This window comes from Acinetobacter sp. SwsAc4 (assembly GCF_013391535.1).
GTDB lineage: Bacteria > Pseudomonadota > Gammaproteobacteria > Pseudomonadales > Moraxellaceae > Acinetobacter.
Genome location: NZ_JACAXC010000006.1, coordinates 1 through 56,138 on the forward strand (window position 1 = coordinate 1; position 56,138 = coordinate 56,138).

Genomic DNA, 56,138 nt, shown 5'->3' on the forward strand with positions numbered 1-56,138 from the left:
CTTTAACATCATGTGTGGTTCCATCGGTAATCATGAAATCAATAGGATTGCCATGTGCATCAACAATCAAATGTATTTTTGAGGAGTTTCCTCCTACACTTTTAGAAATAGATTGATTCGCTATGCCAGCAGAATGTTGATGAGCACGTACATGAGAGCCATCAATAAAAATCCACTCCATATCGGGGCATGAGGCTAGTAATTTGAATAATCTAAGTAACTTACCGCTGCTTGACCAACGATTAAAACGTTTGAAAATAGAGTTTGAATGACCAAAACAACAAGGAATATCTCGCCACGGACAGCCTGTTCTAATTCTATAGAGAATAGCTTCAATAAAATTGCGTAAATTTGAGTTGTGGTGAATGGATAAATTACGCAGAATAACTTTCAACTTTTGCCAGTGTTGATCTGTCAGCATGGTACGAGGCATAGCGAATAGTAAAATTGGGTTCGGCGATTTGATTTTACTACTTCGCTATTTTTTTAAGCTAAAAGTGTCAACACACCCTAGTAATCGAAGCTGAAGTGTTCTGGAGCAAGAGAAGTCAAAGTACGTGAAGTCGTTACCATTGATTCTGCGTGACCTTGTGCACGTGGCAATAAACGGTCAAAATAGAAATCTGCAACTTTGATTTTTGCTTTATAGAATTCAGGCGTTTCAATGCCGTTACCAGCTTCTAGTTTTTCAGAAGCAATCACTGCTTGTTGAGCCCAGAAATAAGCCATCATCACATAACCAGAGAACATCAAGAAATCAGCAGAAGCAGAAGATACGATGTCACGGTCTTTGCGTGCTGCAAGCATGATGCGAACAGTTAATGTGTTCCATTGAGCGCAAACCTTAGTTAAGTCCCAAGCGAAGCGACGTAAATACTTGTTGCGAGCATGTGCAGCACAGAATTTTAAGATTTCAGCAGTATAGTCACGAACAACTTTACCTTTTGAGCTTAAAAGAACTTTACGACCTAATAAGTCAAGTGCTTGGACACCCGTTGTACCTTCATACAATGTTGAGATACGTGCATCACGTGCGATTTGTTCCATGCCCCATTCTTTGATGAAACCATGACCGCCATATACTTGGATACCATGGTTTGCAGCTTCCAAACCTAATTCAGTCAAGAAACCTTTAAGAATTGGAGTATAGAAACCAAGTTTGTCATCGGCAGCTTCATAAGCAGCTTGATCACCACTTGCCAATGCATCCGCCATCTTGTCTGCAAGTTTTGCAGCGTGGTAGATCATTGAACGACCGCCTTCTGCAACCGCTTTTTGAGTTAACAACATACGACGAACATCAGCATGGTGAATAATCGCATCAGCTACACGCTCAGGCTCTTTCTTACCAGAAAGGGCACGCATAGACATACGATCTTTCGCATAAGGTAATGCACCTTGGAAAGAAAGTTCAGCGTGAGCAATACCTTGAACCGCTGTACCGATACGTGCAGTGTTCATGAAGGTAAACATTGCATGTAAACCTTTGTTGATTTCACCGATGAGGTAACCAGTTGCATTGTCAAAGTTCAATACAGCAGTTGCTGAAGCACGGATACCCATTTTGTGTTCGATTGAACCACAAGATACGGTATTGCGCTCACCTACACCGCCGTCAGCAGTTGGGATAAACTTAGGCACGATAAATAAAGAAATACCACGGGTACCAGCAGGTGCATCTGGAAGACGTGCAAGTACGATGTGGATAATGTTTTCAGTTAAATCATGCTCACCCGCAGAGATGAAGATTTTAGTACCAGAGATTTTATAAGTACCATCAGCAGCAGGTTCAGCTTTAGTTTTAACTTGACCTAAGTCTGTACCACATTGAGGTTCCGTTAAGCACATTGTTCCTGACCAAGTACCTTCAACCAGTTTAGGCATATAAGTCGCTTTTTGCTCATCTGTACCAAACTGGATGATGGTGTTCATACAACCTGTACTTAAACCAGGGTACATGGTGAATGACCAGTTTGCAGTACCCATCATTTCAGACTTGATGAGGTTTAAAGACATTGGCAGGCCTTGACCACCAAATTCTTCTGGGTAAGAAAGACCTTGCCAGCCACCCATGACGAACTGGTCATAAGCTTCCTTGAAGCCTTTAGGTGTTGTGACTTCACCATTGTTAAAGGTACAGCCTTCTTCATCACCTGACTGGTTCAGTGGAGAAAGTACGTTTTCGCAGTAATCTGCCGCACCTTCAAGAATCATATCAACTGTATCTTTATCAGCATTCTGTCCACTTGCCAAAGTTTGGTAGTGTGCAGGATAATCAAACACTTCATTCATTAAGAAGCGAACATCACGGAGCGGGGCTTTATAAGCTGGCATAATCTTAATCCTGTATTTGAATCGTTTTGGATTATCTGTTTCGATACTTTGATTATTCACAATGGTGATAAAAATACATTGATAAACACTATGGAAAAGACTGTCAGAAAAGCGAATTAATCAGATGAGAGGGGCGTGAAAAAGTCAACTTTTCGCTGCTGTTTGAAACTCATTTTAAATATGAAAATGATTAAATTTACAGTTGTAAATATAATGATATAAGGGTATTTGGTAAAACTATGCGTTTAAAATATTTAACTTTATGTGTATTGGGGTTTAGTCTTTCTGCATGTTCCCAGCATGTCATTAAAACCAATTCAGGTTCTCAGAATTTAGAGCAAAAGGCAATTAATAGTCTGAATGCAATGTATGAATATCCGAGTTACGATTATCGTGGCAGATTTAAAGTTCATGTCGACCTAGATCAAAATAAATCAAACACCTCGTCAGAAAAGGCAACCTTAGATGCAGCACTCAAACAAAAAGTGAATCAATATTTACAAGAGCAAAAGGTTAATTTAAACAGCAAACAGAAGCAGGCACTTTATAATGCTTTGGCACAACAGCCCAAAAGTTCTGGTGGTTCTAAAGCTGATAAATTTGCTCGGATCATAGCCAATATATTGAATGATATGCAATTTGAATATGATGGTTCTGTGCATTATCGTCAGAAAATGGGGTCATTTAATCTGACAGCACGTTATGAAAAACCAACCTTGTTAGTTCAAGCAAAAGTGCCGATGGTTCTAGATTTAAATAATTATAAGTTTTATATCAATTACTTTGCTTTGATGCCGTATTTGGTGAACAAAGAAAATCAAAATAATTTAGCTTATTTGGATTTTTCAAAATATCAGGCAATGTTTAAGCAAGTGGATTACAAAAAATTTGCAGAGTATGTGAAAGCTTCAAGTGCTGTGTATTACCGTTTAGCTGATCAAAATAACATTCAAGCATTGTCTGTCTCCGCTGCTGATCGAAATTTAGGAGTAGTCGAAAAAATTCGCTTAAAAACATCGATTGAAGAATTAATTTTACAAGCGAATTTGTACAGCAAAGTGAATGAAAAATATTTAATGCAAAGCATTTTAAATATTAAAGAACAAAACTTAGAAAAGCTGATTGCTGATGAAACCAATGCTGTAAGCAAAACCAAGCCTGATGCAGCGGCATCCATATTAGCGAGTAAAGATTCCGCAGATGATGCAAGTGTCGTCAGTCAGCAATTATATCGTTTAGTGAATCAGCACTTTGGTGTTGAAGATGAAGCTGATCCAAAGGTATCCGATGCAGCGCAGCAAGCGATGGATGCTGCCAAAGCTGGGATAGTCACTGACGATTCAGAATCAGCTGATGCTGCCGCAGATGCAGCTTCTTCCTCGGAAGATGAGCAAGGTTTAACAGAGGCCCAATGTACAGCGCTTCAGAATGCTCAACAGGCTGCTTATGGAGATGCACAGTATTGTGAAAGTATTTACGATATTGATGTTTTTAATGCGAAAAAAGCCGAATCAGGTTTTCTATCTTATGTTGAAAAATTACAAAGCGTAGAAAAAGAATTTGCTGTATATGATGAAAATCAATTTGTTGATGATCAGGCATTTAAAGCGCTGTGGATCAAGCATCAGGCTGAGATTGAAAAAGCATTGCCTCCTCAAGACAAACGTAATCCATTTACCATGGATATTGGTTTAGATGCGCAAGGGCGAGCAGTTAAAATTGATTATGATTTGAATTATGCACTCCCTGAACTCAAGTCTCGTTTTAATCTTAAAGCAGATATGTTGATTTCCAATTATGGCCAAGCAACGCCAATTAATCAGGCTCAATTGAAACGAGCGAAAACATGGGCTGAAGCAAGTAAAGGCTCAATGTTGGAACAAGCAATCGGTAGTTTCTCAGAGAAATTGGGACAGACAGGCATTCAAGAGCGTTCAGCTGAACCTTATACGTTATCTTTAGAAGATCAACTCAAAATCATTGCAGAACAGCGATATGATGCTACACACAGTTATGAGCAAACATTTAAAGCAGTATTTATTGCCAAGCTGATAGAAAATAAAGCAGAAATTGCACAACGTTATACAAGTCAGGAATTGCAGGAAATCGCGGCTGTTTATGCCTATTGGTATGCCACAGATGACATCTATAACCCACAAGGTAAGGCGTTGAAGAGCATTGAAGCATTACAGAAGAAACATCATCTTGAGCAAGATGATCAGTTTGATGACAAGTTGGGACAAGCTGTTAATCGTATTGTAAATGATGCGATGCATGGTGATAAAGATCGTCAAGCTTGGAAAAATCTACAAGCTCAATATAAGCAGCCACAGCAGCTATTTGCTCAACAGTATCAAGTTCAATTTGAGCGCGCTAATGGAGTTTCGAGTGAGGAAAAACCACTATTAGCACAAACCGCAACGATTTTGGGACAAGTATATGTCGATGCTCGTAAAAATCAGTTGTCCGAAAAGAGCATTAAATCATTAAAGATTGAGCATAATGAATTTATTGATTATGAAATCTTTAAAGAAGTGTATTTGAAAATGCTAACGGCAAAATAATTGGCGATTACTTGAAAAGAACCTGCGCAATGCAGGTTCTTTTTTGCTTACTAATTTATAGATGGGTTATAAGAAATCTTTTAATTCAGGTTTGACCCCATTCCAAATAGAAAAAGCTTCAATTGCTTGACCCACCAACATACCAAAACCATCTGTTGATGGAACTTGACGCTCTTGAGCTTGATTCAAAAAGCTCGAAGGTTTGCCATAAGCCATTTCATAAGCATGGTGAAAAACCAAGCATTCAGGAAGCTGTAAAGTATCACCAGTTAAGCTAGCAGAAGTGGCATTGATGACAAAATCAAATTCACCAGCGAGTTGCTCCAAGCTGAGCGCTGAGAGTTGCGCCTGCGGCACGGCATCTTTTAAATCTGAGACCAATTGTTCAGCTCGAGCAAGTGTACGGTTGGCAATGACAATCTGTTTTGCGCCTGCCTGTACCAATGGATAGATCACACCACGGGTCGCACCGCCTGCCCCTAGAATTAAAATACGGCTATTTTCAAGATTCCAGCCCAGAGCCTGAATGGCGGCAACCAAACCTTGTCCATCAGTATTGTCACCATACAGTTTGCCATCCTGCATCCATAAGGTATTCACGGCTTTGGCAATCTTGGCGCGTTCAGTCAGTTGATCACATAAGGCAAAGGCCTGCTCTTTAAAAGGAACAGTCACATTCATACCCACACCACCTTGAACAAAGAAGTCTTTGGTGGTTTTTTCAAATCCATCCAGTGGTGCAAGAATTTTTTTATAGTTTAAATCAACTCCTGTTTTTGCTGCAAAAGCATGATGCAATTCTGGTGAGCGGGATTGTTCAATCGGATTCCCAATGACAGCAAATTGTTTGGTCATACTTTTATCCAAAGTTGAAAGAGGGGACAGAGGCTATTAAACATATTTGAATGCTTATGCTGAGACAATATACGATAATCTTTAGGTACAAAAAAAGCACCTAAATTCAGGTGCTTTGAATAATTACGGTCAATTATTTATTTAAACTCAACCAATCTCTAGGTTTTAGATAATAATCTGTTAAGCGTTTTTCTATTGAGTCGGCATCCCATTCAGGGCGATACGACCAACCCGCGAGATTAGGCAGGCTAACTAAAATCGACTCAATACGACCACCTGTTTGCAGGCCAAACAGGGTACCGCGATCGTAGACTAAATTATATTCAACATAGCGACCACGACGATACAATTGGAATTCACGTTGAGCTTCGGTATAAGGTTGTTCACGATGCTTTTCAAAAATAGGCAAGATTGCTTCTAAATAACCATTACCAACGGCTTGAATATATTTAAAGCAAGTTTCGAAGTCCCATTGGTTCAAATCATCAAAGAATAAACCACCTACACCACGTTGTTCATCACGATGTTTTAAGTAGAAATAATCATCACACCATTGTTTATGTTCAGCATAAACATGTTCGCCAAATGGTTGGCATAAGTCATAAGCGGTTTGATGCCAGTTTTGAATATCTTGATCATCTGGATAGAAAGGTGTGAGATCAAAGCCACCGCCAAACCACCAAACAGGGTCTTGACCCTCAGGTTCAGCAACAAATAAACGTACATTGGCATGTGAAGTTGGGATATTGGGATTTTTAGGATGAATCACTAAAGAAACGCCCAACGCTTGTGCTTTTGCACCTGCGATTTGAGGATGGCGTTCCGTTGCAGAAGCAGGAAGTTTACTGATGTTGATGTGGGAAAACATCACTCCGCCTTTTTCAATCACTTCACCATTTTGCAGAACTCGAGAGCGACCACCGCCACCTTCGGTTCGTTGCCAATCATCAATGATAAATTCAGCGGTGCCACCGCCTGCACGTTCCTGTTGTTCTAATCCTGCACAAATACGTGCTTGTAAGTCGAGTAAAAACTCGCGAACACGTTGAATATCAGCTGAAGTTGGATGCTGCATTTCAACCTTCTAATCATTAAAAAAGATGGAAGGATATGTACCATGAAATCATAAAAAAAATAAGCTGATTTTATGATTCAAACTGCAATTAGATAGTTGAACGACTTAAAGGATCTAATCGATTTCACAATAATTATTCCGACTAAAAGGGTTGGTTGATTTCTTGGGTTAAGCTCAGCAGAATGTATTGATAATGCTTGTTGTTGCAAGCTGAACATCAGATAGGCACGTTATGACTCAAGTTCATTCACTTATTCAAAAATACAATGTTGCAGGACCACGTTACACCAGTTATCCGACTGTTCCGTACTGGCAAGAACAAGATTTTAGTTTGGAAATGTGGAAGCAAACTTTAAAACGGGCATTTGATGAGACAAATACGAGTGAAGGGATTAGTTTATATATCCATTTGCCATTTTGTGAAAGCTTGTGCACTTTTTGTGGTTGTCATAAGCGTGTAACCAAGCGCCATGAAGTGGAACAACCTTATATTCAAGCCGTGTTAAAAGAATGGGAGTTGTACTGCCAGTTGCTTGTCGACAAACCGAGGATTAAAGAAATTCATTTGGGGGGAGGAACTCCGACATTTTTCTCTGTACAACACTTGATCGAGTTGATTAATGGGTTATTGGCAAATGCAGATGTATCCGATGAATATGAATTTAGTTTCGAAGGACATCCTAATAATACGACTCGAGAGCATTTACAAGCCCTATACGACCTAGGTTTTCGCCGAGTGAGTTATGGGGTGCAGGACTATAACGAAAAAGTTCAGAAAGCAATTCACCGTATTCAACCATTTGCTCATGTACAACAGGTTACAAATTGGGCACGTGAAATTGGCTATACCTCGATTTCACATGATTTGGTCTTTGGCTTACCATTTCAGAACTTGACTGATGTGTTACACACGATTGAACAAACGAATAGTCTAAAGCCAGATCGTTTGGCATTTTATAGCTATGCTCATGTACCTTGGATTAAAGGCAATGGACAGCGTGGTTTTAAAGATCAGGACGTACCTAAAGATGAGTTGAAACGCCAGTTATATGAAGAGGGAAAGAAAAAACTTTTAGCACAGGGTTATCATGAAATTGGTATGGATCACTTTGCTTTGGAACATGACAAAATGTATCAAGCTTTCCAACAAGAAAATCTGCATCGTAATTTCATGGGGTATACCTCATCAAAAACGCAAGTCATGATTGGCCTAGGTTTGTCTTCAATTAGTGATAGTTGGTACAGCTTTGCGCAAAATGAAAAAACACTAGAAGATTATTATGCACGTTTAGAGAAGAATGAGATTCCTGTATATCGTGGACATCTTTTAACAGAAGAGGATTTAGTCATTCGCCAACATATACTCAATTTAATGTGTCACTTTAGTACTTCATGGCAGAATGAAGCATTGTATTTTCCAGAGTTACCTGAAGTATTAGCACAACTAGAGGAAATGCAGAATGACGGTTTGTTAAAGATGACATCAAAGGATATCCAAGTAACCGAACAAGGCAAAGCATTCGTAAGAAATATTTGCATGGCATTTGATTTACATCTTCGCCGCAAAATACCCAATAACCGTATTTTTTCTATGACGATATAAAACAATCGCTTATTTTTTTCGAATTATCATGAGCTTGATTGAATCAAGGATGACTTAGAAGTCATCCTTCTGGTAAAGATGGTCCATACGCTCACGTTTGGTCTTTAAATATTGTTCATTAAATGGGTTGCGACCCACGGTCAGCGGTACACGCTCAACCACATTGATGTCTAAATCAGTTAGGGCTTTAAGTTTTAACGGGTTATTCGTAATTAACTTAACTTCTTTAATTTGTAGATGATCCAGCATAATGCTACACATATCATAACGACGTGCATCCGCAGGCAGGTTTAAAAGTAAATTGGCATCTACGGTATCGTGACCCTGATCCTGTAAAGCATAGGCGCGGATTTTATTCGTTAAACCAATCCCACGACCTTCTTGGCGTAGATATAAAATCACACCTTGACCTGCTTCATTAATCAAACGTTGAGTCGCTTGTAATTGAGGACCACAGTCACACTTTAATGAAGCGAAAGCATCACCTGTTAAGCATTCTGAATGAATACGGACTAAAACAGGTGCTGTTGGGGGAGTTTCTAAACCTTTAGAAAGCGCCACATGTTCTTCGCCTGTTTGAGGGTCTTGAAACACAGAAATATTGAAGTCACCAAAAGCAGTTGGTAGCTTTGATGTTGCAATAAATTCAATCGGCACAGAGAGCTCGCTATGTTAGTAAAAACTGTCAAAGTATAGCTTAATGTGTGAAGATTGAGTGAATTGGAAGTTCTGATTTTTCACATAAGTTTTTCTTTTTCATAGAAAGCACACAATAATGGTTGATAAACAGTGACATAATTCAGGATAATCTGTAAGTCAGTTGTTTAAGATTGGCTCGAGAATGTTCAGCACTACATCATTCGCACATGTGGCTGATTGAAGGTAGATCATATTTAATTGTATGATTGCCCCCATTTAACCCAGCTTCGGATTTGCCAGGCTTAAAAAGGCTTTGCCACATTATGTTGTATACCGAAATTCCAACTCAACGTCCTGTTACGCCATTGTTAGATGGAATTGATCATCCACAACAATTACGTCAGCTCGAGCAAAGCCAACTCGCACAAGTGGCGGATGAGTTGCGTCAATATATTTTGTATGCGGCAGGGCAAAGCGGTGGCCACTTTGGCGCAAATTTAGGTGTGATTGAACTGACAGTTGCTTTGCACTACTGTTTCAATACACCAGATGATCGTTTAGTTTGGGATGTGGGTCATCAAGCATATCCACATAAAGTACTGACGGGGCGTCGTGAGCGAATTACTACGATTCGTAGTAAAGATGGTTTAGCTGCTTTCCCTGCGCGTGAAGAATCTGAATTTGATACCTTTGGTGTAGGGCATTCGTCAACAGCAATTTCTGCAGGTCTAGGAATGTCGCTTGCGCGTCGTTATCAAAAAGATCCGTGTGATGTGGTTGCAATTGTTGGTGATGGTGCAATGACAGCAGGTATGGCATTTGAAGCCATGAATGATGCGGTTGCACATGATGCTGATCTGATCGTTGTTTTAAATGATAACGATATGTCGATTTCATGCAGTACTGGCGGTTTTGCTAAACACTTGGCTGCAATTTGGGAAACAGGTCAATTGGTAAATGTCGACGAACATGGTCAAGCCTATGTTCAGCCACATCCGAAGTGGACTTATAACTCACGGTTACATCAATCTGCAACAGATGCAGCGGATAACTTATTTAAAGCGATTGGTTTTGATTATTTTGGGCCATTTGATGGACATGATGTTGAACAACTCACACAAGTTTTTCATGCGCTAAAAAAACGTAAAGGCCCTCGTTTAGTTCATATTTATACCAAAAAGGGTAAAGGATTTGCGCCTGCTGAAGCAGACCCGATTACCTATCATGCGATTACTAAAATTGCACCTAAAGCATCTGCTCCTACAAAAAAATCACCGCCTAAATACTCAGACGTGTTTGGACAATGGTTATGTGATGAAGCAGTGCAAGATGATCGTTTACTCGCAATCACCCCAGCAATGTGTGAAGGTTCAGGAATGGTTCAGTTTGCAAAGCAATACCCTGAACGTTTCTTTGATGTTGCGATTGCTGAACAACATGCAGTGACTTTGGCAGCGGGTATGGCGTGTGAAGGTTTAAAACCAGTTGTTGCGATTTATTCAACTTTCTTGCAACGTGGTTATGATCAATTGATCCATGATGTTGCCTTGCAAAATCTGGATGTGACTTTCGGGATTGATCGTGCTGGTTTGGTCGGTGAAGATGGTCCGACCCATGCAGGTGCATATGATTATGCGTATATGCGTACTGTACCTAACATGGTGATCATGGCACCAAAAGATGAAAATGAATGTCGCCAGATGTTGCATACGGCATATCACTATAATGGACCAACTGCCGTACGTTATCCACGTGGTGTTGGTACAGGTGCTGAAATTCAACAGCAAATGACTGCTTTAGAAATTGGTAAAGCTGAAATCGTTGCGCAATTTAATCAGGACGCAGATCAGCAGATCAGTATCCTTGCTTTTGGTAGTCGTGTTGCAGCATCAGTTGAAGCAGCAGAATTATTTGCAAGTAAACATTGGGTTGCTGTACGTGTGGTCAACATGCGGTTTGTAAAACCATTAGATGAGCAGATACTTCGTGACTTAGCTGCTGACACAAAACTTTTTGTGACTGTAGAAGAACATGCGGTTATGGCGGGTGCGGGAAGTGCAGTAAATGAATTTTTAGCACGAGCTAAAATCATTAAGCCAATTTTAAATCTAGGTTTGCCAGATGCATTTTTACATCAAGCAACTCATCAGCAAATGCTCATTGACTGTGGCTTAGATGCCAAAGGTATTTTGCTTTCAATAGAACAAGCTTGGTTATAGGTCGCTAACGCTTTGTAAATTAGAAAATAATCTTTCGCAAACATTTTTTACCTAAAACCCCTTATATTTGATAGAATATGAGGGCTTTTATGCATTATTCTTTGTCAAAATCTTCAAATTTGTAGTGGGTGTTCAATGGAACCTATGGTGGTTATGGCTGCGCGTGCGGCTCAAACAGTTGGTCAAGAGCTTTTAAAGGCACATCAAAATCGTCATAAACTCGATTTACAAGTTGAAGAAAAAGGCATCGATGGTCCAGTAACGCGTGTTGACCGTTACATCGAACAGCTTACAATTGATACGCTTCGTAAAAGTTACAAAAACCATAGCTTCCTTGGTGAAGAGTTTGGTATGCAAGAAGGTAAAGGTCACGATGCAGATTGGTGCTGGGTGATTGATCCTTTAGATGGTACTCAAAACTTTATCAACGGTTTCCCTCATTTCTGTATTTCTATCGCGGTACAACATAAAGGCGTAACTCAGCACGGTGTGATCTATGATCCAGTGCGTGATGAATTATTCTCTGCAAGTCGTGGTCGTGGCGCAGTCATGAACCAACGCCGTATCCGTGTCAATGTTAAAGACTCTTTAGAAAGCACATTCCTTGCGGTAGGTCATCCTTATCGTGCGAAGCGTAATGGTGAAATCGTTTCTTATGCAGAACAACATTTCGCTTCTTTGTTGGCTGTAACTAAATCAGGCGCGCAAATCCGTCGTGGTGGCTCTGCTGCTTTGGATTTAGCTTATGTCGCTGCAGGTCGTTTTGATGGTTTCTTTGAGCTTGGTTTAAAACCGTGGGATATTGCTGCGGGTGAGTTGATTGTAAAAGAAGCGGGCGGTGTGGTTGTGGATGCTCGTGGTGGTAATGAATCATTTGATAATGGTCAAGTACTTGCTTGCTCATTGAAAATGTTAAAACCACTGATGCAAACAGTTGTTCCAGCTTGGGGCGATGCTGCAAAATAAATTTTAGATTAAAAAACCCTCAATAATTTGAGGGTTTTTAATTATGATCTGATAATAATGAAGGAGTTATTTTTATAATTTCATCTTCTTTAATCGGTCAGATAAAAATAATAAAGGTGATCCAGTAGAAAAACCTATTAAAAAGGGTGACTTTTAAAATTATTCTGCTATAATCCGCCCACGCACTTAAATTCCAGTTCATTACCTGAACATTCAGTTCTATTCATATTAGCGCACGCTGTCCATAGAGAGGACCATATCTTGCGCCCAAATCGCTTAGCGATTCTTCAGGTTGAGGCAGTAATCAAGCGTGCGTTTAGTCCACATCGTCGTTATTCGGATTGCCGCTGAACTTCATCTATTTTCAGCTTGAGTCGCTTTGCCGCTTTTTGCCGATGTCTATTTTTTGTATTTATTAAAATGGAGCACCCATTAGGGTGAAACTCTCTATGAGCAAAACTTTTGCCGAATTTTCTTTGCACGAAACCTTACAACAAGCCCTAGAAGGTTTAGGTTTTACAAGCCCAACTCCTGTGCAAGAACAAGCGATTCCAGCTGCGTTAGATGGAAAAGATTTATTAGTTTCAAGCCAGACAGGTTCTGGTAAAACTGCAGCATTTTTACTCCCTACATTAAATGCTTTGGCAGGTCAGGAAACTGTTGTGCCATTTAAAGAGCGCATGAAAGCTGTGACTCAACCAAGCATCTTGGTTTTATGTCCGACGCGTGAATTGGCTCAACAAGTAAGCCAAGATGCGATTGCATTTGTACGTCATATGAAAGGTGTTCGTATTGCTGCAATTATGGGTGGTATGCCTTTTGGTAAGCAAATTCAACAGCTTAAAGGCGCACAAGTGATTGTTGCAACACCAGGTCGTTTGCTTGACTTAGTAAATCGTCGCCAATTGAAACTTGATAAAGTTGAATCGTTAATCGTCGACGAAGCTGACCGTATGCTTGATCTAGGCTTCTCTGAAGATTTAGAAGCAATTGGCGAGTTAGCTGCAAACCGTAATCAAACATTAATGTTCTCTGCGACTTTTGCTGATCGTATTATTCGTCTTGCTGAACGTATGATGAATGATCCACAACGTATCGCAATTGAAACTGGTCACAGCACTAATACTGATGTAACTCAAACATTACATTGGACAGATGGCTTTGAGCACAAGAAAAAATTACTTACACACTGGTTGTCTGACGAGTCAGTAGATCAAGCTGTTGTCTTTGCAAGCACGCAAGAAGATACAGATATGCTTGCTGAAGAATTGGCTGAAGCAGGTCACTCAGTTGTTGCATTGCATGGTGCTATGCCACAAACTGTTCGTAACCGTCGTTTACGCAGCATCCGTGAAGGTCGTGCAAAAATCTTAGTTGCAACTGACGTAGCAGCACGTGGTTTAGACGTACCAACTATTTCTCACGTGATTAACTTCGGTTTACCGATGAAAAATGAAGACTATGTACACCGTATTGGTCGTACAGGTCGTGCGGGTCGTACTGGTCAAGCGATTACACTTGCGACTTATCGCGAGCGTGGCAAAATCCGTGCGTTAGAAGATTATTTAGATGCACGTTTAAATGTATCTGAAATTGAAGGTTTAGAGCCATCTCCACCTCCTGCTCGTTCAGGTCGTGATGGTGGCGGTCGCGGTCGTGATGGCGGTGGTCGTGGTCGTGGCGGCCGTGATGGCGGTCGTGGCGGTTTTGGTGGTGGTCGTCGTTTTGAAGGCGAGAGCAATTTCAAACGTCGTGAAGGCGGTGAAGATCGTCCACGTCGTAGCTTCGATGATAAACCACGTGGTGAGCGTCCATCATTCGGTGGTGAAGATCGCCCACGTCGCGAGTTTAACTCTGACCGTCCACGTCGTAATTTTGATGATAAACCACGTGGTGAACGTCCATCATTCGGTGGTGAAGACCGTCCACGTCGCGAGTTCAATTCAGATCGCCCACGTCGCGAAGGTGGTTTTGATGATCGTCCAAAACGTACATTTGGTGGTGAAGATCGCCCACGTCGCGAGTTCAATTCTGATCGCCCACGTCGTGAAGGTGGCTACAACGATAAACCACGTTTTGACTCGAATGATGACAACCGTGGTAATCGTGTAGATTATAAACCACGTCGTGAAGGAAGCTTCGGTGATCGTCCAAAACGTGATTTTGGTGATCGTCCAGCGCCTCAACGTGAAGGTGGCTTCGGTGACCGTCCAAAGCGTAGCTTTGGTGGTGAAGATCGTCCAAAACGTACATTCGGTGGTGAAGACCGTCCTAAGCGTAAATTTGGTGAAGATCGTCCAGTACGCGGTACACGTGAAGAAACTTTCGGTGGCGACCGTCGTCGTAAAAACGACTTCTAATCGTTAAAAAACGATAAAATGAAGAAGCCAGTTGAAAAACTGGCTTTTTTATTTAAGATTAGTCATGTAAAATTACAAAAATGTCTACTAATTCAAATTTTATAGAAGAAATGAATAAACTTAAACAAAATAAAAGTCTTTTAAGTCAAATATGGTCATTCATTTGTGGTGAAGGGCTGCCATGTCTATTCGTTATTTTAATGCTTTGTAATGGGTTATTTTTTGCATATGCACTTATTGCACGCAATCATACCGACTCTTTGAATGCAAGCTCACAACATGAGTTGAGCACAGAAGTTGATAAAAAGAACAATTACATAAATTAATAATCTTCATACGTAGCATATCAAAATAAAAACAAGCGCTTAATCTTTCAGTGTATAGTATGCGTGCATAAAAAGTGCAGGAATGAATGCCAGTATGAATAACAAATCTCCTCTCGAAACTGAAGCCCTAATTGAAGTTAAAAACTTGAGCTTTAACCGAGGGGAACGCGTCATTTATGATGATGTCAGTCTTAAAATTCGACGTGGTCAAATTACTGCAATTATGGGACCTTCAGGAACAGGTAAAACCACTTTGCTCCGTTTGATTGGTGGGCAGTTAATCCCTGATCATGGTGAAGTATTGCTCGATGGTAAGAATATTGCAGCCATGTCTCGTCCAGACTTGTTTGCTGCACGCGCACGTATGGGGATGTTATTCCAGAGTGGTGCGTTATTTACTGATATGTCAGTTTATGAAAATGTTGCATTTCCTATTCGTGCGCATACACAATTACCAGAACATTTGATTGCTGAGTTAGTCGCTTTAAAGTTGGAGTCGGTTGGGCTACGTGGTGCTGAACCCTTAATGCCATCTGAACTTTCAGGAGGTATGAATCGTCGTGTTGCCTTAGCGCGTGCGATTGCACTTGATCCAGAATTGATTATGTATGATGAGCCATTCGCTGGCCAAGATCCAATTGTTAAAGGTGTTCTAACACGATTGATTCGTTCTTTGCGTGAAGCTTTAGACTTAACAACAATTATTGTCTCACATGATGTCGCAGAGACATTATCGATTGCTGATTATATTTATGTGGTTGCTGAAGGCAAAATTCAGGGTGAAGGTTCACCTGAGCAGCTACAGGCACATGCTTCCCCATTTGTACGTCAATTTTTAACAGGCTCAGCTGAGGGTCCTGTTGAATATCAATTTACTCATCAAGCATATTTAGATAACGAGGTTCGTGCATGAATACGATTGCCTGGTTAGGTAGACTCGTTATTGAGCGAATAAAGGGGATAGGTGCAGCATCACTTATGCTCATCCAGATTTTATTTTCAGCGCCTTCAAAGGGTGGCTTTCAACGCTTTGTCTATCAAATGCATCGTGTCGGGGTCATGTCTCTGCTGATTATTGCTGTGTCAGGTTTGTTTATTGGCGCTGTCCTTGGCTTACAGATGTATAGCATTTTGGTCACTTTTGGTAGTGAAGCTATGTTAGGGACTGCGATTTCTTTAACTTTGTTACGTGAACTTGCTGCGGTTGTTGCTGCATTACTATTTGCAGGGCGCGCAGGCTCGGCTCTCACTGCCGAAATTGGTTCAATGAAACAGAGTGAACAATTGGCCAGTATGGAAATGATTGGCGTTGATCCACTTCGTCAAATTGTGGCTCCGCGTTTGTGGGCAGGTATTGTGAGTTTGCCGATGTTGACTGTGATTTTTGCAACGATCGGTATCATTGGTGGCAAGTTGGTTGGCGTAGATTTTTTAGGTGCTGATGAAGGTTCTTTCTGGGGTGGTATGCAAAGTACAGTTCAGTTTGGGCATGATATTTTTAATGGCACTATTATTAAAAGTATTGTTTTTGCGCTGATTTGTACATGGGTTGCGGTCTATCAAGGTTATGCTTGTGATCCAACACCAGAGGGTATCGCGACTTCGATGACCAGAACGGTCGTATATTCTTCACTTTGTGTATTAGGTTTTGATTTCGTGTTGACTGCGGTCATGTTCGGAGGGATTTAATGAAATCACGTACTAGTGAGCTGGCCGTAGGTATTTTTGTGATTATCTTCGGTATCGCTCTATTTTTTCTTGCGATGAAAGTTAGTGGTTTAGTGGGTACAAATCTACGTGATAGCTATAGCATGACAGCGCAGTTTGATAACGTAAATGGTTTAAAACCACGAGCAAAGGTGTCCATGAGTGGTGTGACCATTGGTCGTGTAGAATCTATTACGCTTGATCCACTAACACGTTTAGCAACAGTTAAGTTTGATTTGGATGGTAAATTAACCAGCTTTAATACTGAGCAATTAAAAGAAGTGCAGAAAAATGCCTTAGAAGAATTGCGTTATAGCTCAGATTATCAACAAGCTGATGCTGCGAAACAAAAAGCAATGGAACAGCAACTTATCAGTAACATGACCTCCATCACTAGTTTGGATGAGGATGCTTATATTATGGTTGCAACCAATGGCTTACTGGGTGAGAAGTATTTGAAAGTTGTACCAGGTGGTGGTGTGAATTACCTAAAGCGTGGTGATGTTGTTTCAAATACCCAAGGTACAATGGATTTAGAAGATTTGATCAGTAAGTTTATTACTGGTGGTGCTGGTAAAGCCACATCAAGCTCAACAACTTCAGAGAGTTCGGCATCGCAGCCAGCTGCTACTGAAGCAGAACCATCATTTGTTGAGTAATTCAGGTTAGGAGATTGAAGTGAATACATTATTGAAACAGACGTTAACAGCAAGTGTATTATCAACCATGCTTGCGAGTGCTGCATTTGCAGCACCAACAGAAACCCCACCTGATTTTGTTAAACGTGTGGCTGATGGTTTAATTACACGTCTAAAAGCAGATCATGCGAAATTACAAAGTAATCCTGCTTTAGTTAAATCGATTATTCGTCAAAACCTTGATCCGTATGTTGATTCACAAGCATTTACACGTATCGTATTAGGTACGTATGCAAACAATCAATATACAACTGCTGCGCAACGTGCTCAGTTTGAACAAAATTTCCGTGCGGTGATTATTGAAAACTATGGTGGTGCTTTCGCTAAATATACCAACCAAAGTTATACTATGCGTCCTTTTAAGTCGACCAATAGTAAGAATCCCGTTGTTACATTAGACTTCTTACATAATGGTGAGAAAATCCCTGTATCGTTCCAGTTGACAGATAAAGGCGACCAGTGGAAAGTCCGTAATATTAATGTGTCTGGTATTGATTTAGGCTTGCAATTCCGTAATCAGTTTGCTGCTACTGTTAAGCGCAATGGTGGTGATCTGAATAAAGCGATTGCAACCTTTAAGCCAGATGCAGATGCTGCTGTTAATAAAAAATAAGTAGGTGACGGGTGATTCAGTATATTGATCAGCAATTAATTGTTTCAAAAACAATTGATTTCTCGAATGCAGAACAGGTTTATCGAGCAGGTTTAAAGCATATCCAGCAACATAAGAGTTTTCCTCTCATTGTTGATCTGGGTCAGCTTGAACAAGGAAATACCCTTTCTTTAGCGGTATTGGTGCAATGGCTGCGTCAGACACCTGAAAGTAAAGGGCTGCATTTTAAAAATGTGTCTGATAAGATGCTGAAAATCATCCAAGCCTGTCATTTGCAAGATGATTTGAAATTGATATGAAAAAAGTCTTGTAATAAAAAAGCACCGCAAGGTGCTTTTTTATTAAATCCATTTCTTCCAGCGGAAGTACACCATTGGGAGTACAAGGAACGCCATCAGGATACTCGCTACAATCCAGAAACTCAGACTACCATGTGCGAAAGGTAAGACCTCAGTGTTCATGCCATAAATACTAGCAATCAGCATCGGAGGGGCAAGCATACTTGGTAAGATCGAGAATCGACGAATTGTGTCATTCTGTTCGGTGTTAATAAAACCTGATGTGGTATCCAGTAAGAAGCGGACTTTTTGGAATAAGAATGCATCATGTTCGACCAGTGAACGGACATCCTCACTTAATTCTCGAATATCAGCATCATAAATATGACTGCCTAAAGCTCGAGGACGAGAAAGGAAAGTAAGCACACGACGTAAATCGATCAAACACAGTTGCGCCTTTCCAAGCATATCTTCTTGTTGTGCGAGTCGTGTAATCATGTCATCAAGATCGAGCAGGGTTTCACGATGATGATTATTCAGTACCTCTGTGGAGTATCTTTCCAAGTCTTTGTGGATATCTTCCAAGATATCCGCAAGCTCATCTAGTTTTGCTTCAAGTAACCCGAGCAAGATCCAAGTGGGATCTTTATAGTCCATATTGTAATCATTACGGCGTGCACGCGCACGGAAGGCACGAAATGCAACTAATTTTTCGCCACGCATGGTAAACAAACGATCTTTATACAGAATGAAGGCAACTGTTTGTACTGTTGCAAGCATATGAGATGACTCATCTGTATCGCCATCGACCTGATAATTTTTATTCTTTGTTAAAAAATATGTACTGATATGCAAGATGCCATCATCATCACGGTAAAATCGTGCGGATGAGGAAATGTCTTCAAGTGATTTTAATGTTGGTAGGTTTCGCTCGTAAGCATCAAATACCCACTGTTGTTCTTCTTGAGATGGAGCAATTAGATCAATCCAAACCAATTCAGGGTGAAGATCAAAACTCCCATTGATTGTTGCATCTTCTAGACTACCGCGCTCTGTGGCATAAAAGGCTTCAAGCATGTCTTTTTTCCTCGCGCAGCCAATGTGAGATTTTCAGCATTGTACCGAAAACCAGCGTGTATTTTAGACAAGGATGAAACGAAAAACACTTGCCTAAACGTTAATTTCTAAAAAATCTTGTTACACAGCCTACTTTATCAGCATGACAGTTATATAAAACGGTTTTAATTGTATGAATTCTATATGTGTTTTTTTGTGTGAGGCTGCCAGATTACTGTTCTATTCATCTAAAAAATTATCGTTGTCTAGATAAGTCATGGCTGAGCAGGACAATACCGAATTTATGGTTCTTTAGTTCTATTGTAATGAATGCATCTGTTGAAATTTAAGTGTGAGGAAAGGGTATTGAAAACGATTACTGTGGCTGCCGCTGTCATTTTAAATGACCAAAATCAATTGCTTTTAGTGCGTAAACAGAATACGCAGGCATTTATGCAGGTGGGTGGAAAACTGGAACTGAATGAAGCACCTGAATTGACCATGCAGCGCGAGATTCTGGAGGAGATTGGCTGTGAATGCGAGATTAAGCAGTTTATTGGACAGTTTGAAACGGCTGCTGCAAATGAGCCTGATCATCTGTTAGTGAGTTATGTTTATGAGGTGAAACTGAAACAAACACCACGTATCGCTGCGGAAATTGCGGAGATGAAATGGATTGATTTGGAAGATCAAGTCACTTTACTTGCACCTCTTACTCAACACGTGGTGATTCCATGGTGTCAGCAAAATTTAGAGAACTAGCATTATTACGAATAGGGGCTGCTAAACAAATACTATAAACCTGTTGGCAGCCAAGTTGTTGCAAGACTTGAGATAAGGCGGTAATTGAACTGCCCGTTGTGACGACATCATCGACGATCAAGACTTTGCGATAACGAAGATGATTGGGCGGCGCAGCCACAAATTGCTGTTCAATATTTTCTAGTCTTTCGATGCGCGATAAGCCTTTTTGCGAGTGTTGATTCAAGCGTTGTACAGGTTGCCAGATAGGGATATTTAAGCTTTTACTAAGTGCTTGGGCTAGCAACAGCGTTTGGTTGAAACCTCGTTCAACTAATCGATCAGTTGAAATCGGCATTGGAACGATGGCATGTACTTTAGGAAGCTTGAGTTGTTGTAGCAGTCCTTCAAGTAGTCGTTGATGATGCAGTTTTTGTTCATATTTAAATTGCTGAATGATGCGATCAATCGGATATTGATAATGGCATACAACGAATATTTGTTGCTGATTACGTTGAATGGATTGTTTTAACCAAGGTAGCTGATTCCAACAACTTTGACATACTCCGTATTGCTTCCTAATCCCAATATCACACAGGATACATGGCGTTAGATAATCAAAGATTTGTTTTGCTGATGTTTGAATTAATTTAAACATAGGCGTATCTTGGGGCTTCAGGTAGCCAGCGTTTTAATAGTCCATCAGCATGCTGTGGATAATCTTTTAGAATTTGTTCAGCCACATAATGGGCTTGTGTGAGTAAATGATCATCACGTTCTAAACGTGCCACACGGAAGCCCATATCCCCAGTTTGTTTTGTTCCTAAGAGTTCACCTGGACCGCGTATTTCCAAATCTTTTTCAGCAATTACGAAACCATCATTACTTTCTCGTAAAATAGACAGTCGCTCCTGACCATTTTGAGACAAAGGTACTTTGTAGAGTAGAGCGCAAAAACTAGCGGTAGCACCACGCCCAACACGCCCTCGAAGTTGGTGCAATTGCGAGAGACCCAAACGTTCAGCATTTTCAATGACCATGATGGAGGCATTGGGTACATCGACCCCAACCTCAATCACTGTGGTGGCAATTAACAGTTGTGATTGATTATCTTTAAAGGCTTGCATGACCGCTTGTTTTTCATCTGCTTTCATTTTGCCGTGGACCAGACCAATATTGATGTCTGGAAAGCGTTCCTTAATTTCTTGATAGGTGGCTTCGGCGGCTTGAGCATCTAGGGTTTCAGATTGTTCCACTAAGGTGCAGACCCAATATGCTTGTTTACCTTCACGACAGTTGCTGGCAATCCGTTGCAGGACTTGTTCACGGCGATCTAAAGGAATTGTTACGGTTTGAATTGGGGTGCGTCCCGGGGGGAGCTCGTCAATAATTGAAGTATCTAAATCACCATAAGCACTCATCGCGAGTGTGCGAGGAATCGGGGTTGCTGTCATCACCAATTGATGTGGTGTAAATTGATTAGCGCCTTTATTTCTTAAAGCAAGGCGTTGATCGACCCCGAAACGATGTTGTTCATCAATAATAACCAAGCCTAGTTTAGAAAATTCCACGGCATCTTGGAATAAAGCATGCGTACCGACAATAAGTTGTGCATGTCCTTGTTTAATTTGTTGTTCAGCTTGTGTACGTGCTTTGCCTTTTTGTTTGCCTGAAAGCCATGCCACTTGGATGCCCAGTGGCTCAAACCAGCGTTTAAAATTTAAATAATGTTGTTCTGCTAAGATCTCAGTCGGTGCCATCAGTGCAACTTGCCAGTCTGCTTCTAGTGCATGGCAGGCTGCAATTGCTGCAACGAGTGTTTTACCTGCTCCTACATCACCTTGGACTAAGCGGAGCATCGGTTGATTTTGCTTGAGATCTTGCAAGATTTCCTTAGAAACTCGTTTTTGTGCATTGGTCATTTGAAAAGGAAGATCATCTAATAATGCCTTAGCCAAGATTTTACTGCTATCAAAACGAGGTGCAGCAATTTGGCGGATATAGGCACGGCGTGTTAATAGGCTAATTTGATGGGCGACTAGCTCTTCAAAAATTAATCGTTGTTGGGCAGGATGCGAACCTTGATTGAGTTGTTGCATGTTGGCATCAACAGGTGGCTCATGAATATATTCTAATGCTTGTTTCAGTTCATAGCCGTTGCTGTATTTAGTCGGTAATAACTCAGCCAAGTCATCGCTATGATGTTGTAACGCCTGACGAACATATTCACGTAATTTAGGCTGCGTCAGACCTTCAGTGCTAGGATAAATGGCCGTGAGTTGGGTTTTGGGTAACGGCGTATGCTGTTGGATGACTTGTATTTCTGGATGATACATTTCAAGACCGCGTGCTCCAACACGAACTTCACCGAATATTCGGAGCTGTTGTCCCATTTTGATGCGATCAGTTAATCCCTTATAAATATGATAAAACCGTAAAGTGACCTTGCCAAAATCATCTTGTAATAAGGCTGCAAGTGATTTCTTTTTGCCCGGAGGAAAATCTACGGATCGAACCTCACCTTCGAGCAAATAACTTCGTCCAACAACCAGCTGATTCATTGGAATAATGGTGCTACGATCTTCATAGTCACGAGGAAGATGAAACAGCAAATCATCCGTGCTAAAAATATGAAGCTTTTCTAATAGGGTTGCTGCGGCGGCACCAACACCTTGTAATTGCTGAACTGAAGTCATCTCTATTCAAGGGTGTATATGCATATTTTATTTATTGGTTATGGTAAAACATCTCAGCGCGTTGCTAAACACTTATTTGAGCAAGGTCACCACATTAGCACAATTAGCCGTAGTCCAAAAATGGATTGTTATGCAAGACACTATATTCAAGATATACATTATTTAGATTTGGCTCAGCTTGATCCAATTGATTTGGTTTATGTCATTCTTGCACCTTCGCAGAGCGGCATAGAAGCATATCAACAAACCTATGTTGATAGCGTTGAACCGATCGCTAACGCTCTCAAAAATCATCCTGTTCGACGTATCATCATCGTTTCTTCGACACGAGTCTATGGTGAAAATGCAGGGGAGCGAATCGATGATGAATCATTCATTCAACCCATCGATGAGCAGGGACATCTGCTTCGGAAGATGGAGTTGTTGTGGCAATCACATTATCCACATCAGAGCATTATTGTCCGACCAGCAGGAATTTATGGGACCTCAATTGCTCGTTTAAAAAAGCTTGCTGAACAAACACTGACTTATCCAACGATACATTTTAGTAATCGAATTCATATCGATGATTTAGCCAAGTTTTTAGCATTATTAGCTGTTATAGATGTTGTTGAATCAAGTTATATCATCAGTAATAACAATCCTTTACCCATGCATGAAATATTAAGTTGGTTTCAACAATATTTAAACTTGCCTCAGTTGCAACTTTTGTCTGAGCAAGTAACTGGGAAGCGAATTTATGCAACTCGATTGCCACAAACGGGATTTAAATTTGAACATCAGATTTGCTTTAATGACTATCAGACGCTGTTGTCGGTACATGATAATGAAAAGTAATTAGATTAAACTGCAAGACAATTTGAATAGTTGGTATAGATTTTGATGATAAAATACCAACAGACGCCGTAAAGGAACTGCCTGAGTTGTGCACATGGTTTGTGATGAGGCATTAAGGGGTGGGTATGAGAAAAATAATTTTTACCATGATGCTGGGGTTGGTAGCAACAACAAGTTGGGCGGGCGCACAAACATGGTGTGTGTTTGATCCATTGGGCACTCAGGGCGATATTAGTCGTCGTTTACAAGATATTCGTCTCTATGCACTTCAACATAAAACTCAGTTAAAGTTTGATACTTTTAAGGATGAAAAAAATGCGATTCAGGCATTTGATCAAAATAAATGTTCAGGTTTAGTGGCATCTAATTTTCATACCTATCGTTACAACCATTTTATGGGAAGTACCAGTGGAATTGGTTTGATTTCAAACAATCGTGTTGCACGTATGTTGTTGCAGTTATTGACCAATCCAAATGTCGAAAAACGTATGCTAGATCAAAATTATGAAGTGCTAGGCATGATTCCAATTGGCACGGCATATATGACCATGAATACTCAGCAGATCAGGAAAGTTTCACAATTAAAGAATAAGACCATTGGTATTTTGGAAAATAATCCGCCTCAATTGGCATTGGTACAAAGTGTATCGGCAAAACCTGTTTATGTGGATTTTGCTACGGCAGTTGATTCTTTCAAGCAAAAGAAGATCGATATATTGGCTGCACCAGCGTATGGCGTATTACCTTATAACTTGAAAAAAGAGTTTGGTGAATCGACCCAAGTTGTCAATTTTCCAGTCGCGTATTTCGCAATTAATATTGTGATTCGACCTCAAGCGTATCCCAATGGTTTTGGACACCAAATCCGAACTTGGTTTGTAAAAAATAGTAATGTTTTAGCTGCACAAGCAATTCAATGGGAAAATCATTTACCAGCGTATTATTGGGCTGATATTTCGGGTTATGAAAAGCAGGGCTATGAGGCGCTGGTTGCTAAGATTCGTAATCGTTATGTGGGTTCAGGTTACTACGATGCCTATTTTGTCGAGCTAATCAAACGACTCAGATGTCTAGATGATCCGAAATATTTAGAATGCCGCAAATAAATTGGGTTAGCCAATTTTTTTGACTAACCCATCAAAAGTGAATACCGAAACATTAAGCTTTCTTGCGTTTTAAACGACGTTTTGCCTGTTGAGAAGCCATTGCTTCTAAAGCGGTTGCAAGTTCTTTATCTGTAAATGTTGTAATGTGTTGCAACATTTGCAAGGTCGCCTCATCCAGTACCAACTGTGCACCTGCGGCCATTTCACTGAAATTATCATCATATTCAATGAAACCATGTTCATTATTACGAATGTAATTTTGTTGTGTTAGAACCTTAATAAAGCTCTGGAATAAAGACTTATCAAAGAACTCAGGTGAGTTAAATTCATATAGTACAGATAGGCGCTGACCTAATAAGTGACTTAACTCTTCGACTTGTTTGGTTGAAATGTTGCCAGAACCACGTTGGGTGATCAGTGCAAGCGTCATGTAATAACGCTCTAAGCTTTGTTTAACTGGCATGCCTAAAGTCAAAAGTTTCTGATGTTCTTCACTGTTTGGTGTTGGGCTAAATAAGTTGCCATCATGATCTTGGAAAATTAGACCAATTTTAACAAGTGCATTGATATAGTTATCAATGTGCTGTTGCAATTCAGAAGCTTTCCACTTCATGAATAATTCAGCTTTTAAGAATGGATACAATGTACGAATCACATTGCTTAAATCTGTTTTATTAATCTTACCGTTATGTTCAACCAATGATGCAACCAGTGATGGTAAGACAAAAGCATGTAAGATGTTGTTACGGAAATAGGTTAATAAAACGGCTTGATTGTCTTCTATGGCAATAATATCACCTAGAACATGCTGCACACGTTTGATCAGTTTGAGCTTTAAACCATAAGCAATGATTTCTTTACCTGATAAAGAAGTGACTTGTGTGCGTTCGTCATACGGTTGTTGAGTCGCTAAATCACGATAAATATCAAGTTGTTTCGCACAGATTTCTTCATCTAATGTATGTTTTGGTGTTGCTAATAAGATCAAAGATAATAATGAAACAGGGTTGATGACCACTGCGCGATTAATATTTTCTAAAATAACATTAGCTGAGCTTGAAACAACATTCGATACTTCAGCTGGAATTGGCGCATCATTTTTTTCGATTTGAATTTTATCCGCATTATGCTGCTTTAAAATATCATCGAGGAAAACAGGTTCGCCAAAGTTAACGTGTACCTTGCCAAAAATTCTTTCAATTTTACGTAAAGTTTTGAGGATACCGAAAATTGATTCTGCTTCTTTTGGCTTACCTTGCATTTCACCTACATAAGTTGAGCCTTCCATCAAGCGCTCATACCCAATATACGTCGGTAAGAATACGATTGGCTTAGCACGACCACGTAAATGACCATGTACGGTCATTGCAAGCATACCTGTCTTCGGTGGTAGCAAGCGACCAGTACGTGAACGACCACCTTCAATGAAGTACTCGATAGGCGTATTGCGTGATAGAATGCTGTATAAATATTCTTTGAATACAGATGTATATAGTGCATTTCCGCGGAAAGATCGGCGTATGAAAAATGCACCACCTCCACGTAATAACTGACCTACAAAAGGTAGGTTTAGGTTATCACCCGCAGCGATATATGGAATCATCAAGCCACGTTTGTAAATCACATAAGACAGTAATAAATAGTCAATATGGCTACGGTGGCAGGGTGTGTAAATAATCTCATAGTCTTTCGCAAGTTCGCGAACTGTACTGAAATTATGAACTTCAACGCCGTCATACAGTTGTGTCCATAATCGTGTTAAAGCCATATCTGCGAAGCGTACTGCTGACGCTGAATAATCAGAAACGATTTCATTGACATAGCCAATTGCGCGGCGTTCTGCCTCAAGCATGCTGATTTTATGCTGAATGCTTTCACGGCGAATGGCATCCTGTACATCGGGTGCCTTAATGACAGACTGCATCACGTTGCGGCGGTCTGACAAGTCAGGCCCAAGTACCACTTCGCGTTGCTGGTCTAGGTAGCCATCTAGTGAACTTGCGATATACGTGGCAGGAGAGATGTTTGGATGATGTCTCTTGGCATAATCTACCAATTCACGTAGAGATTGAGGCTCATGGAATTCTAAATATGAATCACGCCCATGTAAGCCAATATTCATGAGTTGTTTAACAGTACCTGGTGTTGCCCAAGTATCAGAAAATAATAATTTAAACCATGAATCTTCTTTATCAGGTGAGCGTCCCCAAAGTACTGTAACGGGAACTAATTGAACATCTACTTCTTGATTTTGTTCTAATGCTTCGATCAACTGTAGAAGGCGTGGGGGATATGTTTGAGTATTAAAAAAGTTATTTTCATTCTGATGTAAAAATAGAATCGAGTTTTTTTCGTGATAAGTTCCAAAACTCATGGCATCCAAAGCTGGCTTAAGATGAAGGCGACGCGTTTCACCATCAACTACCAAAGCATTACTACGTGAATAATTTTGTAGTACATAGCAAATCACTTTATTTGAATCTGGTGTGCTTTGCTCAGTTGTTGTTGATTCTGTAGGAACTTCACCAAGAACATGTGGAGTGACCACAAGGTCAAGTAACTTACTCGAAAGTTGGCGATACATTTGACCAAATCCAGTCTTGGACATTACAGACTCCTAAATGATAACCTTGAGCATGAGGCGTTGTTATAGTGCCGTAAAACCACAGCGTACGGCATAGCTCGATGAACACAAACGTCAACACGACATTCTGCGATATTCTGTCATGAAACGATATGTTATTTTCTGACAAAATATAGCGTATTTGGTAGATTTTATCGTTAAAAATCGTATTTTTAGCGGTTATAAATAAAGATTAATGTGACGGATGAATCATTTTATCCTGAGCATATTTATTGGAATTTGTGGCACAATCGAAATGATCAATCCTGAATGGATTAGTTGATCTCTCCTCATTGATGTTGGAAGGCTATTACATGAATGCGTTAACTCAAGAACTGGTTGAACTTTTGACTTTGGAAAAGTTGGAAGAACATATTTTCCGAGGCAACAGTCGCAATTTGGTTGGGAAACGAGTATTCGGTGGGCAAGTTCTTGGACAAGCATTAAGAGCGGCGTCATATACCACAAACCGTCCAGCACATTCGTTGCATGCTTATTTTTTATATGGTGGTGATGTCGATGCACCGATCATTTATGAAGTTGATCCATTGCGAGATGGTAAAAGTTTTGCAAGTCGACAAGTGCGTGCAATCCAACATGGACGTACAATTTTCTCGGCGATGGTATCTTTTGCCAATCCAGAAGAAGGCTTAAATTATCAACATAAAGAACCAGAGTATCCGAGTCCTGAAGAGCTGAAGTCTGAGAAAGAATTAAAAGAAAGTATGCTTAATTTCGTTCCAGAAAATGCACGTACGAGTTTTATGCGCGAACGTCATGTGGAAATCAGACCAACTCGACCAGTTAATCCTTTTCAGCCGCAGCCTGAAGCACCATATTATGCGCACTACATTCGTACCCATGATCGTATTGCAGAAAATGTTGATGACGTTTCATTACATCAAGCCATCGTTGCGTTTTATTCAGACTTTACTTTGATGACTACAGCACTGCGTCCACACGGGTTATCTTGGATTTCGCCAAATTTACAATGTGCAAGTATTGATCATACCATTTACTTCCATCGCCCGTTACGTGCTGATGATTGGATGCTTTACGATATGGAAGCAACGATTAGTGCCAGTTCACGTGGTCTGAATTTTGGACGCATGTGGCAGAATGGTCAGCTGGTATGTAGCACTGTGCAAGAAGGTCTAATTCGATTGAGAGAAATTGAAACCCAGTAAAATTAGATTTGAAAAACTCAAATTAAAGCCATTGTTTAGATGGCTTTTTTTGTCATAAGGTTGTGACAAAAAATTGCTCGATTCTTCAATATGGGCGTGCCATAGTACCCACAAGCTAAAATATTTTATTAATCAGAATGAATTTAAATACACAAATTCTAATCGCAGCTGTACTGGGTGTTATATATGGGTTCTTCTTAACCTTATATCCGCAGACTAGTTTTGCTGAACATAGTTTGTATGGGCTAGGGATTTTAAGCAGTATTTTTATTGGTTTACTAAAAATGTTGCTCATCCCACTTATTTTTAGTTCGATCGTTGTAGGTGTTTCAAATTTACAGGCTGGTGGACAATTTGGACGAGTTTGGAAAATTACAGCATTAAGCTGCCTCACGACGACAACCTTAGCTTTGATTTTAGGGATTAGTTGTGCACATCTATTTGAAGTGGGCAAAGGCGTAGATATTCAAATCTTCCAAGAAGCCATGCAAAACCATCAGACGCCAGATACGCTGACGCCTTCAAGTTTTCTGACCAGTTTTATCCAAAATACCTTGATCAATCCTTTTAAAGCATTTAATGAGGGTAATGTACTTGCAGTTGTGGTCTTTGCGTTATTCCTTGGAGTCGCATTAGTCAAAGGGGGTGAAAGCTTTAGTTTGGTTCGCAATACCTGCCAACAATTCTTTGTCATGATGATGATGCTTGTGGGTTGGGTGATGAAGCTAGCCCCAATCGGTATTTTTGCATTGCTTGCTAAATTGATTGCGACTGAAGATCTTTCCGTGTTAAGTCGTTTAGTGGAATTCGCAATGGTTGTCACAGGAACAACGATTTTTCACGGTGCTGTTGTTTTGCCGGCATTACTTTGGATTTTTGGAAAAATGAATCCAATCACTTTCTTTAAAGGTGCACGCACAGCTTTGGTCACTGCATTTGCGACTAGTTCAAGTTCCGCGACGATGCCACTCAGTATGAAATGTGCACAAGAAAATTTAGGTGTGCGACCACAGACGGCAGGATTTGTGATTCCTTTAGGAACACAATTAAATATGGATGGTACTGCACTTTATGAGGCAGCCGCTGCTTTGTTTATTGCAAATTTGATGGGCTTGGACTTGAGCTTAACACAGCAAATTATCGTATGTTTAACTGCCATGATTGCTTCATTGGGAGCACCAGGTATTCCCAGCGCAGGTATGGTGACCATGATTATGGTTTTACAATCAGTTGGTTTGCCTGCGGAAGCGATTGCGATTTTACTGCCAATTGACCGTGTGCTGGATACAGTGCGTACTGTGGTCAATGTACAGGGCGATATGATGATCAGTGTTGTTGTTGATCGTTATGCTAAGCAAGCAGAAGTTGAATCAAGTTGATGCGATTTAAGAAATAAAAAAAGCAGGAGAAGACTCCTGCTTTTTTTATTGAAATGCTTATGCAGCTTGTTGTAAAGCGCGTTTTGCTGCCGGTGAATTATTTAAATAATTCACCGCATCTTGAGTATTACCTTCTTTCACAGGATTATACCAAGGCAAGAGATAGTTGATTTGTTGAGCGACCAACCAAATTGGATTTGGTAAAACCTGATTATCTTGACGACCAATTTTGTACCATTCCATCCAAACCCATGGTCTAAATAAGCTCGGTTTTTTGTCGGCAAAACGAGGATCTTGCCCCATGATATGTGCCGCGCCATCAACCCATAAACCAAGTACACCCACGATTACAGCGACGCTCATGTAATAACGTGCAATATAACCACCACCTAAATGACGATATAGATCAAAGGCAACGGTACGATGTTCGATTTCTTCAGAACCATGCCATTTAATCAGATCAATCATTTCAGGATCGGCACCGAGCTCTTCCCAACGTTTGTTATACAGTGCGTATTTACCCAATACACAAGTCATGTGTTCAACTGTTGCAATGATGCCTAGACGGAACAAATCCCATTGATGGTCAAGTATTTTAGGAACTTCTTTACCAAAAGGCTGATCCGCTAAAGCTTTATTAAATAAGAAATCCATAATATCGAGATTACGCTGAATATCAATATTACGTTGGCTAAGATATTCTTTGTTCGCAGACGTATGTGCAACCGCATGCATCGCTTCTTGGCGAATAAATGCTTGAACGTCTTGTTTTAATTTTTCATCAGTAATTTCTGGAAGAACTTTGTTGTATAAGCGGCAGAACCAAAACTCACCAGCAGGCAAAATATTGTTAATTTCATTAATAAAATAACTGGCATAAGGCTGGTTTGGAATCCAATCCACTGGTGTTTTTTTCCAGTCAAACTTCACTTTGCGTGGGAGAATTTTATAGTCAATCGAAGAACCAAGCACTTTGTTCTTCATAAATGATAGTAATTTCATCGTTTAGTCCTAATCGATAGTGCAATGAAACAACACTAAGCAGTATATGAAAACTACCTAGTGTTTGTGTTTAGCAATTCGGGACAATTAGAAATTAATTTAATGCATCAAGTTGCATAAAATGCATTATTTATTCTTCGACGTCTACTTCTGAAGCTTCTGGGATCTGATCAAGGTCAAATTCTGCTGGTTGATCAAGTGTGAAATTTAAACGGCCACCCATGACGCTTGCCAATTCTTCTAAACCAATTCGATTGAGTGAAGAGAATAATTGAATCGAGAAATCAAGTTTCATTTTCTTCAACTGCTGCTTAATTTCTAATAGTACTTTATTGGCAGGGCCACGGTTTAATTTATCGGCTTTAGTAAGTAGGATATGCACAAACAAATGGCGTGAATGTGCCCATTCCAGCATCATTAAGTCAAAGTGTTGTAATGGATGGCGGATGTCCATTAACAGTACTAAGCCTTGTAAGCTTTTACGATGGATTAGGTAGTTCTCAAGTTCTTTCTGCCATACGATTTTCATGGCTTCAGGGACGGCTGCATAACCATAACCTGGCAAATCGACCAAACGTTGATCTGGATTACCTAAGCTAAAAAAGTTAATCATTTGCGTGCGGCCTGGTCTTTTTGAAGCGCGTGCGAGTTGCTTTTGATTAGTTAAAGCATTAATTGCACTCGATTTTCCTGCATTGGAACGACCTGCAAATGCGATTTCATAACCTGTATCTTCTACGCACAAATCCAGTTTAGGCGCACTCATCAAAAATTCAGCTTGGCGTAACCAAGTCAAAGACTGCACTGCATACGCGGTTACAGCAGGATCAGTCTTTTTTTCATAACTGATTTTTTGTTTAGGTGCGAGTTTGGCTTTGGTGTCTTTCGATTTTTCACTACGACGCATAGAAGCTTACTTTTTGAATTGAAATAGCAACGACTATTATAAAGGATGTGAGAGATTCGTGCGAATCTTGATGTTTAGGCTTTTTGAACGAGTTGTAAAAAGTCAATATTTGAATTTGTAGAAGAGGGAAGAATGCCATATTGCACCACTTCTCCAAGCGTATATTGATCAAGGCTTTGATAAAAACATTCTAAAGCTTGATCCAAAATACTTTTAAGTCCGCAATGAGAGCGCAAAACACAAGGTGGCGTATTACATTCTACGATTTGATGATTGCCTTGTAGGATACGAACAATTTCACCTAGTTTTAAACTTTTGGCTTCTGGATTTAAACGAAGTCCACCGCCTTTGCCGCGAATCGTTACAATCCAATGCTGTTTTCCCATGAAGTGAACGATTTTCACTAAATGGTTTTGGGATACATGCAAGTCCCGTGCAATATCTGCAATCGTATACGGTACATCACTCGGACGAGCGACATACATTAAGATTCTGAGTGCATAATCAGTAAACTTATTGAGTTGCATGGGTTTTCACTCAATCTATTGCTTTAAACAGAAAGGGCTAGTCTAACATAGACTAGCCCTATGCAAAACGCAGCACCGATTAGTTGAGTTTTACGCCACCCGTACCGAATGCTTCGCTATGAATGTTTTCGGCAGGAATACCACGGGCAACCAGTGCCTTATGCTGTTCCGCCATAAATGGCATTGGACCACACAGATAATAGTCTGCATTGATTGGCAGTAAAGCGGCATCCATCGCTGCTAAATCCAGACGGCCAGCAACGTCATAATCTTCACCTAGCACATCACTTTCATGTGGAAACTCATAAGCAGTGAATGTGCTCAGACGTGGATACTTTGCTTTTAGTTCATGGATATGCTTTTTCATGGCATGCACCTGACTGCTACGGCAGGCATGAATAAAGCTGACAGGCTGAGGCATATCTTCTGTCACCAATTGATTCAGCATTGCAATCATTGGCGTTAAGCCAACACCACCACTAATAAATACATTACGTTTGCTGCTATCAATTAAATAGAAGTTACCTGTTGGTGCAGAAACTTCAATTTCTGAACCCTCAGCCAAACCATGCAACGTACTAGATACCCAGCCACCTGCCAAATCACCTTTTTCATCTTCACGCTTGACTGAAATACGTAAGTAATCTGCTTGAGGGCTCGTTGAAAGCGTGTATTGACGTGGCTGTCTTAAACCTAGTTCCTCAACAAATACACGGACTGAAATGTATTGACCTGCTTCATATTTAGGTAATTCACCGCCATCCACAGGAGCTAAATAGAATGAAGTAATTTCATCGCTTTCAACGACTTTTTTGGCAATTTTGAAATTGCGCCAACCTAACCAACTGCCTTTGGTTTGTTGATGTTGATCATAGATCGCTTTTTCAGTGCTAATAAATAAGTCAGCTAATTGACCATAAGCGGCAGCCCATGCACCAATCAATGGATCTTCCATCGAGATATTCAGTACTTCACTGATAGAGTGCAGTAAGTTCTCACCCACAATACTGTAATCAGGTGATTGAATATTCAAGCTCACATGTTTGTGTGCAATCAATTCGACCACAGGTAAAAGTACAGAAGGATCTTCAATATTTTCCGCATAAGCTAGTACAGCACCCGCAAGTGCTTGTGCTTGTGCACCACTACGTTGATGTCCCATATTGAAGGTTTCTTTTAATTCGGGGTTATTACCTAACATACGGTTGTAAAAGTAACCCGTGAGTGCCACACCATTTTCACGGAGTACAGGTACAGTTGCTTTTACAAGGTCAATTTGCTGCGGAGTCATGGGTGATCTCTCTTGGCTATCATTTATAAGATATATTTAAAATATACCTTATAAAATTTATTTGCAAGATCAGTTTTGATTAAACCATAAAAAAAATAGGGGATAAATGATTATTCCCTGTTTTTTAACATAATAAAGATTTTTATTTGCCAAATAATGAGCCAAGTAAACCGCGAACGATCTTTTGACCTGTAGAGCCGCCCAAGCTCCGAGCCGCACTTTTTGCAAAAGTTCCCACAATATCTTGGGTGAGTTTTTCGCGATCTCGTTGTGCTTTCTCTGCGGCTTTTTGCTGCTCTTTCGCAAAGCGTTCTTGTTCTTTCGCCTGTTGTTTGGCTAAAGCATCTTGTTCTTTGCTTTGCTGCTTTTCTAATTCATCTGCCTGTTTTTGTTGAGACTGTTGTAGCACTTTCTTTTGCAGCATTTCATAAGCACTATCACGATCCACAGCTTGATCATAAACACCTGCAACAATACTTTGCCCCATCATCACCTGTCGTTCTTCAGGAGTGATTGGGCTAAAAGAGGAGTAAGGGGGCATCACCCAACCGCGTTCAACAATCTGAGGGGTGCCTTGTTCATCCAAACAACTAATCAAAGCCTCACCTACAGCTAGTTCGGTAATCGCTTGATCAACCTTAAAATCAGGATTGGCTCGAAAGGTATCCGCTGCGGTTTTGACCACCTTTTGATCTTTTGGAGTAAATGCACGTAAGGCATGTTGCACACGGTTGCCTAATTGCCCTAAGACACTTTCTGGTAAATCCAGTGGATTTTGTGTAATAAAATAAATCCCCACACCTTTAGAGCGAATCAGGCGAACTACCTGTTCGATTTTCTGTTGCAATGCTGGACTGGCATTATCAAATAACAAATGAGCCTCATCGAAGAAGAACACCAGTTTCGGCTTATCCATATCGCCAACTTCTGGGAGCTGCTCAAATAGCTCAGAAAGCATCCATAACAGGAATGTGGCATAAAGCTTCGGGGTATTCATCAACTTGTCGGCAGCTAAGATATTGATATAGCCATGACCATTGGTATCGGTCTGAATAAAGTCGAGAATATTCAGGCTAGGCTCACCAAAAAATTGCTCTCCACCTTGATCACCTAAAGCCAATAAATTACGTTGAATCGCCCCAAGACTAGCTGGAGAAAGGTTGCCATATTCAGCTTTTAATTCGGCTGTATTTTCGCTGACATAGGTCAGCATGGCTTTAAGGTCTTTGAAATCAATTAATAAAAGCCCTTGATCATCTGCAACGCGGAAAACGGCCGAAAGAACGCCTTCTTGTGTGTCATTCAGATTGAGCATTTGTGCCAAAAGTAACGGACCAATTTCTGAAATTGTGGTACGAATAGGATGACCTTGTTGTCCAAATAAATCCCAAAAAATAACAGGGGAAGCAGCAAATGAAATGGGTTCAAGTTGTAAGTTTTTTAAACGCTCATCAAATTTGGGGTTGCTACTTCCTGCTTTAGCCAAACTAGAGACATCACCTTTAGCATCTGCCAAAAAGACAGGTACGCCCAGCCGTGAGAAACTTTCGGCTAATACCTTCAGAGTCACTGTTTTACCTGTGCCTGTCGCACCTGCAATTAAACCGTGGCGGTTTGCAAATTGAGAATGTAAAACAATATCTTGCGTTGTATCTGTGGTTTTTTTTGCAATAATAATGGCTGTATTCATTCTTCACCTATGCTTTATTTCATTCGAGTTGTTTTAGTGCGTTTTGAATATCTTGGATTAAATCGTTTGGATGTTCTAGTCCTATGCAGAAGCGAACCAATAAACCTTGTTGTAAATGTGTATTTTCTAGTTCTCGCATCTGTTTTAAATCATAAAGCATAACAAGGCTGACAGGGCCGCCCCAACTGAATCCCAACTTAAATAAGTTTAAGCTATCGCAGAATTTTCGAATCGCTGCGAGATCATATTCAGGTTTGAAAATGACACTGACTAAACCTGCGCTTTTTCCTGTTTCACAGACTTGCTGCCAAAATAAATGGCCTGCTGAGTTGGCATCACTTGGATGTAAAACTTGGCAAAATTGAGATTGTTGCTTTAGCCAATCAAGCACTGCTATTGCACTGTTAGATTGTTGTTCATAACGAAGTGGCATATGAGCCAAGCTGCGTTGAATTTGTGCGGTATCATCGCCTGAAACACAGATCCCTTGGGTTGCATGCATACGGTACAGTTTATGATGTAATTGCGGATCTCGTGTAACCACTGAACCCATTAAAATATCGCCACCACCGCTTGGGTATTTGGTGAGTGCATGTATAGTGATGTCCACAGACAAATGCTCATCTGAAAAATCAAATGCATTAAAAGCTAGCCCTGCACCCCATGTATTATCCAATGCAGTGAGAACCTTCGCTTGCTGTGCTTTTTTAACCAGATTTTTGAGGTCGGGAAATTCTAAAGTGACAGAACCTGCCGCCTCTATCCAAATTAATTTAGCTTTTTCAGTTGGTTGGAAGCTATTTGCATCAATTGGGTTGTAGATTTTGACGTGAATGCCGTAGCGGTCTTGCAGATTCTTTAAGTGTTCCAGATTTGGGCCATAAATATTGTCTGCAACCCAAACTTCATCCCCTGAGCTTAAAAAAGTACTATTTACTAAATTGATTGCAGATAAGCCACTGGGTGCAAGTAAACAATAATTTCCACCTTCAATTCGAGCAATATTATCTCCTAATGTAAACGTGGTCGGTGTACCGTGTGTGCCATAACTATAATCATAAGGGTCAGTCCAGTGGCGATCAAAAAGGTGCGCTGTTGTTTTAAAAATAATCGTTGATGCACGAAATAGGGGAGGTTGAATCGTTTCTATGTATTGGGGAGCTTGGCGTGGTGCATGAATGAGTGTGGTTTGTAAGCTATTTTGTTTAGTCATGGGGCAACATTAAATCAATAGAATGATTTAGGTTAAGAGAAAATATCGAATCCTGCTAGTCATTTGCATATTTTGTACAGAATCGTTACGAATCAAAGCTTTTAGTCAAAACTGGCTTTATTTTTGCTAAGACTAATTATCATTCTAACTACAATAGGTTTACGCGCATGAAGTCGCATTTAAGAGTGCATTATTTTCAGCACATTGCAGGCGAGGGTTTTGGCAGTTGCTATGACTATTTAAAGGCACATCAAGCAAAAATTACCGCCACAGAGTTCTTTGCTTTACCCGTTGATTTATCTCTTGAATTGGAGGCCCTACCTAATATTGATGAAGTTGATTTGCTGATCATTATGGGGGGAACCATGAGTGTGAATGACGAAGCAAATTATCCTTGGTTAAAATTGGAAAAAAGATGGTTAAGACGTTATCTCTCTGCGGGTAAACCTGCAATTGGTTTATGTTTAGGGGGGCAACTGATTGCGAATGCACTCGGCGCATCTGTGAGTCGAAATCAACATCAAGAATTAGGTTGGATGGACGTAGTTCGTGTTTCACAGGTACCCGAAAATTACTTTCAAATACCAGAAAAAATTAACATTATGCAGTGGCATAGTGAAACCTTTGAAATCCCCAAAGGTGGTGTGCGTCTAGCAGAAAACAGGGTGTGCCGTAATCAGCTTTATCAGATCGGGCGGAATGTTCTGGGTTTTCAGTTTCATCCAGAAATGACACCACATGCTTTGCAATTATTGATTGAAAATGAAGAAGATAGTGCGGTATTTAATGGTGAATATGTTCAGCCAATCGCAGAATTAAAAAAAACGATTAAAAGTAAGTTTGAACAGGGTAATCAATTACTAAATCGAGCAATAGAGTATGTGGTGAATGCTTAATCAACTATAAAACTAAAAAAATAAAAGAAGAATTGCATAAGACTTAAACAATCGTTATAATGGGCGACCCTCAAATGGAGGGCGTTCACTACGAAGAAAGTAGTTAACGCATTACAGTCGTGGCATCGATCATGACCTTAGTGATTTTCACTGCCCTTGACACTTGCCAGTAAGGTGAGGTGCGTCATGGGTGATTCTTTATATTTTTGGCTTGGAGTTTACTGGTATGTCTAACCAGAGAATTCGTATCCGTTTGAAGTCTTTTGATCATCGCCTGATTGATCAATCTGCTCAAGAGATCGTAGAAACCGCTAAGCGTACTGGCGCACAAGTGTGTGGTCCAATCCCGATGCCTACTCGCATCGAACGCTTCAACGTTCTTACTTCACCACACGTCAACAAAGACGCTCGTGATCAGTACGAAATCCGCACTTATAAACGTTTGATCGACATCGTTCAACCTACAGATAAAACTGTTGATGCATTGATGAAGTTAGATCTTGCTGCTGGTGTTGATGTTCAGATCGCTTTGGGTTAAGGCTTTCGGTTAATTAACTCTAAGTTAATTAGGCCGCTTTTTTAGAGGTTTATGCACATGGCTATTGGTTTAGTCGGTCGCAAATGTGGTATGACTCGCATCTTTACTGAAGCAGGTGTTTCTGTTCCAGTAACAGTGATCGAAGTCGATCCAAACCGCATTACGCAAATCAAAACACTTGAAACTGATGGTTATCAAGCAATTCAAGTAACTACTGGTGAACGTCGCGAATCGCGCGTAACTAACGCTCAGAAAGGCCACTTCGCGAAAGCGGGTGTTGCTGCTGGTCGTCTGGTTAAAGAGTTCCGTGTTACTGAAGCTGAGCTTGAAGGCCGTGAAGTTGGTGCTTCTATCGGTGTTGATTTGTTCACAGTTGGTCAAATTGTTGACGTAACTGGTCAATCAAAAGGTAAAGGCTTCCAAGGTGGTGTTAAGCGTTGGAATTTCCGTACGCAAGATGCTACTCATGGTAACTCTGTATCTCACCGTGTATTAGGTTCTACAGGTCAAAACCAGACTCCTGGTCGCGTGTTCAAAGGCAAGAAAATGGCTGGTCACTTAGGTGATGAACGCGTAACAGTTCAAGGTCTTGAAATTGTATCTATTGACGCTGAACGTTCTGTTTTAGTTGTTAAAGGTGCTGTTCCTGGTGCAACGAATGGTGACGTTATTGTACGTCCTACCATCAAGGCCTGAGGGGAAATACTGTGAATTTAAAAACTGTTTCCGGCTCTGCTGTTGAATTGTCTGAAGTTGCTTTCGGACGTGAGTTTAACGAAGCGCTTGTACACCAAGTTGTTACAGCTTACTTAGCTGGTGGTCGTCAAGGTTCGAAAGCTCAGAAATCACGTGCAGACGTTTCTGGCGGTGGTAAAAAACCATTCCGTCAAAAAGGTACTGGTCGCGCTCGTGCGGGTTCTATTCGTAGCCCGATCTGGGTTGGTGGTGGTAAAACTTTTGCTGCTCGCCCACAAGATTGGTCTCAAAAAGTAAACCGTAAGATGTATCGCGGTGCAATGCAATGTATCTTAGCTGAACTTGTTCGCCAAGATCGTCTTGTATTAGTTGAAGAGTTTGCTGTTGCAGCTCCAAAAACTAAAGACTTGCTTGCAAAACTTACAGACTTGAATGCAACTCGTGCATTGATCATTACAGATGCTGTAGATGAGAACTTGTATCTTGCAGCTCGCAACCTTCCACACGTTGATGTGGTTGATGCTACTGCTATTGATCCTGTTAGCTTGATTGCATTTGATAAAGTTGTAATGTCTGTAGCTGCTGCTAAGAAAATTGAGGTAGAACTCGGATGAACAACGAACGTATCTATCAAGTCCTATTAGGACCAGTATTCTCAGAAAAAGCACAAGTTTTAGGTGATACTGCTGGTGTTCAAGTGTTCAAAGTTGCATTAAATGCAAACAAACTTGAAATCAAAAAAGCAGTTGAGCAGCTCTTTGGTGTTGAAGTTGTAAAAGTTAATACAACGATCACTAAAGGTAAAACAAAACGCTTTGGTAAAACATTAGGACGTCGTTCTGATGTGAAAAAAGCATACGTCACCCTGAAAGCTGGCCAAGATGTAGAAATGGCTGACTTGGGCGATACCGCTGAAAACGCAGCGGAATAAGGACGAGAATTATGCCAATTCAAAAATGTAAGCCAACGTCTCCAGGACGTCGCTTTGTAGAGAAAGTGGTTCATGACCATCTTCACAAAGGCGCTCCTTATGCACCGTTGGTAGAAGCTAAAAAACGTACTGGTGGTCGTAATAATAATGGTCACATCACTACACGTCACGTGGGTGGTGGTCATAAGCAAAACTACCGTATTGTTGACTTTAAACGTAACAAAGATGGTATTCCAGCGACTGTAGAGCGCATCGAATACGATCCTAACCGTACAGCTCATATTGCTTTATTGAAATATGCTGATGGTGAACGTCGTTATATCATTGCACCTAAAGGCTTACGTGCTGGTGATAAAGTACAATCTGGTAACGATGCTCCAATTCGTCCAGGTAACTGCTTGCCACTTCGCAATATGCCAATCGGTTCTACGCTTCACAACCTTGAACTTAAAATCGGTAAAGGTGCTCAATTAGCACGTTCTGCTGGTACTTCAGTTCAGTTGTTGGGTCGTGATGGTTCTTACGCTATCGTTCGTTTACGTTCTGGTGAAATGCGTAAAGTACACGTTGAATGTCGTGCTGTAATTGGTGAAGTTTCTAACCAAGAAAGCAACCTTCGTTCATTGGGTAAAGCTGGTGCTGCGCGCTGGCGTGGTATTCGTCCTACCGTTCGTGGTATGGCGATGAACCCGGTAGATCACCCGCACGGTGGTGGTGAAGGACGTAGTAAAGGTATTCAACCTGTAAGTCCATGGGGTCAAAAAGCTAAAGGGTACAAGACACGTACCAATAAGCGTACGACTAAGATGATTATTCGCGACCGTCGCGTCAAGTAAGGGAATCTGAATAATGCCTCGTTCATTAAAAAAAGGTCCATTCGTCGACGCGCATTTGTTCGCTAAGGTTGAAGCTGCGATTGCTGCTAACAACCGTAAGCCGATCAAAACATGGTCACGTCGTTCAATGATCCTTCCAGACTTTGTTGGTTTAACAATTTCTGTTCACAATGGCCGTAACCACGTTCCAGTAATTGTTACTGAACACATGGTTGGTCATAAATTGGGTGAATTCGCACCAACTCGTACCTATCGTGGTCACGGTGTTGATAAGAAGTCTAAACGTTAATAGGTGCTATGATGGAAGTAACTGCTAAATTACGCGGTGCCGCTATCTCGGCACAAAAAGCACGTTTAGTTGCTGATTTGATCCGTGGTAAGTCGGTTGCACGTGCGATAGACATTTTGAACTTCAGCAACAAGAAAGCAGCTGTGCTCGTTAAAAAAGCACTTGAATCTGCAATCGCGAATGCTGAACATAACAACAGCTTAGATGTTGATGACCTTAAAGTAACTACGATTTACGTTGATGAAGGCATGAGCCTTAAACGTATTATGCCACGTGCTAAAGGCCGTGCAGATCGTATTACTAAGCGTACTTGTCACATCACCGTTAAGGTAGGGGTTTGATATGGGTCAGAAGGTTCATCCAATCGGTATCCGCCTAGGTGTTGTGAAACGTCATAACGCTAACTGGTATGCGAGTCCGAAACAATACGCTGAATACTTGCTTAAAGATCTTCAAGTTCGTGAGTTTTTGCTTAAAAAACTTAAGAATGCGATGGTAAGCAATATTCTTATCGAACGTCCTACAGGTGCTGCTAAAGTAACAATTAGCACTGCTCGTCCTGGTATCGTGATCGGTAAGAAAGGCGAAGATATTGAGAAATTACAGCGCGAACTCACCAACATTATGGGTGTTCCAGCTCAAGTTAGCATCAATGAAATTGATCGCCCTGACTTGGATGCACGTTTAGTTGCTGAAGCAATTGCTTCTCAATTAGAAAAGCGTGTTATGTTCCGTCGTGCTATGAAGCGTGCGGTTCAAAACACAATGCGTGCTGGCGCTAAAGGTATCAAAGTTGAAGTTTCTGGCCGTTTAGGTGGTGCAGAGATCGCTCGTACTGAGTGGTATCGTGAAGGTCGTGTACCTTTGCATACACTTCGTGCTGACATCGACTATGCTACTATGCGTGCAGAAACAACATACGGTACGATCGGTGTTAAAGTTTGGATTTTCCGTGGCGAGATTTTAGGTGGCATGAAACAAGTCATGAACCCTGCTCCTGCTGAAGAGCGTCCAGCTAAACGCGGTCGTGGTCGTGGTGAAGGTCAAGAGCGTCGTGGTCGTCGCGGTGACCGTGCTGCTGACAAGGGAGAATAATCCATGTTGCAACCTAAACGTACCAAATTCCGTAAAGTGCACAAAGGCCGTAACACTGGTCTAGCGCATCGTGGTAGTACAGTATCATTTGGTTCGATTGCAATTAAAGCAACTGAACGTGGTCGTATGACTGCGCGTCAGATTGAAGCTGCACGTCGTACCATTAGCCGTCGTATTAAACGTGGTGGTAAAATCTTCATCCGCGTATTCCCGGACAAACCAATTACCGAAAAACCATTAGAAGTTCGTATGGGTAAAGGTAAGGGTAGTGTGGAATACTGGGTTTGTCAGATCCAGCCAGGTAAGATCCTGTACGAAATTGAAGGTGTTAGCGATGAGTTGGCGCGTGAAGCTTTTGCTTTAGCCGCTGCTAAACTCCCGTTTAAAACCACTATCGTGACTCGGACGGTGATGTAATGAAAATTAAAGATCTACGTGAAAAGTCGGTAGAAGAGTTGAAAGCTTTGCTTGATGAGCAACAGCTTAACCAATTCCGTCTTCGTATGGCGAAAGCAACTGGTCAATTAGGCAAATCGCATGAAGTGCAAATTGCTCGTAAGACAATTGCTCGTATCAAGACACTCCTTACCGAAAAACAGGGGAACGGACAATGAGTGAAAAAACAGTCCGCACGTTAACCGGCAAAGTTGTAAGTGACAAAATGGACAAGTCTATTGTTGTGCTTATTGAACGCCGCGTTCAACACCCGTTGTACGGCAAATCAATCCGCCGTTCAACTAAATTACACGCTCATGATGAGAACAATGTTGCTAAAACTGGCGACTTAGTGACCATCAAAGAAAGCCGCCCAATTTCTAAAACTAAAGCTTGGACTTTAGTGGAAGTCGTTGAAGCAGCTGCTGAGTAATTAGACGTTCTTGTTGCATCATCGGACAATTTCGAGTACTCTTTGAGCCTTTCGAAATTGCGACCGGTGATGCTCGGTTTTGGAGTAGGGCAATGATTCAAACCGAAAGTATGCTCGACGTAGCAGACAACAGTGGTGCACGCCGCGTACAATGTATTAAAGTACTTGGTGGTTCACACCGTCGTTATGCTTCAGTTGGCGATATTATTAAAGTTACTGTAAAAGAAGCAATTCCGCGCGCACGTGTTAAAAAAGGTGACGTGATGAATGCTGTAGTTGTACGTACAAAATTCGGCATCCGTCGTCCAGATGGTTCTGTTATTCGTTTCGACGATAACGCAGCTGTTATTTTGAACAACAACAAAGCTCCGATTGCGACTCGTATCTTCGGACCAGTGACTCGTGAACTTCGTACTGAACAGTTCATGAAAATCATTTCATTGGCTCCTGAAGTTTTATAAGAGGCAATCATGGCTAAGATTAAAAAAGGCGATCAAGTAATTGTGATCGCAGGTAAAGAAAAAGGCAAACAAGGTGTTGTTTTGTCTGTTTCTGAAGATCGAGTTAAGGTCGAAGGTCTTAACTTAGTGAAGAAGCATCAAAAGCCAAACCGTGTAACTGGCGCTGAAGGCGGTATCGTTACTCAAGAGGCAACGCTTCATATTTCAAACGTGGCAATTTTTAATGCTACAACCCAAAAGGCTGACCGTATTGGTTACCAAGTGATTGATGGCGCGAAAACTCGTGTTTACAAATCAAATGGTGAATCAGTGGCGGTAGCGAAGTAATAGGTTGAATAGGCGATGGCCAGACTTAAAGCACGTTATAACGACGAACTTAAAGCGAAGTTACAAGAAGAACTTGGCGTTAAGAATGTGATGGATATTCCTCGCATCACGAAAATCACTCTGAATATGGGTGTAGGCGCAGCTGCAACTGATAAGAAATTATTAGATGGCGCTGTTGCTGATATGCAACTGATTGCTGGTCAAAAACCAGTTGTGACACTTGCACGTAAATCAATCGCTGGTTTTAAAATCCGTGATGGTTGGCCAATTGGTTGTAAAGTTACTTTACGTGGCGACCAAATGTACGAATTCTTGGATCGCTTGATCTCGATCGCTATCCCTCGTATCCGTGACTTCCGTGGTTTCTCTTCGAAATCATTTGATGGTCGTGGTAACTACTCTATGGGTTTAAAAGAGCAGATCGTTTTCCCTGAAATCGATTTTGACAAAATTGATCGTATCCGTGGTTTAGATATCACTATTACGACCACTGCTCGTAGCGATGACGAAGGCCGTGCGCTTATGCGTGCATTCGGCTTCCCGTTCAAATAAGAGGTCGATATGGCTAAGAAAGGTATGATTAATCGCGAATTGAAACGCGAAAAGACAGTTGCTAAATACGCTGCAAAACGTGCTGAATTAAAAGCAACGATTGCAAACGTAAATGCATCTGATGAAGAACGTTTCGAAGCGATGATGAAGTTACAAGCATTACCACGTAATGCATCTCCAGTACGTCTTCGTAACCGCTGTGGTTTAACTGGTCGTCCTCATGGTTACTTCCGTAAGTTCGGTTTAAGCCGTAACAAATTACGCGATACAGTAATGCAGGGTGATGTACCAGGCGTTGTTAAAGCAAGCTGGTAAGGAGCGACTATAATGAGTATGCAAGATACCGTTGCCGACATGTTAACGCGTGTTCGTAACGCTCAAATGGCAAAGAAACAAGTTGTTTCTATGCCTTCTTCTAAGTTGAAGGTTGCTATTGCAAACGTTCTTCAACAAGAAGGTTATATTTCAAATGTAGAAGTTGCTCAAGAAGATGCAAAAGCTACTTTGACTATTACGTTAAAATATTTCGAAGGCAAACCAGTTATCGAAACTGTGAAGCGCGTAAGCCGTCCTGGTCTACGTCAGTATCGCGGTAAAGATGCACTTCCAAGCGTTAAGCAAGGTTTAGGTATTGCAATTGTTTCTACAAGCAAAGGCATCATGACTGATCGCGCTGCACGTGCTGCGGGCGTTGGTGGTGAAGTTATTGCTTTTGTTTCTTAATAGGTGATTCCTCATGTCTCGTGTGGCTAAAGCCCCAGTAACTGTACCTAATGGTGTAACAGTTACTCAGAACGGCCGGCAGGTCGAAGTGAAAGGCACTAAAGGTACATTGTCTTTCAACCTGCATGCGCTGGTCGAGCTAAAACAGGAAGAAGGTAAACTTCAACTTGCTCCAGTTAAAGAGTCGAAAGATGCTTGGATGCAAGCTGGTACTGCTCGCGCTGTATTGAACAACTTTGTAAAAGGTGTTAGCGAAGGCTTCGAACGTAAGTTACAGCTAGTTGGTGTTGGTTACAAAGCAGCAGTTAAAGGCACTGTCGTTAACCTTGCTTTAGGTTATTCACACCCAATTGACTACGCTTTACCAGAAGGTGTAACAGCGGAAACTCCAACTGCAACTGAAATCATTTTGAAATCAGCAAACAAGCAGTTGTTAGGTCAAGTAGCAGCGGAAATCCGTGCATACCGTTCTCCTGAACCATATAAAGGTAAAGGTGTTCGTTATTCGGATGAAGTTATTCTTCGTAAAGAAGCTAAGAAGAAATAAGGCGCGAGGTTCTTATGAACGAAAAGAAACAAACCCGTTTGCGTCGTGCAAAAAGCACACGCTTGCACATTCGTGCATTGGGTGCGACTCGTTTGTGTGTAAACCGCACTCCGCGTCACATCTATGCTCAAGTTATTTCAGCAGATGGTGGCAAAGTTTTAGCGCAAGCTTCAACTTTAGATGCATCTTTGCGTAGTGGTGCGACTGGTAATATCGATGCAGCAACTAAGGTTGGTGCTTTAATCGCAGAACGTGCTAAAGCAGCTGGCGTTACTAAAGTTGCATTTGACCGTTCTGGTTTTAAATATCATGGTCGTATCAAAGCCTTGGCTGATGCTGCTCGTGAAGGCGGCTTGGAGTTCTAATCATGGCGAAAGTTGAACAAAACGAAGGTCTCGTTGAAAAGCTGGTTGCCGTTGATCGTGTAGCCAAAGTTGTTAAGGGTGGTCGTATCTTCTCTTTCACAGCATTAACTGTTGTGGGTGATGGTAATGGTCGTGTAGGTTTTGGTCGTGGTAAAGCGCGTGAAGTTCCAGCTGCTATTTCTAAAGCACTTGAAGCTGCACGTCGTAACATGATTACTGTAGACCTTGCGGGGACTACTTTACAACACCCTGTGAATGCTCGTCATGGTGCAAGCCGTGTATACATGCAACCTGCTTCAGAAGGTACTGGCGTAATTGCTGGTGGTGCGATGCGTGCTGTTCTCGAAGCTGCAGGTGTACATAACGTACTTGCTAAATGTTATGGTTCTACAAATGCTGCTAACGTAGTAAACGCAACATTCAAAGGTTTGCGTGATATGACTTCTCCTGAGAAAGTCGCTGCGAAACGTGGTCTTTCAGTAGAACAAATTCAAGGGTAATCAATCATGAAAACGATTAAAGTTACCCAGACTAAATCTTCTTCGCATCGTTTAAAAAATCATAAACTTTGCTTACAAGGTCTAGGTCTGCGTCGTATTGGTCATACTGTAGAAGTGCAAGATACGCCTTCTAACCGTGGTATGATCAACAAAGTTTACTATATGGTTAGTGTAGAGGAATAAGCCATGACTCTGCGTTTAAATGAACTTGCACCTGCTGAAGGTGCTAAGCGTGAAAATCGTCGTCTAGGTCGTGGTATCGGCTCTGGCGTTGGTAAGACTGGTGGTCGTGGTATCAAGGGTCAAAACTCACGTAAAAGTGGTGGTACTCGTCCAGGCTTTGAAGGCGGTCAAACAGCGTTATATCGTCGTTTACCAAAATTCGGTTTCACTAGCCAAATCGCTTTGAAAACTGCTGAAGTACGTTTGTCTGAATTGAATAAAGTTGAAGGTGATGTAATTAGCCTTGAAACTTTAAAAGCTGCGAACGTTGTTCGTCGTGATCAAATTCGTGCTCGCATCGTTCTTTCTGGTGAAATCACTCGCGCATTCACTGTTCAAGGTGTTGTGTTGACTAAAGGCGCTAAAGCTGCTGTTGAAGCTGCTGGCGGTAAAGTCGAGGAGTAATCTCGAGTGTCTATGACTCCTAGTTCTTCAGGTCATGTAAACATGATGAAAGGCCAACCATTTCATGTGAAATATCGTGAAATTATTCGTCGATTAATGTTTTTGATTGGCGCGTTATTGGTCTTTCGACTAGGAGCGCATATTCCGTTGCCAGGTATTGATAATATAGCGCTAGCACAGTTTTTTAAGGCGAATGAAGGTACCTTCTTAGGCTTATTTAATATGTTCTCTGGCGGTGCATTAGAACGCATGTCGATTCTAGCGTTGGGAATTATGCCGTACATTTCTGCATCGATTATCGTGCAGTTAATGTCTACGGTTGTTCCTTCGTTAGAAGCTTTGAAAAAAGAAGGCGAGCAAGGCAAACGAAAGATCAATCAATATACACGTTATGGCACCTTATTCCTTGCACTCGTGCAAGGTGTAGGGATGTGTGCTGGTTTGATCAGTCAAGGTATTACTTTGACATCAGGCTTAGCATTCTATGTTCCTGCAGTTACTTCGTTAGTTGCGGGAACAATGTTTCTGATGTGGTTAGGAGAGCAAATTACCGAACGTGGTGTTGGTAATGGTATCTCGATGATCATTTTTGCAGGTATTGTGGCAGGCTTGCCAAATCTTGTAATACAGTCGTTTACGTCTGTAGATAATGGTCAAGGTAGTTTAATTGGTTTGGCTGTATTTGGCTTACTCTCATTAGCCGTTTTAGCTGCGATTGTGTTTATTGAAAAAGCACAACGTCGTATTCCAGTGAATTATGCACAAAAGCAACAAGGTCGTCGTGTTTTTACTGCACAGCAAACGCATTTGCCATTAAAAATTAATATGGCAGGTGTGATTCCAGCGATTTTTGCAAGCTCATTGTTATTATTTCCAGCGAGCTTAGGGCAATGGTTAGGTAGTGCTGATCCAAATGCAGGGATTGTGAAGCGTAGTCTACAAGATCTGGCATTGGTGTTATCGCCTGGACAGCCGTTGTATTTAATGCTGTTTGGTGCGTTAATTATTTTCTTCTGTTATTTCTATACAGCGCTAGTATTTAGCCCAAAAGAAGTTGCAGAGAACTTAAAACGCAGCGGAGCATATGTGCCTGGTATCCGCCCAGGTGAGCAAACGGCTCGTTATTTAGATCATATTCTTAACCGTTTGACTTTTATTGGTGCAATTTACATTACTGTAGTGTGTTTAATGCCTATGGTGCTACAAAGTTCGTTTAGTATTCCATTTCATTTGGGTGGAACATCTTTACTGATTGTAGTTGTAGTAGTAATGGACTTTATGGCGCAACTTCAAGCGCACCTTACTTCGCATCAATATGATAATCAAACGTTAATGAGAAAAACGACTGCTCATCCTAAGGGATAAGCGCACTTAGAGGTTTCATCATGAAAGTACAAGCTTCTGTAAAGAAAATTTGTGGTAGCTGCAAAGTTATCCGTCGTAATGGGGTTATTCGCGTGATTTGTAGCGCAGAACCTCGTCATAAGCAGCGTCAAGGTTAATTTAATTAAGACCTGTTGATTTCAGTAGGCTAATTAGGTTATTATCCGCCCCTCAAGATTTTTGTGGGGCGGTTGATTATCTTGACTGCCTTTTTGGAGAAAATTGAATGGCTCGTATTGCCGGTGTAAACATTCCGGATAACAAGCATGCTGTTATCTCTCTCACGTATATTTTTGGTATCGGTCGCCACACTGCTAAGAACATCTTAGCAACTGTAGGTATTACTGAGACTACAAAAATCCGTGAATTAGATGATGCTCAGCTTGATGCGATTCGTGCAGAAGTTGCTAAGGTTCCGACCGAAGGTGATTTACGTCGCGAAATTTCCATGAACATTAAACGTTTAATGGATTTAGGCTGCTACCGCGGTCTTCGTCATCGTCGCAGCTTGCCTGTTCGTGGACAACGCACCAAAACTAACGCACGTACCCGTAAAGGTCCGCGCAAACCGATTAAAAAGTAAGATTTCTGGAAGCTAAAAGATGGCTAAAGATACTCGCACACGCAAGAAGGTCACTCGTACCGTCTCTGAAGGTGTTGCACACATTCACGCGTCTTTTAATAACACCATTGTAACGATTACCGATCGTCAAGGTAATGCATTGGCTTGGGCTACCTCAGGTGGACAAGGCTTCCGTGGTTCACGTAAATCAACTCCGTTCGCTGCTCAGGTAGCTGCTGAAGTTGCTGGTAAAGCAGCTTTAGATTACGGTTTGAAAAACCTAGACGTCCTTGTAAAAGGTCCTGGTCCAGGTCGTGAGTCTGCGGTTCGTGCATTAGGCGCAGTGGGTTATAAGATTAACAGCATTACCGATGTGACACCAATTCCTCACAACGGTTGCCGTCCACCTAAAAAACGTCGCGTGTAAGGAGAAACATTCATGGCTCGTTATATTGGTCCAAAATGCAAACTCTCTCGCCGCGAAGGGACAGACCTGCAACTTAAATCAGGCGTTAAACCGTTTGATGTAAAAACCAAAAAACACAATAAAGCACCTGGTCAACATGGTCAGGCTCGTGGTGGTAAGCAATCTGAGTATTCACTACAATTACGTGAAAAACAAAAAGTACGTCGTATGTACGGTGTGTTAGAGCGTCAATTTAGTAACTACTATAAAGAAGCAGCTCGTGTTAAAGGCGCAACTGGTGAAAACTTGTTGAAATTGCTTGAAAGCCGTCTTGATAACGTAGTTTATCGCATGGGTTTTGGTTCTACACGTTCAGAAGCTCGTCAGTTGGTATCTCACCGTTCTATTACTTTAAATGGTCGTCGTGTAAATATTGCGTCTATTCAAGTAAAAGCGGGTGATGTAATTGCAGTGCATGAAGGTGCTAAACAACAATTGCGTATCAAAAACGCGATTGAATTAGCTGCTCAACGTGGTATCCCTGCTTGGATGGAAGTTGATCATTCTAAGTTGGAAGGTACGTTTAAAGCTGCACCAGATCGCTCTGATTTACCTGCTGAAATCAACGAAAGCTTGATTGTAGAATTGTATTCTAAATAATCCTTGAGGTAGCAATAAATGACGCGTACTGCAAACGAGTTTCTAACTCCGCAAGCGATCAAGGTCGAAGCGGTGAGCGGGACCTCGGCAAAAGTGATTCTTGAGCCTTTAGAGCGTGGTTTTGGCCATACTCTAGGTAATGCTTTACGTCGCATTCTATTGTCTTCTTTACCTGGCGCTGCTGTGGTTGAAGTTGAGATAGAAGGCGTCGAGCACGAGTACAGTACTTTAGAAGGCTTGCAGCAGGACATCGTCGAGCTCTTGCTGAACCTAAAAGGATTGTCTATTAAGCTGTTCGATCAAAATGAAGCATATTTAACATTAGAGAAGCAAGGTGCAGGTGACGTAACAGCAGCTGACCTTCGTTTACCTCATAATGTTGAAGTGGTTAACCCTGATCATTTAATCGGTACTTTGAGTTCTTCTGGTTCATTGAAAATGCGCCTTAAAGTAGCTCAAGGTCGTGGTTATGAGACATCTGACTCTCGTTTCCCAGAAGGTGAAACACGCCCAGTAGGTCGTTTACAGTTAGATGCTTCTTATAGCCCAATCAAGCGTGTTTCTTACACAGTAGAAAATGCTCGTGTAGAACAGCGTACCGATCTTGATAAGTTAGTGATCGATCTTGAGACTAACGGAACTGTTGATCCAGAAGAAGCTATCCGCAAAGCGGCAACTATCTTGCAACAACAAATTGCAATTTTTGTTGATCTTCAGAAAGATCAAACTCCTGTCGCTCAAGAACCTCGCGAAGAAGTTGACCCAATTTTGCTTCGTCCAGTAGATGATCTCGAGCTTACTGTTCGTTCTGCTAACTGTTTGAAGGCAGAAAATATTTACTACATTGGTGATCTTGTTCAACGTACTGAAGTTGAGTTGTTAAAAACTCCTAACTTAGGTAAAAAATCGTTAACAGAGATCAAAGATGTTTTGGCATCGAAAGGTTTACAACTCGGCATGCGTTTAGAGAACTGGCCACCAGCTAGTCTCCGTATGGATGACCGATTTGCCTATCGTAGCCGTTAATTAAGTAGGACTATCACCATGCGTCATCGTAATAGTGGTGTGAAATTAGGCCGTACAAGCAGCCACCGTAAGGCGTTGTTTCAAAACTTAACAAATGCTTTAGTAGAGCACGAGTTAATTAAGACAACTTTGCCTAAGGCGAAAGAACTTCGTCGTGTTGCTGAGCCTTTAATCACTTTGGCTAAAAACGATACTGTTGCAAACCGTCGTTTAGCGTTTGCTCGTACTCGTTCAGCAGCAACTGTTGGTAAATTATTTACCGTTCTTGGCCCTCGTTACAAAGAGCGTAACGGCGGTTATCTTCGTGTTCTTAAAGCGGGCTTCCGTGCAGGTGATGCTGCACCGATGGCTTACGTTGAACTCGTTGACCGTGAAGTAAAATAATACTTCTACGTGTAGAACAGTCAGTTGTTCCAAAAAAGGTCGGTGTAATAACCGACCTTTTTTATTGTCTATTTGAAACAGCAAATATTGATCATTTGTCTTCGAGTGGCATGTATATCATCCTAATTTTTAGCTAAAGATGGCTCATGAAAAAGTTGGAACTGTAATGACTTGTCTTTTGTGTAGAGTTCCATAACTAAAAAATTTGAAGACATGATGATCTTCGAAAAATGCATTAGGTTGTTATAAGAGATATTTTAAAAACACCTAAATCCAGGTGAAAATCTCAAGATTTTTTACCTCATATTTCTTCAAAATGTCCCGAACTGATATAAAAAAACCGATGAATGACTAAACTTGACATTGTGCATTGTCAAATTTGTGCTTTAATAAAGACATGGTTTATACAGGGTATAAAAACAATGGAAAAGCAAGTTGATGTATTAATTATTGGTGCAGGTATCTCTGGAATTGGGTTGGCTGTGCATCTTTCTAAAAACTGTCTACAACGTAACTTTGAGATTTTAGAGCGTCGTGAGAGCTTTGGGGGGACTTGGGATTTATTCCGTTATCCTGGTATTCGTTCGGATTCGGATATGTCGACTTTTGGTTTTAACTTTAAACCATGGGCAAAAGAAAAAGTTTTAGCAAGCGGTCCTGAAATTAAAGGTTATTTAGGTGAAGTCATCTCTGAAAATAAATTAAAAGAGAAAATTCACTTTGGTCATCGTGTACTTTCTGCAAACTATGATTCTGCTAAGAAAAAGTGGTTGGTTGAAATTGAAGACAACAACAAGAAGAAGCAGACTTGGTCAGCTAATTTTGTGATGGGATGTACTGGTTACTATAATTATGACCAAGGTTATGCACCACAATTCCAAGATCAAGATAAATTTAAAGGGCAATTTATCCATCCACAACACTGGCCTGAGAATTTAGATTATAAAGGCAAAAAAGTTGTAATTATCGGTAGTGGTGCAACTGCAATTACACTTGTTCCTTCAATGGTAAAAGGTGGAGCAGGTCATGTAACCATGTTGCAACGTTCTCCAACTTATATCGCAACAGTGCCTTCAATTGACTTTATTTATGAAAAGACACGTCGATTCATGTCTGAAGAAACAGCATATAAATTTACTCGTGCTCGTAACATTGGCATGCAGCGTGCAATTTATGCATTAGCACAAAAGCATCCTAAAACTGTTCGTCGTTTGCTGTTGAAAGGAATCGAGTTGCAGTTAAAAGGTAAAGTGGATATGAAACATTTTACTCCAAGCTATAACCCATGGGATCAGCGTTTGTGTGTTGTTCCTGATGGTGATTTATTCAAAGCTTTACGTGAAGGTCAAGCAAGTATTGAAACAGATCAAATTGAAAAATTCACCGCAAATGGTATTCAGTTAAAATCTGGTAAACACTTAGAAGCGGATATTGTGATCTCTGCAACTGGTTTAGAAATTCAGATTCTAGGTGGGGTGAAAGGTTCAATTGACGGTAAGCCAATGAACACATCTCAACATATGCTGTATCAAGGCGTGATGGTGAGTGATGTCCCTAACATGGCGATGATCATTGGTTATATCAATGCTTCATGGACATTAAAGGTTGATATTGCAGCTGATTATATCTGTCGCTTAATCAATCATATGGATAAAAATGGTTTTGATGAAGTGATTGCACATGCTGATCCTTTACAGCGTGAAAATGATACAATCATGGGTAAATTGTCTTCGGGTTATATTGCGCGTGCAGCTGATGTAATGCCTAAACAAGGTAAACAAGCACCGTGGAAGATCACCAATAATTACCTAGCTGATCGTAAAGAACTGAAAGATGCCAAGTTTAATGACGGGGTTTTAGAATTTCATAAGCGTGGCGATCAAACAAATCGTAAGCCAAAATTAGTCTCATAAGTTTTTGCTTGAATGTTTTGAAACCCTATGCAGTTGCATAGGGTTTTTTATTTGAGTGGCTATTTAAATATAAAAAATATCGCGTATATTGAGCGCAATAACATTTAAAACAGGGATGACTGAGTGAAAAAACTATTAATCTTGGGGACATTATTATTCAGTACATTTGTTTTTGCTGATGATGTAAAACAGAAAGAAGTTATTGCTCAAAAATTGGTATCTGTAGATGGAACCGAACAAGGTTTACAAAACACTGATAAAATGATTTTAGAGCAAATCCGAATGCGTTTGCCTAAAGATATACCTGAAAATTTTTACGTAGATTTGATTAAAAATTTAAACAGTGAACAGCGTAAGCAATTCATTATCCAACGTTATGTTGAAACATTCAGTCAACAGGAACTACAAGCCGCATTAACCTTTTATCAATCTACAGAAGGGAAAGCGTGGGCTAAAAAAGCCAGTGAGATAGGAAGTGAAGTTGCACATTTCACTACGCAAAATGCACGCACTGCTTTAAATGTCACTATGCAGCAACATATTGATAATCCAAAGGTAAAGCAACTAATGGCACGAATGAATCCAACGCCTACGCCAGCTCAAGTAACTGAAAAACCTGAAACTAAATAAATAAAAAAGGATCGTGTAATTAAACACGATCCCTTTAACTTTCCCATTTATGTTTAAAGTGTACGAGAAATTAATTCTTTCATAATTTCATTTGTTCCCGCATAAATACGGTTAGCACGGTTATCGATGTAGGCACGTGCAATTGGATACTCCAACATATAACCATAGCCACCATGTAATTGTAAGCAATCATCTACAACTTTTGAGAACATATCTGAAATTTTGTATTTGGCTGCTGCTGCGGCATCCACACCTAAGCTTTCTTCGAGTTGTAATTCCATACAACGATCTAAATAAGTACGGCAGAAATCAATTTCAGTACGTAATTCAGCTAATTTAAACCTTGTATTTTGGAAGGTACTAATGGCTTTGCCAAATGCTTTACGATCTTTGGTGTATTGAACAGTATGCGCAAATGCTGCTTCTGCACCTGCTTGGCAAATAATCGCAACCAACATACGTTCCCAAGCCAGTTCTTTCATCAACATGATGAAACCCATACCTTCCATACCAAGTAGGTTTTCCTTAGGTACTCGTACGTTGTCAAAGAACAATTCGCAAGTATCTTGCCCTTTCATTCCGATTTTATTCAAAGGTTTACCTTTACTAAAACCAGCACGATCAGCTTCAACGATGATTAATGATAAATTTGCTGAGCCTTTTTCATTGTTGCCTGTTTTACAGACGACAATTGCCATGTCACAAAGGTAGCCATTGGTAATGAAGATTTTTGAACCATTAATGACATACTCATCGCCATCAAGCACAGCTGTAGTACGAACTGCTTGAAGATCTGAACCTGTACCCGGTTCAGTCATGGCAATCGCTGTAACTGTTTCACCTGTTGCCATTTTAGGCAGCCATTTTTGTTTTTGCTCTTCATTGCCAAAGTTGTTGATATAGTTGGCAACGATATCTGAGTGTAATGAGAAACCTGTACTTGAGTCCATTGCATAAGCTTGTTCTTCTATGAGAATCATACTGTACAAACGATCAACCCCAGAGCCACCATATTGTTCTGGCATGGTGGTACAGAGTAAACCTAGTTCACCTGCTTTGTTCCATAAGTCACGGTCAACATGTTGTTGTTTCTCATATTTTTCAATATTTGGCACGACTTCTTTTTCATAAAATTTACGTACAGTTTCACGAAATGCTTCATGATCAGAAGTAAATAGCTTACGTGGGAGCATATTTGGAATTGGACGAATTGCACCTGATTGCATTTGTTATTTTTTCCCTAGTCATTGGATATAAACGATCATCATCACGATACAAGAAATTGAAAATAGTGAACAATGTGATCAATGCTCAATTTGATTGATGTATTTGGTCACTTGAGAAAAAACGCTGCGAAGTTAATGGGGGATCGAGTACACTATGACTATAAAATTGTTGCATAGTGGAACAAATAATGTCTGATGAAATAAGTTTGGAAGAACGTAAGGTCGTTTATCGCGCACGTCGTGGTTTAAAAGAAATTGATGTGTATTTCGATCCTTATGTTAAAAACTATTATTTAACCGCCGATGCTGATGAAAAGGCGCTATTTGCAGAGTTGGTTGATCAAGAAGATCCAGATTTATTGGATTGGTTTATGGAAGTGGGTGAGCCACCTCGTGCTGAGTTAAAAGATTTTATTTTAAAATTAAAACATTATGTTCATGGCTAATCGTGTTTTTGAGTTGCAATACAGTCGATTTTCGCTTGTATTGCAACTTTTAGTTTTTGTCACTGTTCTAATTTTAGCCTACCAATTGCTAGCTCTTTCATTTTGGCTGCTTAGCCTTGTTGTGATGGTTTTATTTTGGGTTCTATTGTTACGGCGTCCTTTAATAAAGCGTTTTGAGTATTTGGATCATCAGCATTGGTCATTTGAGTTTGTGGATACTTCTATCGCAATCCAAGGTCGAACAATCACTAAAATTATTGATCACCAAGCTTATATTACGATTTATTTTTCTGATACTCAGTACCAACCTTTAACGATTTGGTGGGATCAATTGTCAATTTCGCAGTGGAAAAACTTAAAATTATTAATAAAAATGCTTTAATTGTTGGACAATTCTACAACTGTATATAATTAATTATATGTTTGTTTTCAATTTTTTATGTTGGTTTTACTTTGCGTTCATTTAAATTGTTAGATTAAATATTCTGAAATTTCGTGAAAATATAAATTGTCAGACAATCTGACCATCAACTTGTATTCATTTTCGTTAAAGTACAAACACCAACGTAAAGTGTGGTGGAGTTCCAAAGTAATAGAAATTCCAACATGGTCGTTTCTGGTGATTGCAATTGTTTTTGCAATTGTTATAGGAAGAGCAGGAACTTTACTCAAGGATTACTTTCAACAAAACTAAAAGATAAAGAGTTTCACGTTTTTACCAGTTAATAAGTAGCATGTGCTGAACCGTCGCAATGCTAC

63 protein-coding genes and 1 pseudogene are annotated in these 56,138 nt (G+C 40.6%); 48 read left to right on the top strand and 16 right to left on the bottom strand.

Annotation, left to right across the window (positions count from 1 at the left end):
- Together HYG88_RS04790 and HYG88_RS04795 are read right to left on the bottom strand one after the other, a co-directional pair.
- A pseudogene (locus HYG88_RS04790) lies at positions 1–433 on the bottom strand (IS5-like element ISAba31 family transposase); the annotation flags it as partial.
- Between the two features lie 77 nt (positions 434–510).
- Positions 511–2,334: an acyl-CoA dehydrogenase C-terminal domain-containing protein gene (locus tag HYG88_RS04795; RefSeq protein WP_005156376.1), complete on the bottom strand. Its 1,824-nt coding sequence runs from the start codon at positions 2,332–2,334 to the stop codon at positions 511–513.
- A gap of 239 nt (positions 2,335–2,573) precedes the next feature.
- Between HYG88_RS04795 and HYG88_RS04800 the strand changes: the two genes are divergently transcribed.
- Positions 2,574–4,898, top strand: coding sequence for a hypothetical protein (locus tag HYG88_RS04800; protein ID WP_178882667.1), 2,325 nt, complete (start codon positions 2,574–2,576; stop codon positions 4,896–4,898).
- Between the two features lie 66 nt (positions 4,899–4,964).
- Here the strand turns inward: HYG88_RS04800 and aroE are convergent, their stop codons facing one another.
- Together aroE and hemF are read right to left on the bottom strand one after the other, a co-directional pair.
- Positions 4,965–5,753, bottom strand: coding sequence for a shikimate dehydrogenase (gene aroE, locus HYG88_RS04805; protein WP_005156365.1), 789 nt, complete (start codon positions 5,751–5,753; stop codon positions 4,965–4,967).
- Positions 5,754–5,886: 133 nt separating this feature from the next.
- The gene (hemF, locus tag HYG88_RS04810) at positions 5,887–6,828 is read right to left on the bottom strand and encodes an oxygen-dependent coproporphyrinogen oxidase (protein WP_005156355.1); all 942 of its coding nucleotides are present in this window, start codon (positions 6,826–6,828) and stop codon (positions 5,887–5,889) included.
- A 232-nt stretch (positions 6,829–7,060) separates the two neighbouring features.
- On the opposite strand from hemF, the gene hemN reads away from it, so the two are divergent.
- Positions 7,061–8,431 (top strand): oxygen-independent coproporphyrinogen III oxidase, encoded by a 1,371-nt coding sequence (gene hemN, locus HYG88_RS04815; RefSeq protein ID WP_005156354.1) that lies wholly within the window; start codon positions 7,061–7,063, stop codon positions 8,429–8,431.
- A 54-nt stretch (positions 8,432–8,485) separates the two neighbouring features.
- Here hemN and ribA read toward each other — a convergent pair whose 3' ends face one another.
- A complete protein-coding gene (ribA, locus tag HYG88_RS04820; protein ID WP_178882668.1) occupies positions 8,486–9,088 on the bottom strand; it encodes a GTP cyclohydrolase II in 603 nt (200 codons plus the stop codon).
- 305 nt (positions 9,089–9,393) lie between these two features.
- On the opposite strand from ribA, the gene dxs reads away from it, so the two are divergent.
- The 8 genes from dxs to HYG88_RS04860 all read left to right on the top strand — a co-directional run bounded on the left by dxs (position 9,394) and on the right by HYG88_RS04860 (position 18,258).
- A complete protein-coding gene (dxs, locus tag HYG88_RS04825) occupies positions 9,394–11,289 on the top strand; it encodes a 1-deoxy-D-xylulose-5-phosphate synthase (RefSeq protein ID WP_178882669.1) in 1,896 nt (631 codons plus the stop codon).
- A gap of 135 nt (positions 11,290–11,424) precedes the next feature.
- Positions 11,425–12,255 carry an inositol monophosphatase family protein gene (locus HYG88_RS04830; protein ID WP_034602537.1) on the top strand — a complete coding sequence of 277 codons (831 nt, stop codon included), beginning with the start codon at positions 11,425–11,427 and terminating at the stop codon, positions 12,253–12,255.
- Between the two features lie 449 nt (positions 12,256–12,704).
- On the top strand, positions 12,705–14,615 hold the full coding sequence (locus tag HYG88_RS04835; RefSeq protein ID WP_178882670.1) for a DEAD/DEAH box helicase: 1,911 nt from the start codon (positions 12,705–12,707) through the stop codon (positions 14,613–14,615).
- Positions 14,616–15,035: 420 nt separating this feature from the next.
- Positions 15,036–15,854 (top strand): ABC transporter ATP-binding protein, encoded by an 819-nt coding sequence (locus HYG88_RS04840; RefSeq protein WP_178882671.1) that lies wholly within the window; start codon positions 15,036–15,038, stop codon positions 15,852–15,854.
- On the top strand, positions 15,851–16,630 hold the full coding sequence (mlaE, locus tag HYG88_RS04845) for a lipid asymmetry maintenance ABC transporter permease subunit MlaE (RefSeq protein ID WP_004660307.1): 780 nt from the start codon (positions 15,851–15,853) through the stop codon (positions 16,628–16,630). The genes HYG88_RS04840 and mlaE overlap by 4 nt, the downstream gene beginning before the upstream one ends.
- The gene (locus HYG88_RS04850) at positions 16,630–17,307 is read left to right on the top strand and encodes an outer membrane lipid asymmetry maintenance protein MlaD (protein WP_178882672.1); all 678 of its coding nucleotides are present in this window, start codon (positions 16,630–16,632) and stop codon (positions 17,305–17,307) included. The genes mlaE and HYG88_RS04850 overlap by 1 nt, the downstream gene beginning before the upstream one ends.
- Positions 17,308–17,326: 19 nt before the next feature.
- The gene (locus tag HYG88_RS04855; protein ID WP_005156334.1) at positions 17,327–17,959 is read left to right on the top strand and encodes a phospholipid-binding protein MlaC; all 633 of its coding nucleotides are present in this window, start codon (positions 17,327–17,329) and stop codon (positions 17,957–17,959) included.
- A gap of 11 nt (positions 17,960–17,970) precedes the next feature.
- Complete coding sequence (locus HYG88_RS04860) at positions 17,971–18,258, top strand: lipid asymmetry maintenance protein MlaB (RefSeq protein WP_005156331.1); 288 nt, start codon at positions 17,971–17,973, stop codon at positions 18,256–18,258.
- 42 nt (positions 18,259–18,300) lie between these two features.
- Here the strand turns inward: HYG88_RS04860 and HYG88_RS04865 are convergent, their stop codons facing one another.
- Positions 18,301–19,314, bottom strand: a complete 1,014-nt coding sequence (locus HYG88_RS04865; protein ID WP_005156329.1) for a CorA family divalent cation transporter — start codon at positions 19,312–19,314, stop codon at positions 18,301–18,303.
- Positions 19,315–19,659: 345 nt separating this feature from the next.
- Between HYG88_RS04865 and HYG88_RS04870 the strand changes: the two genes are divergently transcribed.
- The gene (locus HYG88_RS04870; protein WP_005156326.1) at positions 19,660–20,055 is read left to right on the top strand and encodes an NUDIX domain-containing protein; all 396 of its coding nucleotides are present in this window, start codon (positions 19,660–19,662) and stop codon (positions 20,053–20,055) included.
- Here HYG88_RS04870 and HYG88_RS04875 read toward each other — a convergent pair.
- Both HYG88_RS04875 and recG read right to left on the bottom strand, forming a co-directional pair.
- Positions 20,006–20,692, bottom strand: coding sequence for a ComF family protein (locus tag HYG88_RS04875; RefSeq protein ID WP_005156323.1), 687 nt, complete (start codon positions 20,690–20,692; stop codon positions 20,006–20,008). The genes HYG88_RS04870 and HYG88_RS04875 overlap by 50 nt on opposite strands.
- A complete protein-coding gene (recG, locus tag HYG88_RS04880; protein WP_005156320.1) occupies positions 20,685–22,730 on the bottom strand; it encodes an ATP-dependent DNA helicase RecG in 2,046 nt (681 codons plus the stop codon). Before recG ends, HYG88_RS04875 begins: the two co-directional genes overlap by 8 nt.
- Before the next feature lie 18 nt (positions 22,731–22,748).
- Here recG and HYG88_RS04885 point away from each other — a divergent pair, with 18 nt between their 5' ends.
- Both HYG88_RS04885 and HYG88_RS04890 read left to right on the top strand, forming a co-directional pair.
- Positions 22,749–23,567: an NAD-dependent epimerase/dehydratase family protein gene (locus tag HYG88_RS04885; RefSeq protein WP_087544103.1), complete on the top strand. Its 819-nt coding sequence runs from the start codon at positions 22,749–22,751 to the stop codon at positions 23,565–23,567.
- Between the two features lie 125 nt (positions 23,568–23,692).
- A complete protein-coding gene (locus tag HYG88_RS04890) occupies positions 23,693–24,673 on the top strand; it encodes a putative solute-binding protein (RefSeq protein ID WP_178882673.1) in 981 nt (326 codons plus the stop codon).
- 52 nt (positions 24,674–24,725) lie between these two features.
- Here the strand turns inward: HYG88_RS04890 and plsB are convergent, their stop codons facing one another.
- Entirely contained in the window at positions 24,726–27,281 is a 2,556-nt protein-coding gene (plsB, locus tag HYG88_RS04895; RefSeq protein ID WP_178882674.1) for a glycerol-3-phosphate 1-O-acyltransferase PlsB, read from the bottom strand.
- 329 nt (positions 27,282–27,610) lie between these two features.
- On the opposite strand from plsB, the gene HYG88_RS04900 reads away from it, so the two are divergent.
- Positions 27,611–28,483: an acyl-CoA thioesterase II gene (locus HYG88_RS04900; protein WP_004660328.1), complete on the top strand. Its 873-nt coding sequence runs from the start codon at positions 27,611–27,613 to the stop codon at positions 28,481–28,483.
- A gap of 137 nt (positions 28,484–28,620) precedes the next feature.
- Complete coding sequence (locus HYG88_RS04905; RefSeq protein ID WP_178882675.1) at positions 28,621–29,862, top strand: dicarboxylate/amino acid:cation symporter; 1,242 nt, start codon at positions 28,621–28,623, stop codon at positions 29,860–29,862.
- 57 nt (positions 29,863–29,919) lie between these two features.
- On the opposite strand, the gene HYG88_RS04910 is transcribed toward HYG88_RS04905, so the two are convergent.
- The 6 genes from HYG88_RS04910 to HYG88_RS04935 all read right to left on the bottom strand — a co-directional run bounded on the left by HYG88_RS04910 (position 29,920) and on the right by HYG88_RS04935 (position 36,492).
- Positions 29,920–30,864 carry a metal-dependent hydrolase gene (locus HYG88_RS04910; protein ID WP_178882676.1) on the bottom strand — a complete coding sequence of 315 codons (945 nt, stop codon included), beginning with the start codon at positions 30,862–30,864 and terminating at the stop codon, positions 29,920–29,922.
- A 130-nt stretch (positions 30,865–30,994) separates the two neighbouring features.
- Positions 30,995–31,771, bottom strand: coding sequence for a ribosome biogenesis GTP-binding protein YihA/YsxC (gene yihA / locus HYG88_RS04915; protein WP_178882677.1), 777 nt, complete (start codon positions 31,769–31,771; stop codon positions 30,995–30,997).
- Between the two features lie 74 nt (positions 31,772–31,845).
- On the bottom strand, positions 31,846–32,298 hold the full coding sequence (locus HYG88_RS04920) for an Rrf2 family transcriptional regulator (RefSeq protein WP_004660334.1): 453 nt from the start codon (positions 32,296–32,298) through the stop codon (positions 31,846–31,848).
- 79 nt (positions 32,299–32,377) lie between these two features.
- Positions 32,378–33,589 carry an NO-inducible flavohemoprotein gene (gene hmpA, locus HYG88_RS04925; protein ID WP_178882678.1) on the bottom strand — a complete coding sequence of 404 codons (1,212 nt, stop codon included), beginning with the start codon at positions 33,587–33,589 and terminating at the stop codon, positions 32,378–32,380.
- Between the two features lie 142 nt (positions 33,590–33,731).
- The gene (locus HYG88_RS04930) at positions 33,732–35,279 is read right to left on the bottom strand and encodes a helicase HerA-like domain-containing protein (protein ID WP_178882679.1); all 1,548 of its coding nucleotides are present in this window, start codon (positions 35,277–35,279) and stop codon (positions 33,732–33,734) included.
- Between the two features lie 19 nt (positions 35,280–35,298).
- The gene (locus HYG88_RS04935) at positions 35,299–36,492 is read right to left on the bottom strand and encodes a PLP-dependent transferase (protein ID WP_178882680.1); all 1,194 of its coding nucleotides are present in this window, start codon (positions 36,490–36,492) and stop codon (positions 35,299–35,301) included.
- Positions 36,493–36,659: 167 nt separating this feature from the next.
- Between HYG88_RS04935 and HYG88_RS04940 the strand changes: the two genes are divergently transcribed.
- The 31 genes from HYG88_RS04940 to HYG88_RS05090 all read left to right on the top strand — a co-directional run bounded on the left by HYG88_RS04940 (position 36,660) and on the right by HYG88_RS05090 (position 53,707).
- Complete coding sequence (locus HYG88_RS04940; protein ID WP_087547739.1) at positions 36,660–37,388, top strand: type 1 glutamine amidotransferase; 729 nt, start codon at positions 36,660–36,662, stop codon at positions 37,386–37,388.
- Between the two features lie 226 nt (positions 37,389–37,614).
- A complete protein-coding gene (rpsJ, locus tag HYG88_RS04945) occupies positions 37,615–37,926 on the top strand; it encodes a 30S ribosomal protein S10 (protein ID WP_000070912.1) in 312 nt (103 codons plus the stop codon).
- Between the two features lie 57 nt (positions 37,927–37,983).
- The gene (gene rplC / locus HYG88_RS04950) at positions 37,984–38,622 is read left to right on the top strand and encodes a 50S ribosomal protein L3 (RefSeq protein WP_004777442.1); all 639 of its coding nucleotides are present in this window, start codon (positions 37,984–37,986) and stop codon (positions 38,620–38,622) included.
- An 11-nt stretch (positions 38,623–38,633) separates the two neighbouring features.
- Positions 38,634–39,236 (top strand): 50S ribosomal protein L4, encoded by a 603-nt coding sequence (gene rplD, locus HYG88_RS04955; protein ID WP_004660347.1) that lies wholly within the window; start codon positions 38,634–38,636, stop codon positions 39,234–39,236.
- Complete coding sequence (gene rplW / locus HYG88_RS04960; RefSeq protein WP_038346096.1) at positions 39,233–39,553, top strand: 50S ribosomal protein L23; 321 nt, start codon at positions 39,233–39,235, stop codon at positions 39,551–39,553. The genes rplD and rplW overlap by 4 nt, the downstream gene beginning before the upstream one ends.
- A gap of 11 nt (positions 39,554–39,564) precedes the next feature.
- On the top strand, positions 39,565–40,389 hold the full coding sequence (gene rplB / locus HYG88_RS04965) for a 50S ribosomal protein L2 (protein WP_004660349.1): 825 nt from the start codon (positions 39,565–39,567) through the stop codon (positions 40,387–40,389).
- Between the two features lie 13 nt (positions 40,390–40,402).
- Entirely contained in the window at positions 40,403–40,678 is a 276-nt protein-coding gene (gene rpsS / locus HYG88_RS04970; RefSeq protein ID WP_004641066.1) for a 30S ribosomal protein S19, read from the top strand.
- 11 nt (positions 40,679–40,689) lie between these two features.
- Positions 40,690–41,019, top strand: a complete 330-nt coding sequence (gene rplV, locus HYG88_RS04975) for a 50S ribosomal protein L22 (RefSeq protein ID WP_004657676.1) — start codon at positions 40,690–40,692, stop codon at positions 41,017–41,019.
- 1 nt (position 41,020) lies between these two features.
- Positions 41,021–41,773: a 30S ribosomal protein S3 gene (rpsC, locus tag HYG88_RS04980; protein WP_004660353.1), complete on the top strand. Its 753-nt coding sequence runs from the start codon at positions 41,021–41,023 to the stop codon at positions 41,771–41,773.
- A 3-nt stretch (positions 41,774–41,776) separates the two neighbouring features.
- Positions 41,777–42,190 carry a 50S ribosomal protein L16 gene (gene rplP / locus HYG88_RS04985; protein ID WP_004657678.1) on the top strand — a complete coding sequence of 138 codons (414 nt, stop codon included), beginning with the start codon at positions 41,777–41,779 and terminating at the stop codon, positions 42,188–42,190.
- Entirely contained in the window at positions 42,190–42,387 is a 198-nt protein-coding gene (rpmC, locus tag HYG88_RS04990) for a 50S ribosomal protein L29 (RefSeq protein ID WP_004660354.1), read from the top strand. Before rplP ends, rpmC begins: the two co-directional genes overlap by 1 nt.
- Complete coding sequence (gene rpsQ, locus HYG88_RS04995) at positions 42,384–42,641, top strand: 30S ribosomal protein S17 (RefSeq protein ID WP_004641057.1); 258 nt, start codon at positions 42,384–42,386, stop codon at positions 42,639–42,641. Before rpmC ends, rpsQ begins: the two co-directional genes overlap by 4 nt.
- 92 nt (positions 42,642–42,733) lie before the next feature.
- Positions 42,734–43,102, top strand: coding sequence for a 50S ribosomal protein L14 (gene rplN, locus HYG88_RS05000; RefSeq protein WP_004657680.1), 369 nt, complete (start codon positions 42,734–42,736; stop codon positions 43,100–43,102).
- A 9-nt stretch (positions 43,103–43,111) separates the two neighbouring features.
- The gene (gene rplX / locus HYG88_RS05005; RefSeq protein WP_004641054.1) at positions 43,112–43,429 is read left to right on the top strand and encodes a 50S ribosomal protein L24; all 318 of its coding nucleotides are present in this window, start codon (positions 43,112–43,114) and stop codon (positions 43,427–43,429) included.
- A gap of 15 nt (positions 43,430–43,444) precedes the next feature.
- A complete protein-coding gene (gene rplE / locus HYG88_RS05010; protein ID WP_004660357.1) occupies positions 43,445–43,981 on the top strand; it encodes a 50S ribosomal protein L5 in 537 nt (178 codons plus the stop codon).
- Between the two features lie 9 nt (positions 43,982–43,990).
- A complete protein-coding gene (rpsN, locus tag HYG88_RS05015; RefSeq protein ID WP_004660360.1) occupies positions 43,991–44,296 on the top strand; it encodes a 30S ribosomal protein S14 in 306 nt (101 codons plus the stop codon).
- 12 nt (positions 44,297–44,308) lie between these two features.
- Positions 44,309–44,704 carry a 30S ribosomal protein S8 gene (rpsH, locus tag HYG88_RS05020; RefSeq protein ID WP_004660361.1) on the top strand — a complete coding sequence of 132 codons (396 nt, stop codon included), beginning with the start codon at positions 44,309–44,311 and terminating at the stop codon, positions 44,702–44,704.
- A gap of 13 nt (positions 44,705–44,717) precedes the next feature.
- Positions 44,718–45,251 carry a 50S ribosomal protein L6 gene (rplF, locus tag HYG88_RS05025; RefSeq protein WP_178882681.1) on the top strand — a complete coding sequence of 178 codons (534 nt, stop codon included), beginning with the start codon at positions 44,718–44,720 and terminating at the stop codon, positions 45,249–45,251.
- A gap of 14 nt (positions 45,252–45,265) precedes the next feature.
- Entirely contained in the window at positions 45,266–45,616 is a 351-nt protein-coding gene (gene rplR / locus HYG88_RS05030; RefSeq protein WP_004660364.1) for a 50S ribosomal protein L18, read from the top strand.
- 2 nt (positions 45,617–45,618) lie between these two features.
- Entirely contained in the window at positions 45,619–46,116 is a 498-nt protein-coding gene (gene rpsE / locus HYG88_RS05035; RefSeq protein ID WP_004657688.1) for a 30S ribosomal protein S5, read from the top strand.
- Between the two features lie 6 nt (positions 46,117–46,122).
- Positions 46,123–46,299: a 50S ribosomal protein L30 gene (gene rpmD / locus HYG88_RS05040; RefSeq protein WP_000849088.1), complete on the top strand. Its 177-nt coding sequence runs from the start codon at positions 46,123–46,125 to the stop codon at positions 46,297–46,299.
- 3 nt (positions 46,300–46,302) lie between these two features.
- Positions 46,303–46,743, top strand: coding sequence for a 50S ribosomal protein L15 (rplO, locus tag HYG88_RS05045; RefSeq protein ID WP_004660366.1), 441 nt, complete (start codon positions 46,303–46,305; stop codon positions 46,741–46,743).
- 45 nt (positions 46,744–46,788) lie between these two features.
- Positions 46,789–48,108, top strand: coding sequence for a preprotein translocase subunit SecY (gene secY / locus HYG88_RS05050; RefSeq protein WP_171287530.1), 1,320 nt, complete (start codon positions 46,789–46,791; stop codon positions 48,106–48,108).
- Positions 48,109–48,128: 20 nt separating this feature from the next.
- Complete coding sequence (gene rpmJ / locus HYG88_RS05055) at positions 48,129–48,245, top strand: 50S ribosomal protein L36 (protein ID WP_000867907.1); 117 nt, start codon at positions 48,129–48,131, stop codon at positions 48,243–48,245.
- 107 nt (positions 48,246–48,352) lie between these two features.
- The gene (gene rpsM / locus HYG88_RS05060) at positions 48,353–48,709 is read left to right on the top strand and encodes a 30S ribosomal protein S13 (protein ID WP_000090816.1); all 357 of its coding nucleotides are present in this window, start codon (positions 48,353–48,355) and stop codon (positions 48,707–48,709) included.
- Between the two features lie 19 nt (positions 48,710–48,728).
- Positions 48,729–49,115, top strand: coding sequence for a 30S ribosomal protein S11 (gene rpsK / locus HYG88_RS05065; RefSeq protein WP_001040166.1), 387 nt, complete (start codon positions 48,729–48,731; stop codon positions 49,113–49,115).
- 12 nt (positions 49,116–49,127) lie between these two features.
- On the top strand, positions 49,128–49,754 hold the full coding sequence (gene rpsD / locus HYG88_RS05070; RefSeq protein ID WP_004641035.1) for a 30S ribosomal protein S4: 627 nt from the start codon (positions 49,128–49,130) through the stop codon (positions 49,752–49,754).
- An 18-nt stretch (positions 49,755–49,772) separates the two neighbouring features.
- Positions 49,773–50,780 carry a DNA-directed RNA polymerase subunit alpha gene (rpoA, locus tag HYG88_RS05075; protein ID WP_004660372.1) on the top strand — a complete coding sequence of 336 codons (1,008 nt, stop codon included), beginning with the start codon at positions 49,773–49,775 and terminating at the stop codon, positions 50,778–50,780.
- A gap of 18 nt (positions 50,781–50,798) precedes the next feature.
- Positions 50,799–51,164: a 50S ribosomal protein L17 gene (gene rplQ, locus HYG88_RS05080; protein ID WP_004641032.1), complete on the top strand. Its 366-nt coding sequence runs from the start codon at positions 50,799–50,801 to the stop codon at positions 51,162–51,164.
- 422 nt (positions 51,165–51,586) lie between these two features.
- Complete coding sequence (locus HYG88_RS05085) at positions 51,587–53,077, top strand: NAD(P)/FAD-dependent oxidoreductase (RefSeq protein ID WP_178882682.1); 1,491 nt, start codon at positions 51,587–51,589, stop codon at positions 53,075–53,077.
- A 123-nt stretch (positions 53,078–53,200) separates the two neighbouring features.
- A complete protein-coding gene (locus HYG88_RS05090; protein WP_178882683.1) occupies positions 53,201–53,707 on the top strand; it encodes a DUF2059 domain-containing protein in 507 nt (168 codons plus the stop codon).
- Positions 53,708–53,760: 53 nt separating this feature from the next.
- On the opposite strand, the gene HYG88_RS05095 is transcribed toward HYG88_RS05090, so the two are convergent.
- Positions 53,761–54,933, bottom strand: coding sequence for an acyl-CoA dehydrogenase family protein (locus HYG88_RS05095; protein ID WP_178882684.1), 1,173 nt, complete (start codon positions 54,931–54,933; stop codon positions 53,761–53,763).
- A 188-nt stretch (positions 54,934–55,121) separates the two neighbouring features.
- On the opposite strand from HYG88_RS05095, the gene HYG88_RS05100 reads away from it, so the two are divergent.
- Positions 55,122–55,379, top strand: a complete 258-nt coding sequence (locus HYG88_RS05100) for a succinate dehydrogenase assembly factor 2 (RefSeq protein ID WP_005156268.1) — start codon at positions 55,122–55,124, stop codon at positions 55,377–55,379.
- Positions 55,366–55,761 (top strand): hypothetical protein, encoded by a 396-nt coding sequence (locus HYG88_RS05105; RefSeq protein ID WP_178882685.1) that lies wholly within the window; start codon positions 55,366–55,368, stop codon positions 55,759–55,761. The genes HYG88_RS05100 and HYG88_RS05105 overlap by 14 nt, the downstream gene beginning before the upstream one ends.
- The last annotated feature ends 377 nt before the right edge of the window (positions 55,762–56,138 follow it).

Excerpts from the sequence above, each read along its gene's own strand:
- aroE (WP_005156365.1), bottom strand. The coding sequence starts at position 5,753 with ATGACCAAACAATTTGCTGTCATTGGGAATCCGATTGAACAATCCCGC.
- HYG88_RS04885 (WP_087544103.1), top strand. The coding sequence starts at position 22,749 with ATGCATATTTTATTTATTGGTTATGGTAAAACATCTCAGCGCGTTGCT.
- HYG88_RS04840 (WP_178882671.1), top strand. The coding sequence starts at position 15,036 with ATGAATAACAAATCTCCTCTCGAAACTGAAGCCCTAATTGAAGTTAAA.
- rpsK (WP_001040166.1), top strand. The coding sequence starts at position 48,729 with ATGGCTAAAGATACTCGCACACGCAAGAAGGTCACTCGTACCGTCTCT.
- HYG88_RS04865 (WP_005156329.1), bottom strand. The coding sequence starts at position 19,314 with ATGCTTGAAGCCTTTTATGCCACAGAGCGCGGTAGTCTAGAAGATGCA.
- HYG88_RS04910 (WP_178882676.1), bottom strand. The coding sequence starts at position 30,864 with ATGAAATTACTATCATTTATGAAGAACAAAGTGCTTGGTTCTTCGATT.
- rplE (WP_004660357.1), top strand. The coding sequence starts at position 43,445 with ATGGCCAGACTTAAAGCACGTTATAACGACGAACTTAAAGCGAAGTTA.
- rplO (WP_004660366.1), top strand. The coding sequence starts at position 46,303 with ATGACTCTGCGTTTAAATGAACTTGCACCTGCTGAAGGTGCTAAGCGT.
- rplW (WP_038346096.1), top strand. The coding sequence starts at position 39,233 with ATGAACAACGAACGTATCTATCAAGTCCTATTAGGACCAGTATTCTCA.
- rpsN (WP_004660360.1), top strand. The coding sequence starts at position 43,991 with ATGGCTAAGAAAGGTATGATTAATCGCGAATTGAAACGCGAAAAGACA.
- dxs (WP_178882669.1), top strand. The coding sequence starts at position 9,394 with ATGTTGTATACCGAAATTCCAACTCAACGTCCTGTTACGCCATTGTTA.
- rpsM (WP_000090816.1), top strand. The coding sequence starts at position 48,353 with ATGGCTCGTATTGCCGGTGTAAACATTCCGGATAACAAGCATGCTGTT.
- HYG88_RS04795 (WP_005156376.1), bottom strand. The coding sequence starts at position 2,334 with ATGCCAGCTTATAAAGCCCCGCTCCGTGATGTTCGCTTCTTAATGAAT.
- rpsE (WP_004657688.1), top strand. The coding sequence starts at position 45,619 with ATGGCGAAAGTTGAACAAAACGAAGGTCTCGTTGAAAAGCTGGTTGCC.
- rpsJ (WP_000070912.1), top strand. The coding sequence starts at position 37,615 with ATGTCTAACCAGAGAATTCGTATCCGTTTGAAGTCTTTTGATCATCGC.
- rpmJ (WP_000867907.1), top strand. The coding sequence starts at position 48,129 with ATGAAAGTACAAGCTTCTGTAAAGAAAATTTGTGGTAGCTGCAAAGTT.
- HYG88_RS04830 (WP_034602537.1), top strand. The coding sequence starts at position 11,425 with ATGGAACCTATGGTGGTTATGGCTGCGCGTGCGGCTCAAACAGTTGGT.
- rpoA (WP_004660372.1), top strand. The coding sequence starts at position 49,773 with ATGACGCGTACTGCAAACGAGTTTCTAACTCCGCAAGCGATCAAGGTC.
- rpsC (WP_004660353.1), top strand. The coding sequence starts at position 41,021 with ATGGGTCAGAAGGTTCATCCAATCGGTATCCGCCTAGGTGTTGTGAAA.
- HYG88_RS04875 (WP_005156323.1), bottom strand. The coding sequence starts at position 20,692 with ATGTTTAAATTAATTCAAACATCAGCAAAACAAATCTTTGATTATCTA.
- rpsS (WP_004641066.1), top strand. The coding sequence starts at position 40,403 with ATGCCTCGTTCATTAAAAAAAGGTCCATTCGTCGACGCGCATTTGTTC.
- rplX (WP_004641054.1), top strand. The coding sequence starts at position 43,112 with ATGGCTAAGATTAAAAAAGGCGATCAAGTAATTGTGATCGCAGGTAAA.
- rpsD (WP_004641035.1), top strand. The coding sequence starts at position 49,128 with ATGGCTCGTTATATTGGTCCAAAATGCAAACTCTCTCGCCGCGAAGGG.
- hemF (WP_005156355.1), bottom strand. The coding sequence starts at position 6,828 with ATGCAGCATCCAACTTCAGCTGATATTCAACGTGTTCGCGAGTTTTTA.
- HYG88_RS04890 (WP_178882673.1), top strand. The coding sequence starts at position 23,693 with ATGAGAAAAATAATTTTTACCATGATGCTGGGGTTGGTAGCAACAACA.
- HYG88_RS04905 (WP_178882675.1), top strand. The coding sequence starts at position 28,621 with ATGAATTTAAATACACAAATTCTAATCGCAGCTGTACTGGGTGTTATA.
- HYG88_RS05095 (WP_178882684.1), bottom strand. The coding sequence starts at position 54,933 with ATGCAATCAGGTGCAATTCGTCCAATTCCAAATATGCTCCCACGTAAG.
- rplF (WP_178882681.1), top strand. The coding sequence starts at position 44,718 with ATGTCTCGTGTGGCTAAAGCCCCAGTAACTGTACCTAATGGTGTAACA.
- HYG88_RS04835 (WP_178882670.1), top strand. The coding sequence starts at position 12,705 with ATGAGCAAAACTTTTGCCGAATTTTCTTTGCACGAAACCTTACAACAA.
- rpsH (WP_004660361.1), top strand. The coding sequence starts at position 44,309 with ATGAGTATGCAAGATACCGTTGCCGACATGTTAACGCGTGTTCGTAAC.
- yihA (WP_178882677.1), bottom strand. The coding sequence starts at position 31,771 with ATGCGTCGTAGTGAAAAATCGAAAGACACCAAAGCCAAACTCGCACCT.
- rplV (WP_004657676.1), top strand. The coding sequence starts at position 40,690 with ATGGAAGTAACTGCTAAATTACGCGGTGCCGCTATCTCGGCACAAAAA.
- HYG88_RS04930 (WP_178882679.1), bottom strand. The coding sequence starts at position 35,279 with ATGAATACAGCCATTATTATTGCAAAAAAAACCACAGATACAACGCAA.
- HYG88_RS04800 (WP_178882667.1), top strand. The coding sequence starts at position 2,574 with ATGCGTTTAAAATATTTAACTTTATGTGTATTGGGGTTTAGTCTTTCT.
- rpmD (WP_000849088.1), top strand. The coding sequence starts at position 46,123 with ATGAAAACGATTAAAGTTACCCAGACTAAATCTTCTTCGCATCGTTTA.
- rplC (WP_004777442.1), top strand. The coding sequence starts at position 37,984 with ATGGCTATTGGTTTAGTCGGTCGCAAATGTGGTATGACTCGCATCTTT.
- recG (WP_005156320.1), bottom strand. The coding sequence starts at position 22,730 with ATGACTTCAGTTCAGCAATTACAAGGTGTTGGTGCCGCCGCAGCAACC.
- rplQ (WP_004641032.1), top strand. The coding sequence starts at position 50,799 with ATGCGTCATCGTAATAGTGGTGTGAAATTAGGCCGTACAAGCAGCCAC.
- HYG88_RS04940 (WP_087547739.1), top strand. The coding sequence starts at position 36,660 with ATGAAGTCGCATTTAAGAGTGCATTATTTTCAGCACATTGCAGGCGAG.
- rpsQ (WP_004641057.1), top strand. The coding sequence starts at position 42,384 with ATGAGTGAAAAAACAGTCCGCACGTTAACCGGCAAAGTTGTAAGTGAC.
- mlaE (WP_004660307.1), top strand. The coding sequence starts at position 15,851 with ATGAATACGATTGCCTGGTTAGGTAGACTCGTTATTGAGCGAATAAAG.
- hemN (WP_005156354.1), top strand. The coding sequence starts at position 7,061 with ATGACTCAAGTTCATTCACTTATTCAAAAATACAATGTTGCAGGACCA.
- HYG88_RS05105 (WP_178882685.1), top strand. The coding sequence starts at position 55,366 with ATGTTCATGGCTAATCGTGTTTTTGAGTTGCAATACAGTCGATTTTCG.
- HYG88_RS04900 (WP_004660328.1), top strand. The coding sequence starts at position 27,611 with ATGAATGCGTTAACTCAAGAACTGGTTGAACTTTTGACTTTGGAAAAG.
- rpmC (WP_004660354.1), top strand. The coding sequence starts at position 42,190 with ATGAAAATTAAAGATCTACGTGAAAAGTCGGTAGAAGAGTTGAAAGCT.
- HYG88_RS04850 (WP_178882672.1), top strand. The coding sequence starts at position 16,630 with ATGAAATCACGTACTAGTGAGCTGGCCGTAGGTATTTTTGTGATTATC.
- plsB (WP_178882674.1), bottom strand. The coding sequence starts at position 27,281 with ATGTCCAAGACTGGATTTGGTCAAATGTATCGCCAACTTTCGAGTAAG.
- rplB (WP_004660349.1), top strand. The coding sequence starts at position 39,565 with ATGCCAATTCAAAAATGTAAGCCAACGTCTCCAGGACGTCGCTTTGTA.
- HYG88_RS05085 (WP_178882682.1), top strand. The coding sequence starts at position 51,587 with ATGGAAAAGCAAGTTGATGTATTAATTATTGGTGCAGGTATCTCTGGA.
- HYG88_RS05100 (WP_005156268.1), top strand. The coding sequence starts at position 55,122 with ATGTCTGATGAAATAAGTTTGGAAGAACGTAAGGTCGTTTATCGCGCA.
- hmpA (WP_178882678.1), bottom strand. The coding sequence starts at position 33,589 with ATGACTCCGCAGCAAATTGACCTTGTAAAAGCAACTGTACCTGTACTC.
- rplP (WP_004657678.1), top strand. The coding sequence starts at position 41,777 with ATGTTGCAACCTAAACGTACCAAATTCCGTAAAGTGCACAAAGGCCGT.
- secY (WP_171287530.1), top strand. The coding sequence starts at position 46,789 with ATGAAAGGCCAACCATTTCATGTGAAATATCGTGAAATTATTCGTCGA.
- HYG88_RS04920 (WP_004660334.1), bottom strand. The coding sequence starts at position 32,298 with ATGCAACTCAATAAGTTTACTGATTATGCACTCAGAATCTTAATGTAT.
- rplN (WP_004657680.1), top strand. The coding sequence starts at position 42,734 with ATGATTCAAACCGAAAGTATGCTCGACGTAGCAGACAACAGTGGTGCA.
- rplR (WP_004660364.1), top strand. The coding sequence starts at position 45,266 with ATGAACGAAAAGAAACAAACCCGTTTGCGTCGTGCAAAAAGCACACGC.
- HYG88_RS04935 (WP_178882680.1), bottom strand. The coding sequence starts at position 36,492 with ATGACTAAACAAAATAGCTTACAAACCACACTCATTCATGCACCACGC.